Below are 56,122 nucleotides of genomic sequence, written 5' to 3' on the forward strand. Positions count from 1 at the left end.
CAAAAAACACCGGATTTTTTCACATTGTTGTTTTTTTGACATTTTTCCGAATTCCCGCGCGCGCAAAGAATTAAAATTTAGCAGGAATTCCCCCGGATTTTTGAATTCAAACGGCGAGAAGCCCGGAAGTTCGGCGCTGGCGCGCCGGGAAGCAAAGCTTCCCGAACCAATCTCTTCCTTAAGCGCCGCCAGTAAGGCCGTCTTCGCTTTGCTAAGCCAAGTCGGCCTTACGCGCGGCGGAGAATTGATAGTAGGCCCTTTATGCCGGTTTCGCTTTGCTAAGCCAAACCGGCATAAAGCGCAAGGTAAAAGCGAACTTATACAAAACCACACAATAAGGTCAGGAGAACCAGATAATAAGGTAAGGAGAAACTTATGCAAAACCAAACAATGCGGTATTTCCTTTATGCCAGAAAATCTACAGATGAACCTGACAGACAGATATTGTCCATAGAGGGACAGCTTGCCGAGTTGCGCGAGTATGCCAAAAAGGAAAACCTTATAATCGTAAAGGAATTCATAGAAAGCAAAACCGCCAAGGAGCCTGGCCGCGAGATATTCAATGATATGGTAGCCGCCATAGAGCAGGGCAGCGCACAGGGTATTATTTCCTGGCACCCGGACCGCCTAGCCCGTAATTCCATCGACGGCGGACGCATTGTCTATCTTGTGGACACCGGCAAAATAACAGCTTTGAAGTTCCCTACCTTTTGGTTTGACCCCACGCCGCAGGGTAAGTTTATGCTATCCATAGCTTTCGGCCAGTCAAAGTATTATGTGGACAACCTTTCGGAAAATATCAGGCGGGGCTTTAGGCAAAAACTTCGCAACGGCATTTGGCCCTGTTGCGCTCCGCTCGGCTACTTAAACGACAAGAATACCCGGACCATCTTGCCGGATAAAGACCGGGCGGTCTTTATCCGCAAGACTTTTGAGTTGTATGCCTCCGGGGATTATACACTGGCCGAGGTGCGCCGTATTATCAACGGGGTAGGCATGAAAGGGCGGCATACCGCCCTTTCAACCTCCAATTATCAGTATATGCTCCGTAATCCGGTCTATTACGGCGTTATAAGGTATAAGGGCGAGATTTACGAGGGCAAGCATGAGCCGATCATCACCAAGGCCCTATTCGACCGCTGCCAAATCGTAATGCTTGATAAAAGTAAGCCTAAGGGCCGCCCTAAATTGAAACCCTATACCTACCGCGGCCTGTTCCGCTGTAAGGAATGCGGTTGCCTTATAACCACGGAAACACAGAAAGGGCATAATTATTTACACTGCACCAAGCGCAAGAAGCCTTGCGCTGAGCCTTATGTGAGAGAGGAATTGATTGAGGCCCAGATAAAAGGTGAATTAAAAACTGTTTCCTTACCCCCGGCCCTGGCCGCTGGGCTCATCTCTATGGCGGAAGAGGAAAGAGCCACATCGGCCCAGGCCGTGGCAGGGACCGTACAAAAGCTGCGATTTGATATTGATATCCTTAATAAACAAATGAACGCTCTTTTGGACTTGACCTTAAGCGGGGAAGTGACGCAGGTTGAATATGCCCAAAAGAAGCGTTCATTTATTGAAAAGAAAAGGTATTTACAAGATGATTTAGCAGCTTTTGAACGGGAGAGTGTAAATCGGTTCGAACCGACCTTGGAGTTTCTTAAAGAGACTATTCACGTCGGAGAACTGGCGGAGAGCGGAAAACCTGATGAAAACCGGGAAAAGTTGAAAAAGATCGGTTCGAACTTCCGGATTAGCGAGAAGCGGCTGACGTTTGAATTAAAAAAACCGTGGAAATTCCTGCTAAATTTTAATTCTTTGCGCGCGCGGGAATTCGGAAAAATGTCAAAAAAACAACAATGTGAAAAAATCCGGAGAGGGAGGGATTCGAACCCTCGAAGGCTTGCGCCTTACAGGTTTTCGAGACCTGCTGTTTCATAAGGTAGACGCCCGGCGCTCTACGAGGGGAACGAAGTTCCCCTTCGTCGTTCGTTATGCCGCCTTCGGCGGCCCACTCACTGTGACTCTGGCCTGTCGCGGGCCTATGGCGCTGTCCGCGACTGAACCCCTCTTATAAGGTACCTGTGCTCACTACGAAGGTATTCGCACGGGCTTATCATACCGCTTTTGTTCACCGTAATGGCGAAACTGCGCTTTTTAATTATACAAAATAAGAAAATATCGCCGGGGGTTACTGGATTATAAAACTTCGCATGGAAATACTGGCATTCTGCATCGATTCGTGCAGGAATGAAATTTGTTCATCTGTGTCTTTAAGGGCCAGGGCGTAAAGCATCGGCAGGTAATGTTCATTGGTCGGCACGGCGTATTGTGAGAGTTCGCCCCACTTTGAGTAGTTGATCAGGGCTTCGTGGTCGTTGTTTTCCAGACATTCCTTAGCTTTAGCGTCAAATTCAACTGCCCACGGGTATGGCTCGGCTTTTTCCTCAAAATCCATAATCCTCAGATTATGGACTATGTTCCCGCTTCCGATTATCAGCGCCCCGCGCTCCCTTAATGGCGCAAGCGCGCGGCCCAGGTCGTAGTGCGCCCGCGGGCTCTTGGTTATATCCAGGCTTAATTCCAAAACCGGCACGTCGGCTTTTGGCAAAAGATGCTTCAGCACGGCCCAAGCCGCGTGGTCTATGCCCCGCTTTCCGTCCGGAGTTATTTTAACTTTATGCGTACTCTCCGCAACAAGAGCCGCGTGGACGGGCGAGCCCGGCGCGGCATACTTGAAATTGTACAGGCTGTCGGGAAAGCCGTAAAAATCGTATATCTGCTCGAGATTTTTTCCTGAAGTTACAAAAGTTCCGTTCGTAAGCCAATGGGCCGAAACGACCAGCACGCATTCCGGTTTGGCCAGCGTTTTTGAAAATGCGGCAAGGTCCCTGGTATAGGCATTGTCAGCCAAAACGTTCATGGGCGACCCATGGCCGATAAAAATAGCCGGTGTTTTTTTAGCGTGTTTTGTCATAACAAAGATTTTAGCAAAACACGGGTTTGAAGCGATAATGAACCCGGTTTCAGTCCGGCTTTCATTGGGAGGATGCGGTACTTATGTTATAATAAAAAGCGCCGACGGCCTTACAACAATGACGACTGACAATCAAATTTCCAGACGGCGCACCTTCGCCATTATCTCTCATCCCGACGCGGGCAAAACCACGCTTACCGAGAAACTTTTGCTTTACGGCGGCGCAGTGCAGCTGGCCGGGTCCGTTACCGCCCGCAGAAACCAGCAAAACACCACTTCCGACTGGATGGAACTTGAAAAAAAGCGCGGCATATCCATCAGCTCAACCGTGCTTCAGTTTGAATACCGCGATTTTTACATAAACCTGCTGGATACTCCCGGCCACAGGGACTTTTCCGAAGATACTTACCGCGTTTTGATGGCCGTGGACGCGGCAATAATGGTCCTTGACGCCGGCAAGGGTATTGAGAGCCAGACGCTCAAGCTTTTTGAGATCTGCCGCCTGCGACAGATACCTATTTTCACTTTCATAAACAAGCTGGACAGGCCCTCAAAGGACTCTTTGGAATTGCTGGATGAAATAGAAAAGTCGCTCCAACTCCATGTTTTTCCCGTCAACCTGCCGCTTGGCTCCGGCCAGGATTTTAAGGGCGTTTATGACCGCCGCCTTAAACAGGTGCATTTTTTTGAGCGAGTCCCCGGCGGCGCTTTCCGCGCGCCGGTAACCGTTCTGGACCGCTTTGACGAAGAGGTGTTGGCAAGGCTTGACGCTATCACCCGAAAGCGGGTTATTGAAGAAATTTCGGTGTTGGACCACGCCGGAGAACCGTTTGACGCCAAGGCGGTGCTTGCCGGAGATATGACGCCGGTGTTTTTCGGGAGCGCCATGAATAATTTCGGCGTGCAGATGCTGCTGGACGGCTTTCTTGAACTCTCGCCTCCGCCCCGCCCACAAAAAACCTTGTCCGGCAATATTTTGCCGGAGGACCCGCGGTTTTCCGGTTTTATTTTCAAGATCCAGTCCAACATGGACCCGAAGCACAGGGATCAGATAGCTTTTTTAAGGGTGTGTTCGGGGGTGTTTCAAAGAGATATGCGGGTTTTGCACTCGCGCAGCGGCAAGAGCGTCCGGCTTTCAAGCTCGCACAAGCTTTTCGGCAGGAGCCGCGAAACCGTAAACGAAGCGTATCCCGGAGATGTTATAGGCATAGTGGGACATTCGGAATTCCGCATCGGCGACACGCTCACTGATGACGCTTCCATAGTTTACAAGGAAGTTCCGCGCTTCCCGCCGGAACATTTCGCGTTCCTTCACTGTTCAAACACGATACAGTTTAAAAAGTTTCAAACCGGCCTGGAGCAGCTTCTGCAGGAGGGCGTGGTGCAGGTATTTTCGTTTGGGGACGGCGCCCGGCGTCTTCCGCTTTTGGGAGCCGTGGGCCCGCTGCAGTTCGAGGTTTTGCAGCACAGACTGCAATTTGAATATGGGGCCGAAACCCGCCTTGAAGCCGCCCCCTGGAACATAGCCCGCTGGGCGGTTAAAACTCCGACTGAAGTTTTGGATGCGGCGACGCTCCCTTCCGGCTCCCGCCGGGCGCAGGACGCGAAAGGCAACACGGTCCTGCTGTTCCCCAAAGAATGGGAATGCGCATACTTCCTTAAGAACAACCCGAAGATCACCCTCTCAAAACTGCCCCCGGAAGCCCAGAAAACGCCCTGATTTTATTTACAAACGTGAACAATAGCCTTTTTAACCGTGGCACACTGGATTATAAAGTAAATAACCTGACTTTGGGGATATAATTCAGATTGCGATGAGAACTCGGGGTCCCAGTCAAAAATCATCAATTTGCTAAAATATCTACGCACATATTCTTTTAACAGTGACATTTAAAATCCATGTTGCCGGGATTACTATGACAAAAAAAGAGAAACCAACAGACCTTAAAAAAGAGTTTATCCGCAATACGGATATTTTGGCGTCGCCTATTCAGGAAGAGTTGGTAATGTTCGATGTGGAGGCCGGGAAATATTTTAGCCTCAATGGGATGGCCGCCGTTATCTGGCGGCATCTGGGGACCCCCGTAACCGTTGAGGCGCTGTGCACTGAGTTGCAGAAAAATTTTGACGTCTCTGCCGAGCGGTGCAAACAGGAAGTCGCGGCCTTTGTATCGGAACTGGAGGCCAAGGGCCTGATACGGACGCTGGAGCCGGAAAAATGACGGGTGCGTAGATTCAAAGACGGGATTCACACGGAATTAGACCATATCATCAGGAGAGAAATTACGTCAACATGAGCGCCATTTTTGGTCTGATCTATCTAGATGGAAGGCCCGTCACGCCGGAGCGTTTGGAAATAATGCGCCGCGCCCTGAAAGGCTGGGGGCCCGACGGTATCGTCAGCCGCATTAAGGGCTGTGCCGGGATGGGTTATGCCAACCTTCACACCACGCCTGAAGCCAGGTATGAAACGATGCCCTGGGAGGATCCGGATTCGGGGATCCTTATTACCGCCGCCGCCCGACTGGACAATCGGGACGAGCTCTGCGATCTTTTCCACATCCCCGCACCCGAGCGGCCCGCCGTCCCGGACGGCCGCCTGGTCGCGCTGGCTTTCAGCCGCTGGGGGGACGACACACCCTCCCGCCTGTTCGGCGATTGGTCCTTTGCCGCCTGGGACCAGGCGCAACGCCGCCTATTTGTCGCCCGGGATCAGCTGGGGAATACGGGACTCTTTTACTGTCACAAGCATCCCTTCTTCGCTTTCGCCTCATCGCCCCAGGCGATTCTTACCTTACCCGAATTTTCCGTTAAACTAGATGAATGGCAGCTCGCCCGTTATCTAGTAATCTTCCCCGGCGCGGAGAAGGGATGGTCCCACACCTTCTGGGAGGATGTCCGTTCCCTCTTGCCCGCCCACAGCATGACCGTAACGCCCCAAACCCTGCAGCTCCGGAAATACTGGCGCATCGACGATGCCCCGGTCGTCCGCCTGGGTTCCGACAAAGACTATATGGAAGGGTTCATGGACCATTTCCGGCGGGCCGTACGCGTACGGCTGCGCTCCGACAGGCCCATCGGGACCACATTGAGCGCCGGCCTGGATTCCGGTTCCGTCACGGCACTTGCGGCGGAAGCTCTGCAGGGCGCGGGGCAAACGCTGGCTGCCTTCACTTCCGTTCCCCTTTATCCGGCGGAACATCTGGTTCCCGGCGCCCTGGCCGATGAATGGCCCCTGGCCCGCACGGTGGCTGAAAAGTATAAAAATATCCGGCATATTCCTATCAATGCCTCCGGCGTCTCCCCTGTCGGAGCCATCCGCGACAGTCTTGATGTGTTCGGCTGCCCCCTGCATGCGGCAGGCAACCTGTACTGGCTTCAGGCAATAACCAGCGAAGCCAGGCGTCAGGAGCTTGGTGTGCTGCTGACGGGACAAATGGGCAACGGTACGGTCTCCTGGAGCGGCGGGAGGAACCGGATATTCTTTCTGCTTGCCGGCAGGCACTGGGATGAAGGGTTCAGCGCCTTGCGGACTTATCGGCAAAGAGAGGGCTGCTCCTGGTACCGGACTATGCGCCGCCATTTGTTGAGCCCCCTGCTGGGTCCCCTGTGGCGCAGACGACGGCTATTTGTTCACCCCTCAAAACAGCCCTGGGGCGAATACAGCGCCATACTTCCGGCTTTTGCAAGGAGGATGGATCTTCAGGCGGCCATGCGCCGGGAGGATCACGACCCGTTCTTTGCGGCACCCATGTCCCCCGAACAGGAACGGCGCCTGACCATCGAACAAAACTCGCCCGGGCTGTACATACACCACGGGCTTGGCGCGGCGGCCGGACTGGATGTCAGGGACCCCACTGCCGATGTCCGTCTGCTTATGTTCTGCCTTGGCGTACCCGAAGAAAAACACAGCAGCGGCGGCGGAGAGCGCATGCTGCTGCGTCGGGCCATGTGCGCGCTGCCGGACGAGGTGCGCTGGAATACTGCGCGGGGAAAGCAGGCGGCCGATGTGGGAAGGCGACTACTGGATCACCGGGAAGAAATGGAGGAGGAACTGCAGGCACTGGCATCACACCGCTCGGTTCCGGCCTATGTGGACTGCGGCTCCCTGCAAAGCGCCTGGAAAGAGCTCCAGACGGAGGTTACCCCTCATACGAACCATCGGGCGGCATCGCTGCTCCTGCGTGGCGTTATGGCCGGGCGTTTTATAATGAATTCACTAAACTAAATGAATAGAGGAGGAAACATGAAAAATAATGATAAGAACGGAAAAGGAATGAAACGGCGGGTAGATTCCTCTAAAGCGGTAGACAACAAATCCATCAAGAAGCAGTGGCAAACACCTGAGATCATTGAAGAGGATGTCCGGAAAACCGAATCCGGTAGTGGGATCGCTAAGACGGATGCGGGGATTTATTCATAGGTGTCAAATGTAAAGGTATTTATGCGACACTACACTAGAGACTATGGAGATTAAAACATGAAAAATATTGACAAAAACAGTAAAGGAATGAAACAGCGGATAGATTCTCCTAAAGCGGCGGATGATAAATCCCTCAAGAAACAGTGGCAAACGCCTGAAATTATTGAAGAGGATGTCCGGAAAACTGAAGTCTCCATTAATGGGGGGAAGGGTGCGGATCTGGGGTCCTATTCATAATAATACGCTCCCTTACAGGAGATTACATCTGACAACGCGACTGTCTCAATATTGCAGTCCGGAAGTTCAAAAACGGGATAATACCCCGAAGGATTCGTGATAAGGGAAGAAATGAACTTATACTATCGACGGAGCCCGGCCTTTACAGACTGCCGCAATGGGATACTTCACGCCCGGCCGCCGGACAGCAATAAACAACTGCGTTTAGAGGGCACAGGCAGACGGATATGGGAACTTCTGGAATATCCTGTCACGATTACTGAGATATCCCTTAACCTGGCCGGTGAGTTCTCAGGCGATGTTGAAAAGATCGCCGGGTATACCGGCAGGTTCTTGAAATCGTTGCAGGAGCGGGGCCTGACGGAAACCCGCCGTAAGGCGCCGTCGCCCGAAGACAAGCAGCGGTTCAGCTACCTGGGGCTTCTGAAGCGCGCCCTAGTCAACCTGATCTATCCCGAGCATGAGCTGCGGATACGGTTTCTCGAAAAGCGGGCTGCCGGCATGACCGGGCTGGAACGAAAGCGCTACCTGCGGGACATAAGGTACCGGGAACCGGAGCTGTATCAGGCGGTAATTGACGCCAAGCATGACTTCGGCATGTCGGACCGGGCGCGCTACGCTTTCAGCCACACAATGATCGGACTCCCGGGACTGGATAATCTGGAGCGGTGCGCCGAGGCGGTGTTCTCGGAAAATATCCCCGGCGATTTCATGGAGGCGGGCGTCTGCCAGGGCGGCGCTGCCATCTTTATGCGGGCGCTGCAGAGAGCTTATGGAGAGGGAGGCCGCCGTCTTTGGGCCGCCGATTCCTTCGAGGGGCTGCCGCCGCCCGGGTCAGGACCGGACGCGGCGCAGGGGTTTGATCTGTCAGAAACGAAGGTGCCGTCTTTGGCGTTTTCTTTAGACGGCGTGCGCGACAATTTCATCCGTTACGATCTTTTAGACTCGCAGGTCGTTTTCCTGCCGGGCTGGTTTACCGACACCCTTCCGACAGCGCCTATAGAACAACTTGCCATCCTGAGATTGGATGCCGACCTCTATTCATCGACCAAAACCGCCCTGGAGTGTCTCTATCCCAAGGTTGTCCCAGGCGGATTTATTATCATTGACGATTACGGTTTTTTTGCGGCCTGCCGTCAGGCAGTTGACGAATATCGCGCCCGGCACGGTATTAAAGAGCCCATTAAACTTGTCAACCGGTCATGCGTTTATTGGAGGAAACGAAGATGACGCGCCGCCCCAACCCGACGCCGGCCGTCTCCGTGGTCATGACGGTCTATAACAGCGCCGTCTTTGTCGCGGAGGCTATCGAATCCATACTGGGGCAGACCTTTGAAGATTTTGAGTTTATCATTGTGGACGACGGTTCCACCGACGGCTCGCCGGATGTTGTCCGACGCTACGCCTCCGGCGATCCCCGTATCCGCCCGTTCTTTCTAAGTCACGGGGGCAGTCACTCCGCTGTCAATTTCGGCGTACGGCAGGCGGCTGGAAACTGGATCGCCCGCTGCGACCATGACGATATCTCGCTCCCTTCCCGTCTTCGGACCCAACTAGACTGGGCGCAGGCGGCAGGCGTTGATATCTGCGGCAGCAGTTACGAAAACATGGGACTGCGTGAGGGGGAAGCGTGGTGTCCCGAGTCCCACGAAGCGATCTGCCGTGAGATGCTGTTCCGGGTAGTTATTCTGTGCGGCGCAACTATGATGCGAACCGAAATAGCCAAAAACAATCCCTACCGGGAGAACATTTTTCTGGACGATTATGAATGGGTAATGCGGATGGCTCCGAAGGTCCGTCTTGGGAATGTTCCCGCCGTACTATTGAAGCGCCGCTGCCACGAGTTGCAGGCCAGCCGCCTGAACGCGGGACGGATCAGAACTGATCTTCAAAGGTACAGGTTCCAATATTTCTATGCGCGGTACCCGCACACACCACTGGCCGACTATCTGGCACTGGCGCGGGTTTCCGACAAGCAGCCCATGACAAGCCCTGCCGAATTGCGCCGGGCGGGCGAGTGGCTGTTGGAGCTGGCCCGGCACCCGGACCCAATGTTGCGGAAAATGATGGCCCAACGCTGGCGGGAAACCTGTGACCGCTCTATAGTGTTGGGAGATAAATGCGAGACTGTCTTCAGGGAGTACCGGGAACGGTTTGACGCCGATACCGAAAACAATGAATACTGACGCCATATCCGGCTCCACTGCGGCGCCGAAACCTGCGACTTACTCCCTCTATGGCTTGCGGGTCCGCAGCGATCTGCCCCTTCCTCTGGCGCACGAAAGTAACGACGGCACCGATCTTACAGTCCGCTTTGCCGGGCTTATCCCACGCTCTGATTCCATGCCCCTGTTCAAGGAATGGCGCCGGGAAGGAGATCAATGGCTGTTGCGTTTTCAGAGCCGTAAGGGCCATGTGCTTGAATTTCGTTATGACCTTGGCGGAAAGACCATTACCATCCGCCAAAGCTATCCGGAACCGTCTAACGCGCTGTTCGCGCTTATGTGTCCCGCTATGGCCGCCGCGCTCCATCTGCAGGGAAGGCTTGCATTGCACGCCACATCCCTGGTGCATAACGGCGAAGCGTTCCTGCTGATGGGTTCGAGCGGGACCGGCAAATCCACCCTGGCCGCCGCCCTCGCCTCCGCGGGCCTGTCTTTCCATGCCGACGACATCAGCGCCCTGAGTTGGGATAACGGCCGCCCCGTTATTCAGGCGGGTTATCCGCGCCTTAAGGTCACTCCCCGGGTCTGTGAAGCTCTTGGTTTGCCGGCAAACGCTCTGCGTCCCCTCTTCGTTGCGGCTCCCGAGTATCCGGAAACATGGGTGGACTGCGCTGTTCTGCCGGGGGGCTTTCACTGCGGTCCGGCTCCACTCAAGGCAATTTATCTCCTGTCCGACCGCAAAGCCTGTCTTAAGACCCCACGCCTGGAAACCCTGTCCCCCGGCCAGGCCGCGATGGCTATGGTTCGCTTTCTATACGGCGCACCCTGGCTTGCAACTCCGACGGCTTCTGCAATGCAGTTTTGCGCACGGATAGCCGCGACTACATCCGTCCGCCGTTTGTGGCTGCCGGAAGGCTTGGAAAACCTCCGTGACTCTGCGCATGCCATAACTGCCGATATGAATTTTTAAATCATATAGAGGTTTTTTAAAAAAAGCGGTGTTTTAATAAGACAGCGGGAATATCGTTTACTGATAATGAATACCGATATAAGAATGTCATGGTTTAACTACTTTTACGCCGTTCCCGCCAAATGGCGCCGCCGCACGCGTGTTGAGCGGTTGTTATTGCTAGAAGCGTTCGTGCTGCTGGGCATCGCGCGTCTGACGGTGCTGGCTCTGCCTTTCAAATGGCTGTCCGGCTCTTTGGGCAGGCATATGAACGAAGCAGCGGACCTTGTCAGCGCCTCCGAGCTTGAGCTTGCCCGGCAGGTGGGCAGGGCCGTGCGTTCGGCCGCGAACTATACTCTATGGGAGAGCGTCTGCCTGCCACAAGCGGTCGCGGCCCAGTGGATGCTGAAACGCCGTCATATCGCCGGCACTCTGTACCTGGGTCTGGCAAAAGATGAGGCAAAGACGGAAAAACTTGCTGCTCACGCCTGGCTTAGTTGTGGAGGTCTCGTTCTTACGGGCGCACGGGGACATCGGCAATACACAGTGGTATCCATGTTTTCCTGAATCCCTGGAGGAAAGGTAATTCAACAGATGACCGGAACCGATATTACGCAGCCACAGGGTACAGAAGGCAATATCTGCATTGAATGCGGCTTGTGCTGCGACGGAACATTGTTCCCGAAGGCAATAATTAAAAACAATGATGATCCGGCGTTCCTTAAAGAGATGGAGGTTGAATCCTTTTCGGAAGGCGGCAAGCGGTACTTCCGTCTGCCTTGCAGGGGACAGAAAGGCAAATTGTGCGCCTTGTATAGTGATGAAAGGCGCTATGAAATCTGCAAAACATTCAGGTGCAGGCTGCTCAGACAGTATGCTGCCGGGGAAATATCCTATGACTCCTCCATTGCCGTGATCAAGGAGGCTTTATCACTTGGCCTGCGCGTAAAGGAGTTTTCCGGAAGGCTGAGGGCCGCTGGCATCAGCAGCGAGGAATTTATGCCTTCTCTTCTCAAGGACCTGAAGCTGAACGGAAAACTTGAGGATCTTTCGTTCAGGAGAACATATTCAAAACAGCTAATGGACTGCTTTATGTTTATAGAGCTGCTCAAGCGGAGATTCTATAAAATACCCGGCAAAGCGGTGGAATGCGCGAAGTAATATTTGCAAGAAAGGATCGCTCCGTCCTTTGCATATTCTGGATATGAAAAAACAAATTCTTGACGCAGCCAGGCGCTTCCGGCAACAGCTTCCCTATCTGCCGCTGGCATTTAAACTGATTAGACAGGCGGCCGGCGGATTGGCCCTCGTTTGGGCGGTCCTGCTTCTGGTCCAGGGACTGTTGCCTGTTGCCGCGGTGTATCTTACCCGGACACTTGTGAACGGAATTGAACGCGGGGGGACGCTGCACGATAACTCGATAACTTGAAGGGGCACTAACAAATAATCGTTCTGAGGCAATGAGAACAAAACAATCGAGTTATCGTGCAGCGTCCCCCATTCCCATCCTTTTAAAACGAATTTATACCTGTTTTGATTTTTGGTATACTCTTAATTGTCCAATGCCCGCATATCTGTAAAGTACGGGCACAACAAATGGAGAGGTGGCCGAGCGGCTGAAGGCACCGGTTTGCTAAACCGACATACGTGTGTAAACGCGTATCGAGGGTTCGAATCCCTCCCTCTCCGAAACGCTTTTAAAGAGAAGAACGAGCCAACTGCTTGGCTCGAGTGAGGGATGAGAAAGGCGGAGCGTTGCCGCACTTTGTGCGGCGCGAGCCGGGGTCGCGACCTGCGGCTCAGAGGCCGCAGAGTTGTGACCGAATCCCTCCCTCTCCGAACTAATTTTCGCTGACGCAGAAATTAATTCGAAGGATCAAGTAGAAAGAATTGAGAAACGAGTAAAAACGAAAATTAGTTCCCTTGCTGCTTACTCCTTGTTCCTGTCGACAGGTTAGCGTAGCCGACCCCGATCTTTTTTCCTATTTGACTCCGCTATCTCCTGTTTAAAAAGAGGAACCATGTCAAAAATAGCCATAATAATGGGGAGCGATTCCGACCTGGGGATCATGCGGGAAGCGGCGCTTACGCTTGAATCTTTCTCTGTTGAATGCGAAGTGAACGTTCTCTCGGCCCACCGAACCCATGCCGCGCTGCAAAACTACGTTAAAGCCGCCGTAAAAAAAGGCGTAAAGATATTTATCTCCGGAGCGGGGGGGGCCGCCCACCTGCCGGGGGTAATAGCCGCCATGACCGAACTGCCGGTTATAGGCGTGCCCATAAAAAGCGCCGCCCTGGACGGGTTGGACGCCATACTCTCCATCATCCAGATGCCCTCAGGCATCCCCGTGGCCGCCGTGGGAGTAAATGGCGCAAAAAACGCCGCATTGCTGGCCGTTTCCATGCTTGCCTTAAGCGACAGAAAACTTGCCGTAAAACTTTCCAGCTACCGCAAAAAAATGCGCGTGGAAATTCTTAAAAAGAACTCCAGGCTCCGGAAAATCGGCCACAAAAAATATCTCAGCAGGTAATGAAAATAGTAAAAGCCACGCCGGCGAATATTAGAAAAGCCGCGGCCATAATACGCCGCGGCGGGGTGGCGGCTTTCCCCACGGAAACTGTTTACGGACTGGGGGCTGACGGACTGAACCCGCAAGCCTGCGCGCGGATCTTTGAAATTAAAAAAAGGCCCCGTTTTGATCCCCTTATACTGCATGCGGCCTCGCTTGGACAGGCAAAAAAACTTTTTTTAAAAATACCGAAACCGGCCCTTAAACTGATGAAAAAGTTCTGGCCGGGCCCGCTGACTTTGGTTTTACCGAAGAACGACATCGTGCCCGACATTGTAACTTCCGGCCTTCCCACCGTAGCGGTGCGCGTACCGGCGCACCCCGTGGCACTAAAACTTATAAAACTCTCAGGCCGGCCTATAGCCGCCCCAAGCGCGAATCTTTTCGGGCGGCTCAGCCCCACAACCGCCACCCATGTAAAGAATCATCTTGGGAACAGCCCTGATATTATTCTGGACGGGGGGAAAACCAGCGTGGGAGTGGAATCCACCATCCTAACTTTTATAAAAAACAGGCCGGTGCTGCTGCGGGCCGGAGGAATTACCGTTGAAGAGATAGAGAAGACGGTAGGAAAACTGGTTTCCCGGCCTAAAGGTGCGAAAAGAATAACCGCGCCCGGCGGGCTTAAAAAACATTATGCCCCGGTCGTAAAGCTTAAACTGGTAAATACCGAAGCCGAGGCAATACCCGGCCAGTATTCGGCTTACCTTGCATTCTCAAAAATGCCGCTTGGAAAATATAAAAAAGCGGCGGTGCTTTCCGCCAGCGGCGACCTGCGTGAGGCCGCGGCCAATCTGTTTAAATGCCTTCATTCGCTTGAACAAAAGGGCGTAAGAGTCATTTACGCGGAGCGCGTGCCTAAGCATGGCCTGGGGCTCGCCATAATGGAAAGGCTCAGGAGAGCTCAGCATTAGGTATATGGAAAAATTGCCATAGGCCATATGGGCGCTGCGCCCGCCATAGGCCAGAGGCCATAAGCTATAAGAAAACTCCAAAAAAGCATATAGCCTACAGCCTATAGCGTACGGCATTTTTCTGCCTATGGCTTATGGCCGAAAGCATACGGCGATTTCTCAACACTTATAATATTTAAACATTTCCGCCATGAACAGGAACTGCGCCGCATGGGCTGCGGCCGGCTTTGGGAGCGAGATTTTAACCCGTGAGCGGTACTCGCTCAGGCGCTGGCTGAAAGCGGCGGCCGCTTCCTTTTCCGTGACCTTAAGTTTTTCAAAATCCAGTACCAGCTTAACCTTTGTTTCCTTCAGATAAATCCGCAGTTCCTCGGCCAGCTTCTCTCCCTGATAACGGTCCAGCGCGCCCTCAAGGCGCACCCGCAGCTGGTTTTTGCGGCCGTCGTATTGCTCAACCAGCACGGATAGTTTCTGCGGCACATTGTAAGCGGCTATGCGCTGGGCCAGCCATTCACGGCTGAACTGCGGCGGCGGCATGCGCCAGGAAGCGCGCATAAGCGCGGGGTTCTGGAATAAATTGAAGCGCAGTTTAAAAGAAGTCCACAAGGCCGCGGCCACGGCGCCCCAGGCCAGCGCCCTGTCGGCAAAGGAAGGGTTGCCGAGAGCCGCGTAAACATTTTTCTTAATACGGTGCACTATGGCGCGCGCGCGCAGCGTGGGGCCGAACAATTCTCCCGCCAGAAAAACGGGATAGCCCTTGCGCGCTTCAGCGGCGTAGCGCGCGGCTTTAATCCTAAGAAAGGGGTTGCTGGAGTCTTTATGTTTAAGGTAGCCGGTCAGCAGGGTCTCGGCCACGCGGTAGATGGAGGGGCCCAGCTCGCGGAAGTCGGTCCTGAAGCAGTATTCCTGGGAATTTTCTATTTCCGCTGCCGTCATGCGGGGATGTTCCAGCAGTGACTTGAAACCGCTGGCAACTTTCCAGTACTTGGCGGGATTCTCGGCGTATTCCCGGCGCAGAAGGCCGCCGGCGCGCACCTTATCGTAAAGCGGGGTGCCGGGATTCGGATTATAGATCATGAACTGGCAGAGGTCCGGTTTCATGGCCAGTAGTTTCTTAAGCTCGCCGCGGATTATGTCGGTGGTCTGGTAATCAAAGCCCACTATCATGGAAGCCAGGATCATTACGCCGTTATCTTTCAGTCCCTTGAATATCTCTTCGGCTGACTTGCCGGCGCGCTTATCATAACCCGAGCGTTCGCCCTCGTAACCTATCCACACGCCGTCCACGCCCATTTCGAGCAGTTCTTCCGGCTGGTAAAGGCTGAGCGCCTTGATGCTCGCGAAAGCAAAAATTGAAAGCGGCCGGCCGCCGGCCACCACCAGGTCGCGGAACTCAAGGGCCCGTTTGCGGTCAAGCAGGAACTCCTCGTCTAAAATAGTGAACTGCGCGTCCGGATTTACTTTGAGGTGCCTTTTCACCACTTCGTAAACCTGCGCGCCGGTGGAAAGCAGGCGCAGATGCTGACGCTTGAAAAAATGTGAGGTGGAGCAGAAGTCGCAGCCGTTAGGGCAGCCGAGCCCCGCGAAGATCATGCCGGTGCGGGAAATTGTTTTTGAAAAGATCTGCATCTGGCTTTCTATGAACGGATGCTTATGCTCAAGCAGCGGCGGCTGACCCAGTAATTCGCGCGTGAAAGCCACGCCCTCGCCCCGGCAGATATGATCGCCAAAAGGTGTAAGGGCCTCGTCCGGCAGCACGGTTCCGTAGCCGCCCAGGATTATTTTGCTATTCGGGGAATACTTGCGCACCAGGGTTGAAAGCTCCTTCATGCGGTGATAAGTGACCACTATGAAGGAAATTCCCACGTAGTCATAACCTTTTTTAAGTTCTTTTATCAGTTCCCGCTTTGAGGGATAATGCAGCGCCACGGTGGGATTGTCAAGGTTTTCGGCTATGTAATCCAGGGAGAACTGGCGGTGCACGGCGCGCGGGCTGAACATCCCCTGCGCCCTGGTGACCTGCGCGTGAAGCAGCTCATAGCCCACGCTCTGGGCGTCGCCATAGGCGGGTCCTATGGGGCGCATAATGCTGGTAAGTAAAAGTTTCGGCGCTTTGTTGCCTGTGGTCACTTAAATCTCCAAAATTTCCCAACCCCTGGTTCAATTATATAAAATTAACAGGGAACACAGGTGATTTGACTTAGAGACGCAACATGCTAGAATAATAAGCCGTCAGGGGAATTAAAATGAAAAATTTCACTTTTTATAATCCGGTAAAAATAATTTTCGGAAAAGGAACGATTGAAAAAATCGGAGCCGAGGCCGCCGGCTACGGCAAAAAGGCCCTGCTTGTTTACGGAAAGGGCAGCATAAAAAAGAACGGCGTTTACTCCGCCGTAACGGACAGTCTTAAGGCATCGGGCGTGGCTTTTGCGGAGCATGAAGGAGTAAAATCCAACCCGGTCCTTTCTCACGCCCGCGAAGGCATAAAAAAAACCAGAGAGAATAAATGCGATGTCATCATAGCGGCGGGCGGCGGCAGCGTGATAGACGAGTCAAAAACCATAGCGGCCGGCGCCTTATACGCGGGCGATGTCTGGGATTTTTTTACCGGCAAAGCGGGAGTTAAAAACGCGATGCCGCTGCTGACAGTTCTGACCATTCCGGCCACGGGCTCGGAGATGAACTCGGGTTTCGTATTGACAAACGAGGGCACAAAAGAAAAATTCGCATCCGGCTCGGCCATGTCTTTCCCCAAGGTCTCGATAATGGACCCGCTCGTCACCGTTACCCTCCCTAAAGCGCAGACGGCCAACGGCGCGGTGGACGCTTTGGCTCATATCGTTGAGGGCTATTTCACCACTAAAGATAAAGACGCCGCGATAACCGACGAACTGGTGCACGCCATTGCCCGCTCGGTCATCGCAAGCACGGACCGGATACTCGAAAACCCCGGGGATTATAACGCCCGGGCCTCCATGATGTGGTCGGCCACGCTCGCCCTGAACGGTTTGCAGGCCCTGGGCTACGGCGGGGGAAGCTTCATAAATCACGCGATAGAACATTCACTGAGCGCCTTGTACGATATCGCGCACGGAGCGGGGCTGGCCATAGTTATGCCGGCCTGGTTTAAATATGACCTGAAAACTTCGGGGCCGGAGCGCCTTGCTAAATTCGGCAAAGCGGTATTCGGCATTGCCGCGGCTTCGGACGCGGAAGCGGCGGAAATGACGATAGCCGCTTTTGAAAAATGGTTTTCCAAAATAGGCGCTCCGCTGAAACTTTCGGAAGTGAAAATACCGGCTGCGGACATCCCGAAAATAGCGGAAAACGCCATGGGACTTATAAACATGTGGGAAATAGACTGCGACCGGAAGTCTGTTGAGGAGATACTCCGCAAGGCGGCGTAATAGTAACACAGGTAGACAGAATTCAGGAGTCAGAATTCAGAATTCCGGCTTCTGACTCCTAGCTGCCTGATAAGCATAATCTTGTAATGAATAAAATCAACCCGCCTGTCCGCTGGCTTCTCGCCGGGCTTTCCGGAGCTCTGCTGGTATTTTCTTTCCCGCCTTTCGCCTTATGGCCGCTGGCCTGGGTCGCGTTATGCCCGCTGCTTCTGGCCGTTCTGGACTGCCCCGACGCCAAAAGCGCCGCCAACTTGGGGGCATTTACGGGCCTCGTCTTTTACGCGACCTCCCTGCATTGGCTGGTAAACATATTCGGGCCGGTGGCCGCCGCTTTCTGGTGTGTTTTCTCCCTCTGGCTCGCTCTCCACGCAGCATTGCTCTGGAAGATATGGAACGGCAAAATAGCGGGCGGGAATGCCTCGCTTAAAGATTTTCTCTTTATAGCGGCGGCAGGCGCCCTCTGGGCCGGGCTTGAATATTTCAGGTGTGAAGTGTGGTGGCTGGAATGCGCCTGGCTGGCTTTGGGCTACAGCCAGACGCCGGCGCTGCCGATCCTGCAAACCGCAAGCCTTATCGGTATATACGGTCTTTCCGCGCTGATAATCTCGGTCAACGCCGCCCTGTGCCTGCTGATAAAAGAACGGCGCGCCGCTCCGGCTGTTTCACTTATCCTGCTTTTATTCCTTCTTGCGCTCTGGGGCTGGCGCCGCGTCTGCATCCTGCCGATAGAATGGGGCGGGAAATTATCAGTGGCTTTGGTGCAGAACGAAAGCTTTAATCTGGCAAGTCTTTCTAAATACAGCTTAACCCCTGAAGCAAAAAAAGCGGATTTGCTGATATGGCCGGAATATTCATTCGTGGTGCAGCCGGGCCAGGAAGATCAATATCTCGCTTTACTTTTAAAGATCCTTAAAGGCTCCCACGCCGTAAAAATGATAGGGGCGGGCGTGTTTCCGGAGGACGATAATTCAAAGAGCCGGATGAGAGATTTCGCCTGGTTCATATCTCCCGAAGGGAAAACCCTCGGCTTCTACGACAAGCTTCATCCCATTCCCTATGTTGAAAAGCGCCTCCTACCGGGCGACAAAGGCCTGATTCCGAATCCTTCCCCCGGGCCTGTCGCCACACCGCTGGGGAAACTGGGTCCGCAGATATGCTACGACCTTGACTTCGAGGACGGCTCCCGCAAAATGGCGGCGCAAGGAGCGCAGATACTGGCCGTGAACAGCCTGGACCCGGCCGCCTGGGGGAAATGGCAGCACCTCCAGCATTCAGCCATGGCGCCGGCAAGAGCGGTGGAATCGGGGTTATGGGTTGTCAGGGCCGCGTCTTCCGGCTCCTCGCAGATAATAGACCCGCTGGGAGATATAAGAGCCGCCCTGCCGCCGGCAGGTCCCGGCATTCTTACAGGAACGGCATATCTCACAATACCGGGAACTTTTTACTCGAGCTACGGCTGGCTTTTCGCCCGCTTCTGCCTTTTTGCGGCGCTGTCAGCCATACTGATATACTGGCGGCCATTTAAAAAATGACGATATAGCTGCACAGTTGACAGACCGTTAATTCAATCCCTTACGCATGTGCTTACTTTCCCGCGCGCGGCATATTCCTTTCTAGCCTTCGCCTCAAGTTCCGCGCTGTCCTTGTCTTCTGAGACCGAAGAGCCGCAGGAAAAAATAACGAGTTTTGCCTTCTCCTTCCCGTACAGGAAAGAATCTTTATTACTGTCCGCGTAATCCAGTATTATGTCCAGCTTGCGCAGGGCGTCGAACGAGACGTCGGCCCGGCCATAGCCTGACAGGTAGGAGTTCATGGCGGCCAGCGTCGGAAAATGCTCCTCTCCAAGCTGCGCGCCGTCGAATACCATGGAATAAGCGTAGCGGACGGCGCGGTAGCCTTCTTTTGTCTTTTCGGCGAAGATGTCGCTGTCCTGCGCGAACTGTATTACCGCGCCGCGGTGCCGGGGGGAGAAAGATACGGGGCGCGCCAGGTCCTCTTCGGTCAGGGCCCGCTGGTAGCCGGCGCTTTTTAAAAGGCTTCTGGGCAGTTTTCCGAAAGAAGAGGTATCCACAAGAAAAGTTGAGCCGTCCTTATCCTCCACCTCCACCAGCGCGTGCCCTCCGGACTGGCTTGAGGCATTGAACGAGCCGATAGCCCTGGCTTTAAACTCCGGATAAGCGGTCCTGAAAAGGCGAAAGAACACCCTCTCAGCCTCCACACAGCCATTGAACGTACCGTAGCCCAGCGACTGCTGCGCCGTCCACTCATGCGGACCGCGCTGGGCCGGCTGGTCCGGGGCGTATCTTAGCGCGCTGTTCATGAAAACCAGCACATTGCTGACCGCCTCACGGGGGCTGTCGGCGCTCAGAGTTTCAAGGAATTCCACGGCTTTCTCCATGACCGCCGCGAGCTGCGGCCTGTCATCGAACAGCGCGCGCCTGCGGGATTCAAATTCGTCAAGCAGAGCCCTGTTACGGTCGGTCACAAAAGGTCCGCGCGGAGCGTCTCCGCAATAAGCGCCGCGGACCGTCAGCATAAGGCAAACCGCCAAAAAATATTTAAGGGTCATATGGAGAACAGTATACAAAACCGGCCCGGACGATTTTTCGTCACGGTTTTGAGGTGTCTCCGTTGAATACCGCGTCTTCGCGGCTTTGATCCTGGCGTTCGGCCGTCAGGACTATCCAATGGAATATGGAAGGAAAGGTTTTTTGTTTCCGCTCTTTGCCGGTTTGCGCGCAATCAATTTCGTACACGGTATCTTCACCAGGCCGGATAGCGACCTCTTCGTCAAAATATCCGCCGATACTTAAAAATCCGGCCGCCGCCCTGGAGGCGAGCATCTCTTTTTGATCCAGCCGGACATCTTTCGGGTAATCGCGCGCTTCTATCAATTCATAAACAAGAAAAAGTTCCCTCACCGACGGCGGCAATTCCCGCTCCGGCGGCGTTTTTGCCGGTATACATTGGAACTTCATCGGATCTTTAAGAAGCTCCAAAGCTTTCGCCTTCGCCTCCGCAAGCGGCAGAGCGGCGATCTTTTTCCGAGACCGGTCTTCCTCTTCTCCAGCCTGTACAATAACGCAGTACACCAGAAAAAGATTGTACAGGAACGAATGCCACGCGATCATCAAAACGACAAAAGCGAGGATGAAGGCCTGCTCCTTGGACATTCCCCAGTGAACTTCCTGCCAGGGTTCCGTAACCCGGTAAATTATCCACACAGCCAGCGCGACGCCCGGATAACCCCACCATTTGGAAGGCGGCTCAGGTGTTGCCGATGCCCGATTAGTATCCGTATCGTTTATTGTCATAATTCGTATCAGGGTTCATAGGTTCACAGTTCACGGTTCAAGGTTGTTTTTTCACACTCTCTTCTTGTATCCCCTGATTTCCAACCGTTGAACCATTAAACCGCTGAACCGTGAACCTGAATAGTAACATTTATACATTTATCCGGCGGCTCAAGATTGCAGCGCCGAGGACAGCGAATACAGGCGCCGGCGGGCCATCTCCTCAACTTTGAACCGGAGATCGGAATGGCGGGTCAGCAGCTCTTTGAATTCGTTTAAAACCATACAGCACACTTCACAATGCCCCTTCGCCACAATGGACGCCGTACGGGTCGTCGGCATAAGGAAACCTATCTCCCCGAAAAGGTCTCCGGGCCTTAGTTCCGCCACTTCTTTAGATAAAACGAACCAGCGCGAATGCCGCACCGACACCTTGCCATGGCGCACGACATAAACATCGGTCCCGACCGTCCCTTCCTTAACGATAACGTCTCCGGGCTCGTATATGCAGACCGCCAGCGAGCGCAGCGTCTTTTCAAGTTCCGGCGCGGCTACGCATAACGTTCTGGAGAGCATTTCCAGGTCCCCATAGACTATTTTTCGTTTTTCCATCTTCGCCTCCCGTTTTTCGCCGCTTTCAATCAACTTTGTGCGGCTTGTCCCCTTACCCGATGTCTTACTAGTGTAGTGTCTCGCAAATGGCTTTACTTTTGACTAGCCGATTTTGGAGCGAAACAAGGAACGAGGAGCGCGCATAGCGGGGCTATGTAAGTGACGAGTGACGCAGTTGTAGCCCAAAAGCGGCCAGCCCCCCGGGGGAGGCTCATCTTTGGCCGGCTGTTTCGTTGCTCCTCACTCACAGACCCCCGGTATGCTCATTCGTCGCGCCTCGCATCCGGCTCAAATCTGAGCCTTCAAAAGTAAAGCCATTTGCGAGACACTACACTAACGCCTCTTGCCCGTAGCCCGCAGCAGGCTCAGGAAGAGATTTATAAAATCAAGATACAGCGTTAACGCCCCGGAAATCGCCTCTTTCTTATCTTCATCCGTTCCTTCATTGCCTATGATATTAAGGTTTTTTATTTTCTGAGTATCATAAGCGGTCAGTCCCACAAAAACCAGAATACCGAGATATGTGGTGATCCAGTAGACGGCGGCATTGTGCAGGAAAAAATTCACAAGCGAGGCCATAATTATTCCGACGAGGCCCATGAAGCAGAGATTTCCCACAGTCGTAAGGTCGGTTTTTGTGGTATACCCGTACAAGCTCATTAGCCCGAAGGTCCCGGCGGTGACAAAAAATGTGGAAGCGATGGAGGAGGCAGTGTATACCAGAAAAATTATGGAGATGGTTACGCCGTTCAGCACCGCATAAGCCACAAAAACGGCGGACGCGGTGAATGCGGACATGGCTTTGAGCCATATAGCCAGATAGGCCACCAGGATAAGTTCGGCTATCAGCAGGCCGAAGAAAAGAAAACGGATCTTTACAAGACTGATCATCATTGCGGGATTTGCCGCCATATACCAGGCAACCGCTCCCGTTACGGCGAGTCCCGCTGTCATCCAGCTATATACATGGTTTATGAAAGTGCGGGTTTCCGCCTCCGCCTGGCTTAGAACCAATGTGTTTTCCATGTGTTTTCTCCTGTGGGGATGAGACGCACCCCCCGGGACGCCGGTTTGCGGGAAATACAAGCGATTATCGCACCTGACTTCCCCCGGAGACCCTTCTTCCCGTTGCCGGAACTGCACTTCAAAGGATATAATACAATAACTTATGTAGGAGGGGAAACCGCAATGCGGTGTCCCCTCAGTTGTTGGGAAAGGGTGGAAACCGCAATGCGGTGTCCCCTCAGTCGCGGACAGCGCCAGAGGCCCGCGACAGGTCAGTGCCACAGCTGTTGGGAAAAGGGTCGTCTACTCATGGACGGTATCCCTCAGACGGCCAAAAAAGACCGCCGGGAAGTTTAGCTCGTTTTTAGTCAATGCTTCCGCATAAAGCGGGAAAAAGGTTATGACCGAAAAAGAAAAAAGCCGGAAACTGAGCCTTACCGTCCTTATTTCCAGGGTCTGGCAGGGCCTGGGAAATAATTATTGCTTCGACATGGCGGCGGAGCTTGGTTTTTATTTTCTTTATTCCCTTTTTCCCTTCCTGATTTTTCTGGGCGCGGTGGCGGGCTATTTTCCGATAGCTTCCAACCCGGAAAAAATTCTCCGCCTCATGAAGGAATTCTTACCCGACTATCTCTTTACCATGGCGGGACCGGCCGTCCTTGACCTTCTTTTTAAACCCAGAAAACTGCTGGCAGCCGGGACCCTTATATTGGCGTTCTGGTCGGCGTCTTCCGCCGTCTCGGCCCTGATGGCCGCGCTCAACAGGATACATTGCGTCCAGGAACGGCGCTCGTATTGGAGAACCAAGGGAATTTCCCTCCTGCTCACCACCGCTCTCATCGGAGTCATCCTGACAGCGGTTATGGCGCTGGTGATGGGGCCCATCGTCAGGAACTGGCTTATAGCCGAGATCGGTTTTCCGGTCGGATTGAGGGTTCTTTTCGGGGCGTTCCGCTGGGCCATTTGGGTTACCGTGATCTTTCTTGTGTTGGCGCTGGTTTTCAGTTTCGGGCCTAATATTAAACGCCCTTTCAAGTTATTCAGCTATGGGGCTTTCGTCACCCTTGTCGGGCAGTTCGTTTTTTCCGAGCTTTTCCGTATTTATCTCCATAGCACGGGACCCTATAATCTGTTTTACGGCGCCGCGGGGGGCATAATAGGCCTCATGACCTGGCTGTACATAATGGGCTTTATGATATTGGCCGGAGCGCAGGTCAACCACGAACTGGGAGAGCAGAACTGACACGGAGATGGGGCGCTCATTTATCCTTAGCCGTGCCCGCCCGGATAAATGCATAGCGCGGGGGACAAAATGCCCGTGACCGCCCGCCGGGTAAAGTTGTATATGGATCTCACACTGGAGGCTAAATGAAACCTGTATTTTTCGCGGTTTTCACCGCCGTCTGCTGGAGCGTGGGGGGATTTTTCGAGAAGAAAGGCCTGCATCTCGGCGGCTTGTCGCCGGTAATAGGGATAACCATAAGGACAGGGACGGCCCTCTTAGTGCTGGGGATAGCAAGCTATCCCGGCTGGAAAACCCTGTCCGGCGCCGGAATAACGCCGCTTCTGTATCTGATACTCGGCGGCGGGGTAGTGGCCGGCTCTCTGGGGATGTTGTCTTTTTATACCGCGATAGGGACCGGGGAACTGGGGGCTTGCAACAAAATAATAGGACCATTTGGCTGAGCCGATTTTGGAGCGAGCCGAAGCGGCATGTAGCGACATGTACTACACGTACATTAGCGGAATGCCGCAAAGGCGCAGCCCGAAAGCGGCTCAGCCCCCAGGGGGAGGCCCACCTTTGAACCGACTGCCGCGTTGCTCCTCAGTTACATAGGCACCGCTATGCTCCCTCGTCGCGCCTTGCATCCGGCTCAAATTTGGGCCTCCAAATGGTCCTATTATTTTGTTGCAAGCCCTAAACCGCGTCATGCCCGTGGCGTTCGGTTTGACGCCCCTGCTTGGATTCGCCCTTGGCGCGCTTTTCATGAAAGAACCGGCGACCTTTCAGAAACTGGCGGGCGTTGTCCTTACCTCCGCCGGAGTGATCTGCCTGACCGCGGGCCGGTAACCTGAATCCTGCAGTTCAATCTGATTTCCATAGTAGAATCAGGTGAATAAAAAAATGCAGGATTCCCCGCAGCAGCGGGTTGAAAACCAAGCGCAATGCGCGCCAATGCTTGCGCAGGTGCCGTTTCAAGCACGGTGTGCCTCAGACGGCCAGGTTTTCGAAGGTGGCCGTCTGAAGGCCATAGGCCCTGATACGGCACGCACATGGTGCAGTATGCCGCGCAAAGCGCACCTGAGCTCCGCGAAGGGAAAAATGCAACTGCATTTTTCAGGCTGACCGGATAGTTCCATAAAAGGGGCAAACGGGACACTGATTAAACGCTTAAATGCACGATAATTCACCCTGTGTTTTTGCCTGTTTGGCGGCATCAATTTTCAGCGCGTTTAAAAAACGGCAGAATATTTTTCTATAAGTCTGCTTCAACAACTGGGGTGGGAAAAGATGTATCTACAGGGCGGGAGATATTAATGTAGAGAGGCTAACACTACCGCCAAGGGGTGTCGGCGGATTTGTTTGAGGGGGTTTTCCGGAAGGGTAGATTACCTTGTAGCTAAATAATTTCCTTTAAGGGCTGGGTTGCTCTGGAGCCACATAGCGGATGGGGGGCCCCGTTTCGGGGGGAAACCACGGGAGGGTTTCCTACGTGGCGGAATGGGCAAGCCCATGACTGGCCCGCTCCCCACCCGACCCCCGCGTAGGAAATCCCTCGGCAGGCCCCCGCCACAAATCTATATCAGCGCAACTTTCACCATCAAGCTTTCAGCGCGTATTCCAGATATTCCCGGTAAATTTCCACGGCGCGGTCGGCTGAACGGAATACCGGGATGCCCAGCTCCAGCGCGTAAGCGCAATAGGGTTCGTAAAGCGTGCCAGCAGCCACGCAGAAAAGCAGAGGCTTCCTTAAACTTTTAGCCGCGGCAGCGGCGTCCTTCAGAAAAGAGCGTTCCATGTCATCGGGGTGGTTTTCGCCCTTCGGCAAAGTGTCCATGGCCGCCGTAAGCGGCACCATGGATACCACCGCCCCGCCGAATTCCGGGGAGGCAAGCGCTTTATTTATTGTTTCGCCTATCGCCCTGTCCGAAGCCATCGGAGTTATATCCATCGGATTTTTAACGTCCACGATAGAGTCCAGTTTAAAATCCGCAAGAACTTTTTCCAGCTCCGCTTTCAGCCCCTCGTCGTTCAGAGCGGCGGAAATGCCGGATTTAACGCTGTCGGCCATACCGGCCGTCTCGAAACCCGCGTTGCTGACAAAAAACGTGTTCCGGTTCTTGATTTCAAGACCCGCGAAATGGCAGGCAAGCAGGGCGTAGTCGTTAAAGTCGTCAAAAGTCTCGGCCACCAGCGCGCCGGCATGTTCCAGTATCAGTTTTGTAACCAGATAATCGCCGGCGATCGAAGCCGTATGGCCCATTACGGCCTTCTGTCCCACAGCCGTACGGCCGGCCTTGTAAAGCACCACCTGCTTGCCGTTCCTGCGGGCTTTCTCGATAATTTTGGCCAGAGCCAGGCCGTCGCCGGGTTTAAAGCCCTCAATGTAAACCAAAAGCACATTAAGGTCTTTCTCGTCGGCCAGCGTATCGAGGTAATCCGCCACGGTTATGTCCTGCTGGTTGCCCACGGTTATACTGTACGCCGGTTTAAGCCAGGGCATACAGCTTTCCGCCGAAATCACAAAAGCCCCGCTCTGACTGACAAAGGCGGTTGCCGCCGTGTGCGGGTTTATTCCGATAGGGTACGCCATTTTGTATTCCGGAATAAAAAGGATGTTTATCTTAGCTTCATTCAGCACAAGGCCCAGCGAATTGCCCCCCGAGAGCACAAAATCGGGATTATTTTCACGGGCCCGCTCGATAGCCGCGCTTACGCCGCGGCCTATATGCTCGGAACCTGCCTTTTCGCCCATGCCGCCGGAAATAAGCACCACGCCGTGCACTTTGCGCGAGTCGCCCGCCTCGGAGATCACACGCGGAACCTCGGACGAGGGAACGGCCACCACATACATATCCACGATTTCAGGCAAAAGGGAGGGGGAAGGAATACATCTGACCCCGTCTATCTGCGCGACGCCTTCCTTTATAATGTAAGTGTGCTCTTTGGGGAACCCGGCTTTAGAAATATTATTAAGGATAATGCGGGCCATATTCATTTTCTTTTCGCTCACTCCGACCACGGCGACGCTGGCCGGTTTTAAAAGCCCGGCTATGCCTTTTTTTGAAGGAAGCCGGCGGAAATTGTTTTTGGCCGCCTTGAAGCGAAGCACACCGTCAAGCGCCACAAGCCCGCCCTTCGTAACGGCAAGCGGGTTCACCTCAAATTCCGATATGGCCCATTTGGAGGCGCCGCCGTCGCGGAAATGGCGCATTATAGCCGCGAAAGTTTCAAGCCATTTGATGATCTCATCGTCCCCGGCAAGCCTTTTGCCGCCGCGTACCGCGCCGGAGCTGTAACGCCAAACCCACGAACCGGCAAGGAACTCACGCCAGCTTTGGCTGCTGAGGGCCAGTTCCGCGGGAATGATGGAGGGGGAAAGCCCTTCCTTAAGCGAGCGGGTGAGATCTTCGGCGTTGGTGCCGCCGACCCCGAGGGTAATAACCGGGCCGAAAGCGTCGTCGGAGCGAGCCCCAAGCATCAATTCCTCGCCCAGGGAAAAAGCGGAATGCTCGGCGAACTCGGACGCCATAAACCCCTCGGCGTCGGAGAAGGCGGTTTTCATTGAGCGCAGAGCCTGCGCCGCGGCTTCTTTATCTTTCAGGATTATCTTCACGCCCCCGGACTCAGTTTTATGGAGAGTTTTTGAAGAAACCAGTTTAAGGACCAGCCTATCGCCCGAAAGCCTGGAGCAGGCATCAAGCGCCGCAGCCGCCGGCTCAAGCGCCGCGGCTGGATAAAGTATGTATTGCGGCGCGGCAAGGCCCGCTATTTTCAGGACCTCGTAAACTTCCGTTTCAGTAAGAGCCGCGCGGCCCTCGCTTCCCGCTTGACCGAGTATTTTTTCTATCCCGGAAAATTTTTTCATATAAGCTCCATACAATTTACATTACTACTCAGATTATTTGGCTGGAAAACGCCATAAGCTATAAACAGGTTGCACAAAACAAATCATAAATATTTCCATGCAGCTTACGGCATATGGCGTACGGCCTAAAGCAGCCCCTACAGTATCTTCTTTACCGCGGCCTTTTGCGCGAAGGCGAGGGCCTCACGCCGATCTATAACTCCGGAGCCCAGGCTAAGGCAGTCCGAAGCCGCGAAGCCTGCTGCAAGTTTAAGCGTCCTTTCAAAATAAAAACCATTCATGAATCCCGCCAGGAAGCCGGCCAGGAAAGAATCTCCGGCGCCTACCGGGCTTTTAAGCCCCGCAAGTTTAGGCGGGGCTATCCGCCACAGACCGAAGGGTGAGACAGCGAACGAGGGGTTTGCGCGGTCGGTCACAATAAGCGCCTTAAGCCCGTTTTTCTCGTATTTCTTAAAAAAAGCCGAAAGGCCGCGCGCGGAAAACCCGCGGCCAGAAAGTTCCTCAAATTCATAACGATTTATTTTTACGGCGTCGGCGCCCGCGGCCAGCCCCTCTTTCAGAACCCAGCCGCTGGCGTCAAAAACGGTAAAACAGCCGCGGGCTTTGCCCATGCGCACGATTTTCGCATAAAAACCTTTTTTAAGCCCGGCTGAAACTCTGCCGCATACCGCAAGAACCTTGAAGCCGCCGGCCATGGCCGCCAGACGCCGCAGAAAATCAGCCTGCGCCCGGGCCGGCACGGCCGGCCCCTCCTCATTAAAATCCGTGGAAAGCCCCCTTGAGTCGACAACTGAAAGACAAACGCGCGATTCTCCGCTTTTGTGCCTTACCAGAAAAGCGCCAAGTCCCTCGGCCTTCAGGGCCCGTTCTATCCATAAACCGTTAAGGCCGCTTATGAAGCCAGTTACTTTAGGGCGCAAGCCCCACGCCAGCAGCGCTCTGGCCACATTAACGCCTTTGCCGCCCGGCGCGGTAAGCGTTTCACTGAAGCGGTAAATACGGCCCCTTTCAAGGCGGCCGGCCAGAACGGTTTTGTCAACGGCCAGATTAAGGTTCAATATAAGTACATTCATCAACGCTACTAATCTAGCATTTTTATCTAAACCTGAAAAAGGAAAAGAGGCCGTAGCGTCCGGTGCCGGTTAAACACCTTATTCTATTGTCACGCTCGGGACCGCCACATTTTATTGGCGAGTTTTGTATAATTGAGAATATGAAAAAGCTTGTTAAAATTTCGCTATGGACCGGCGGAGTTTTGGCGGCGCTTGCACTTGCGGGAGCGCTGGCCCTGAAGATATATTTTACTCCTGAGAGAGTCAAACGCCTGGCGCTTGATTACGCCTCCTCAAATCTGAAAAGGGAGATCGATTTTAAAAGCGCGTCGGTGAATTTATCCGGTTTCTCTGTGGCCGGCCTCAGGGTTTCGGAATACCCCGACTTTTCAAAAGGGGAATTTTTAAGCGCCGAAGCGGTTTCCGTGCGCCCGTCGCTGCGGGAACTTATTTTCAGCGGAAAGATAAAAGTAAGGTCGGTTTCAGCCGACGGATTGAAGCTGAAGGTCATGGAAATAAAAAAAGACACTTATAATTTTTCCGACCTGCTTTCCGCCAAAGGGAACGCCGGACCTCCGGCGGCCCGAAAAAGCTCCGCCGCGCCCGCGCCGCTTGGGATTTCGAAGCTGAGCGTAAAAAACTCCCGATTTTCATACCGCAACTTCGCGGGCGACATGGCTGTCACCATTAAAGACATCACCCTTGATGCCAAAAATATTTCGCCTGATACTTTATTTCCGCTTGAGGCTAATTTCACGCTGGATATAGCGATGCCCGCTTTTAAAGGGTCAATGCCCGTTTACCTGAAAGGCAGAGCGGCGCTGGGCGGCTGGGATCCGCAAAAAGGCCGCGCGGAAATCGAGCATGCCCGGCTTTCGCTCGGCGCGCTGAAACTGGAATTCAGCGGAAAACTCTCGAATCTGATGGAGCCCGAGGCCGAGCTTAAACTCGCCCTGAAGTCTTTTTCCACCTCCGATCTGAAGCCGTTTTTCCCGGCCGCGCCCGGGGGGATAATTGTGCCCGCCACTGACGCCGACACCGCTTTCAAGATGACTTTCAATGACCTGCGACTGAACAGCCTGACCTTCAAGGCCGGGCCCGCCTCGGGCGCTTTGAAAGGCGCTCTGGCGTGGAACCCGCTTTTTGACTACTCTTTTAACGCGGAGCTGAAAGCGCAAATACCGGAAATGGACTCATCAGAGCTGTCGAAACAATTTCCGATGGTTCCGGCCGGCTTTAAAATACCGCTTACCGACATAAAAGTCTCCGCCGCAATAAAACCCTCGGCGGCGGACATAAGATCTTTTGAGGCGCACACAAAGGGCATGGATCTTTCGGGTTCGGCGGCAATAAAACTCGCGCCCGCCATGCAGGCGACTGTAAAACTCAAAGCGGAAATAACGGATCTCTCCCGGCTTTCAAAACTTGCAACAGCCCTTGAGCCCTACGCCTTAATCGGCCGCGCTGGCGCGGACCTGTCCTGCGGCTGGACCGGCGCCCTGTCGGTTTCCGGCAGGGCCGACTTCAGCGGCGTGGGAGCCGGGGCCGCCGGCAGAAAACTTTCCGGCCTTAAAGGCGCGCTCGACTTTTCAAAAGACATGATCGTTTCGGGGCCGCTTTCGGGCAAACTTGACGGCGAAGACTTTAAAGGCTCTTTCAGCGTGAAAAACTACACCTCGCATCCTAAAGCAGTCTTTGATTTCAAGCTGGCAAAATTCGCCATGAAAGACCTGCCTGCGGCCTCCGGCGGCGGCAAGGACGCGAAAAAACCGCCGCAAAAGCCGGATGCGCAGCCCTTTTACGTTGACCTGGCCGGAGCGGCCGAAGTGGGGGCGATAGAACATCCCAATTTTTCCGCAAAAGCCGCGGCTTTTAAATGCGACCTTAAAAATATTTCGCCGGACCTGAAAGAACTGTCGGGCGTCGCGGCATTTAACGTCGGAGCGGGAAAATTATCCGAACTTTACGAACTTGCAAAAAACAATAAGGCCGCGAAGGTCGCGCTTTATCCGCTTATTGTGCTTCAGAAGGCCTCAAAGCTTGCGAAGGGCGCACGCCTGCCGGATTTCAACAACATCGCTTTTGACAAAATAGAGGGGGATTACCTTTTTGACAAAGGCGTGATGAAAATAAACAAATCGCTGCTGACAGCCGCGGTGGCGGATGTTTCATCGTCCGGCAGCATAAACCTGAGCGCGGAAACGCTGGACATGAAGCTGAACAACAGGCTGAAAGAGGCCAGCGGCATAAAGATGTCCGCCCCTTTGACCCTTTTGGTAACGGGCACAATGGCTTCTCCGTCCGTCAAGCTCGACATAAAATCCGTGATGGAGCAGCCCGCAGTTAAAAAGGCCGTTGATAATGCCGTGAAGCAGGGCTCAAAGCTGCTTAAAGGCCTGTTCAAAAAATGAAAATCCGCTTTATTCTTTCAGTCCTGCTTTTCAGCGCCGCCGCCTGCTCGGGGTCCCGGAGAAAGGATATTATTCTGACAAGCGAACCTTCCATAGAACGCGCCCTGGACAAACTCACGAGCGTTCCCGAGGGCAAACAGCTGGTGGATTTCCTCTATAAAGAACCCGCGCGTTTTGAATACTCCAACACTCCCGGCTTCTGCCCCAAATTTTCGCTTAGAGCGCGAAAAATTTTTTTACCGGCCGCGTTCCGGGACTTCGACACGCTGCTCGCGTTAGCGCTCGGGCGGGCCGCCTATATTTACCGCCTTTACGCGGAATCGGGCCTTGAGGACATCATAGTTGAAGAAGAAGAGGCCGCCGCCCTTTTCCAGGCCAGGACGGCCATTGAAATGAATGTCCTGAACCAGGATTTTGAAAATAAAAAATTCGCGCAGGAGATCAAATCGGATTTTTGCACTTACATCTTTGACGGCTCCCGCTATGCCGCGCAGAAAGCGCGGGCTTTGGCGCTTTCATCCGACGCCGACTGCCAGCGTCCGTTTGATACCCTGAACGACCAGCGCCTGTGGCTTGAAAGGATCAGACAATCCATGAATGAAGAAACATTCTTCCAGCTGCTCTATGACCGCGACCAGCAGAAAGTGCGAAAGGGCCTGCTAAGCCGGTCGGACGCGATGAAAAACGACGCCAATATCCGGGCCATGCCGATGTATGACATTTACCGTTTTCAGCGCACATTTTACGATAAGCAAAGCGATATCTTTTCGAGGTTTGAAAAGGCCTCCCGGCGGGCGCTGGAAGAAGATAAAGCGTGGAACGCGGACAACGCCGGCCTGATACAGCACGCAAGGGAAGAATTCTCGGGCTGCAATCTGCCGGAATAAGACTTGAAGAAGTGGATAGGGGATAGGGGATAAGGAAGGAGTTCCTTATACTCTGCCCCACCCTCTGCGCTAGCCCCTCTCCCCTGAAGTTATTTGACTTATCAGGCTTCTATTTATATTATCTATGTTATGCCAACACCTTACGATATCTGTTTTGTGACCGTGAGTGACGAAAAGACCGCCTCTATAATAACCGACGAGCTTATAAAAGAGAAACTCGCCGCCTGCGTTTCCGCCGTGCCCGGACTTTCCTCCACCTATCGTTGGCAGGGGAAAATCGAACACACCCAGGAGATCCTGCTGATAATAAAGACGAGAAAAGTCCTGCGCGAGGACATAATACAGGCGGTGCGCCGCAAACACGCCTACAGCGTGCCTGAAACAGTTTTCTTAAACATTGACGAAGGCAATAAAGAATACCTGGACTGGCTGGGCGCCAACACGCTTTTTACCAGCAATATTTCAAAGGACAGGCCTGAACTCAACGAAATATGAAAAACATACTTCATGTGGTGGTGGTGATAGTGGTGGGGGCGCTTCTCGGAATTTTATTCAGCAAAATATGCAATATATGGCTGCCGGCCGGAGCGATAGCCAACCTTATAAACACCGGCATAGACACGGGGCTCAAACCGACCACACTGGACCTGAACCTGATAGAATGTACCGTGGGGCTGGTTTTCAAATTCAACATCGCAAGCATAGCCGGAATTTTCATCTCGGCGGTAATCTATAAACAGCTGATCAAGGGATGAGACATCCACGGCTTATACTTGCCTCCAAATCTCCGAGGCGCATAAAACTGCTGACGCTTTCCGGTATAAAACACCGCGTAATACCCAGCCATATCGCGGAAATCTCCTCCTACAAACGCCCCGCTCTTATAGTACGGGAACTGGCGTACAAAAAAGCGCTCAGCGTGGCCGTTAAATACCCGGGCTCGCCGGTGCTTGGCTCCGACACACTGGTTTACTGCAAGAACCGGGTGCTTGGCAAACCTGAAAACAAAAAAGAGGCGCTGCGGCTGCTGCGGCTGCAGAACGGTTCGTGGCAGGCTGTGCATACGGGCGTGGCCCTGATCTGGCTTGAAAAAGGCGTATTTCTGGCCGGCGCGGAAATTTCCCGCTGCAAAGCGCGCAGGTTGAAGGAGGCCGAACTTAAAGATATGGCCTCAAAGCACTTAGACAAGGCCGGAGCCTACGCCGTGCAGGACACAGATGATATTTTTATAGAAAAGATGGAAGGCCGTTTTGACACAGTGGTAGGGCTATCCATGAACCTGGTGCGTAAATTCATGAAGAAGACAGGGCTGAAGGTAAAAAAAGCAACGGCTTAGGTATACAGAATTCAGTAGTCAGAATTCAGAATGGTGGAACCTTTCTCATCGCTGGTATTCTAATTCTGGCTCCTGAATTCTGGCTTCTGTCTACTAGGGCCGTACCGGAAGAAACTATGTATAAAGTCAGCAAAACCGTATCTTTCGCCTACAGTCACAGGCTGCTGGATCATAACGGCAAATGTAAAAATCTGCACGGCCATAACGCCAGGGTGGAATTGATACTTGAAACCGAAACGCTTGACAGTTCGGCTATGGTGGCGGACTTCACGGAGTTCGGCGCCGCGCTGAAGATGTGGGTGGATTCGAACCTTGACCATAAAGTTATACTTTGCGCGCGGGATCCTCTGCTTAAACTTCTTAAAAAAGCGCGCCAGGCCTGTTTTGAAACGCGTGACAACCCGACGGCTGAGGCGCTGGCCGAACTGATCTTCATTAAAATGAAGAAGCTGGGCCTGCCCGTCTCGAAAGTAAAATTCTGGGAAACAGACAATTCAATGGCTTCTTACAAAGAGGAAAGATGACATGAACGAGAACGACAACCACTACGATCTTTTGATAATCGGCTCCGGCCCCGCCGGTTTTACGGCGGCCATTTACGGCGCCAGGGGAGGTCTTAAAACCGCCCTTATCGGAGGCGCGGCCCCCGGCGGACAGCTTCTGCAAACCACGGAAATAGAAAATTTCCCCGGCTTTCAGGAGCCGGTGAACGGAGCCGACCTGATGACTCGCATGCTTAACCAGGCAAAACGCCTGGGGGCGGCAATACTTCAGGAAGACGCCGTAAAAGTTGACCTTAAAGTTTCTCCCTTCGCCGTAACCGGCTCAAGCGCCAATATATACACCGCCCGCGCGGTAATAGCCGCCACCGGCGCCAGGGCCAGGTGGCTTGGCCTCGCCTCGGAGGGGAAATATATAGGAAAGGGCGTTTCAGGCTGCGCGACCTGTGACGGATTCTTTTACCGCGGGAAAGAAGTGTGCGTGGTGGGAGGGGGGGACTCCGCCGCCGAAGACGCGCTGTTCCTGACCAGATTCGCCTCGCGTGTTTATCTGGTGCACCGGCGGGACCAACTGCGCGCCAATTTCCGCCTTCAGGAAAAGTTGAAAGCGAACCCGAAAATAGAGATTATCTACGACTGCGTGCCGCTTGAGATGCTTGGAGACTCAAAGCTGAAAACCGTAAAGCTTAAAAATGTTAAAACCGGCGCGATACGCGAGCTGAATTTAACCGGCGCGTTCATTGCCATCGGCCACTCGCCGGAAACGGCTGTTTTTGAAGGGCAGCTTAAACTTGACCAGGATGGGTATATCTTAACCGACGGACACGCCGGAACTTCCGTGCCGGGGGTCTTCGCGGCCGGGGATGTGATGGACCGCAATTACAAACAGGCGGTAGTGGCCGCCGGTTCAGGCTGCGTAGCCTCCATGGAAGCCGGGAAATACCTGGAAGCAAACGGGGAATAGGGATTAAGTGATTTAGTGATTAAGTCCAGAGTGAAATTTTCATTTACTCGCCGCAATAACCTGTTCAAGTTCGGGCTGCACGTAAAATCCCCTATTGCGCATCTGCTCAATATAAAATTTCGCCTTGGTTATGTCTTTTTTCTGATAGTTCAGAAAGGCCAGATTTGCGTAGACTTTAGCGAAGTCCGGGTTTATCCGGAGAGCCATTTCCCAGGAAAGCTCCGCTTTATCGACAAAGCCGCCGCCATAGTATAAAATCCCCAGATTAAGATAGACATTGTCGTAAAGAGGATTAAGCTTTATCTCTTTGAGGTAATATTCTTCCGCTTCCTTAAATTTGCCCCGGTTCATGTAAAGGAGGCCTAAATTGCCGTAAACCAGCTTTTCCTCCGGATTTACTGAAACCGCTTTTTTCCACAGGCTTTCGGCGTTAGGCAGATCTCCGTCAAGATAATACATTGAGCCGAGATTATTATAACTGAAAGCGTAACTGGGTGAAGATTCAACCGCTTTTTTCCAAAAACTTATTTTATCCCTGAAATTTCCGCAGTGGATAAAAGCGATCAAAAAAAACAGGCACAGAACTCCGGCGCCAAGCGCCAGTGCCCCGCGCCCGCGCAATTTTAATATCCCGGGGATATCCAGTTCCGCAAGCATAAAAATAAAACCTGTCAGCGGAAGATATAGCCTGTGCTCGCTGAAATCAGGCACAGCCGAACCTGAGCGTATAAATGACGGCAGCAGGAACAGCAGGAACCAGAATATCCCGAAAGCGACGTAATTCGCCCGTTTTGCCCTGGAAACATATATCAGCGCCCCGGTAATGATACCCGCGCATACTCCGTACCGCATCGGCAGATCTTTAAGTACCGGCATTATCCCGAGATCGAAGGGGAAAAAGATTTTGCCGATATAGGGGATAAGAGCGGGGGAATTTTCCATCAGCGATCTTATGATGTTAAAGTCGGAATTTCCTATAATTGTTTTTAGAACGGCGCTTCTCGCCAGAAACCAGCCCGAAACAACCAATATCCAGCCGGCAAAAAGCGAAAGATTGCCTCCGGCAGCCGGTTCAGATTCCTTCTTAATAAAAACGACAAAGAACAGGCACAAAGCGCAGAGGAAAACCGCGTTTTCCTTGGTCAGCAGCGCAAGCAGTAAAAACAGCAAATGAGCCGCTAACTGTGCCCGTTTCCGGCCCTCCAAAAAAGACAGGAACGAAATAAAGCTCAAAAGCGTGAATAAGGCGAGCAGGATGTCGTTCCTTCCCGGTATCCACGCCACGGCCTGCGTCAAAACGGGATGTACCGTAAAAAGAAGGGCGTAAAAAAACGACAGCGCCCTGTTATAATTCAATTTCACCAAAACCCGGAACACGAGGCAGCACACGAACAAGTGCAAAAGCACGTTGGTAAAATGATACGCGCCCGGATTTTTCCCTCCCCACAGGGCGTCCAGCATAAATGAAACGGTGATCATCGGCCGGTAATATGAGCCGCCCAGGTGGGAGTGGAAAACTTCTTCCCTGAAAAAATTAATGATGTTCGAAGCTCTGGAGATAAAGTCAAACTTGTCCAGTATAAGCGCGTTGTCGTCAAGGTAGCTGAAGTTAAAAAAAATGGTCCTGAAATAAAGCAAAAAGCCGACAAAAAATATCCATACGAACGGTTTATACGAATTTAAAAAAGCGTCGCCGGATAAAACTCCGGCGGCTTCAATTGTGCGGATATCTTTATGTTTCCGGGTCATAGCATCTGGCTTATGCGTGGGGGAGCGCGCCCAGGCGGCGCAAAGCTTGGCTGGTTTTCCGGGTCGCCTTCACGAACGCGCGCCAGCTCTTGATCAATTTCTGGCGTTCTTCTTCGCTTAATTGCGGCGCGAATTCCCGCGGCGAAGTTTTTATTTTCCAGGAGGGATTAAGGCCGATAGAGCGCGCGGCGGCAAGGGCCGCTCCCGCGGCGGTGGCCTCGGCTTCTTCCAGGCGCAGCACTTTGGCGCCCGTAATATCGGCCTGAAACTGCAGCAGCCAGTCTATTTTTGAAAGACCGCCAGAAACTTTCAGCTCGTCTATTTTAAAACCTTTGCGCTTTACAAGGTCAAGCGAATCGCCCACCATGAAAGCCACGCCCTCAACCATGCCGCGCACGACATCGTACTTGTCGGAGCCGGCGGAAAACCCGGTAAAAGTGGTAAAAGCGGAGAAATCCCAATACGGCGAGCCAATGCCGCCTATGGCCGGCAGACAGAAAAGACGGTTTTTGGATTTGCGGCACATGCCGTCTACATCATTTATATCGTCAAAAAGGTTAAACTTCACTTTCAGCCATTCAAGGGCCGTGCCGGCTGAATTGACTGTGCTTTCGGTAAAATAACAAAGCGATTTTTTACCGCGCCCCGTTTGCCAGCCCACTGAATTAAGCAGACCGCGTATTTTTACGGGGGTAGCACCGGTGTTTACCAGCAGAAAAGCGCCGGTGCCATAATTAAGGGCGGCGGCATTTTCGCCCTCAACCCCCAGGCCCAGCATAGCGGCCTGCTGGTCGCCAAGCATGGCGCGAACCGGCAGCGTAAAACCGTCCGTTTCAATGCGCCCGTAATCTCCGAAACTTGGGCGCACTTCCGGCAGGCACTCCGGGGGCACTCCGAAAGCCTCAAGCAGGCGCTTGTCCCACTTCAGCCGCCTGATGTTGAACAGCAGGGTGCGCTGGGCCTGGCCCGGATCCAGAGCGAAGACAGAGCCGTTCGAGAATTTCCAAAGCAGGAAGCCGGCCACCGGCGAGATAAGAAGATTTTTCTCTTCGGCGGCTTTTTTGACCGCGGGATAATTTTTAAGACACCAGGCTATTTTTGAGGCGCTGTAATACGGGGTTTTATACAGGCCGGTGGCATCATGGATTTTGCGGTTTGAAAGGCCCACCGAAGACAAAAGTTCAAGCGCGCGCCCGTCCTGCCAGCTAAGCGCGGGGCAAAGCGGCGCGCCGCTGCGCTTATCCCAGAACACCACCGTTGAACGCTGGGCCGCCACGGAAAGCGCCAAAACCTTTGAGCCGGGGGGGAGTTTGGAAAGCACTTCACTTAAACTTTCTTTCTGTGTCCTGAAGATCTCTTCGGCGTCGTACTCCGCCAGCCCCTGGGCGGGGTAAGCAGCCTCAAGCTTGCGCTGGGCCTTGAAACGTACCTTTCCCTCAAGGTCAAAAACAAGCGTCCTTGAGCTGGAACTCCCCTGGTCAAGCACCAGAATAAAATCTTCGCCGCCAGCCGGCATATCAGTCATTCATTACCTCTGCCATAAGCCATAGGCTATACGCCTTCATTGTTGAATCCAAATCTTAAATCTTGAATCTTGAATCTTAAATCATCGATCTTCAGCCCTCAGCCTTAAGCCTTTTTTCTCTTCAGATTTATTTCAAAGCGGGGAGAGCTCACACCGTGGCGCTTCAGTTTGTTTTTTGCGTCTTCCGGCACCGCGGGGTCGCTAAGCATAGCCACTATTTTGGGCAGCGTAAGGCCAAGGGCCTTCTTGTAAAGGTCAAATTCGTTCAGCACTCCTATAACCGCCTCGCGGTCGCTGAATTTCCAGTTTTCTCCGCGGCTGAGCTCAAGGCTGTATTTTTCGCCGGATAATTCTTTTTTACCGGACCCCGCGTGTATTTCGCCAAGCTCGCGCGCCACTTCCTCAAGCTGGGTGTTCAGCTTGTCCATTTCTTCTTTCAGGTGGCCGTAGCGGTCCACCAAATCTTCAACTTTAACGTTGGAGCCGCGCGGCGGCACCGCCGCTTCGCCAGCGGCCGGTTGTTCCTTTTTGTAGTCTTTTGCCGGGGCAGAAGAGGCAGACGGCTTGCGCGAAGCGGAGTGAACGGGACAGAAATTTTTAAAGTCGCAGAAATGGCACTGGAATTCCCCGGGATTTGGCTCAAATTTTAAACCGCGTATATTTTCCGCCGCGCCAAGCACCCTTTCCCAGAAGACGCCTATCTCCTTATCGTCGGCGCGCTCAAACGGATATTGTTTTAAAGTCGGCACATGGTAATAAAGCATCTGCCGTATTTTCACCGAACTTACCTTTTTGCCGTAACGCTCCGCTATCTTTTCCTTCAGCCGCGGGTCCAGTTCGGTTATTTTCTGGTACATGTAAAGCTGGTCAGGCTGGCGTTTTACGTCCTTGCCGGTTTTATAATCTATTATTTCCACTTCGCCCCCGCCCAGGTATTCAATGCGGTCGGCTATTATGCGCACTTTAAGGCCGTCCACTTCCACGTCGGTGGAATATTCAAGCAGGAAGGGAGGTTTTAGAGCGGCCTTATTATGGGCGTAATACGCCTGCAGCATTTCAAGCCCTTTTTGGAAGTCGACCGCTTCTTTGTCCGGGTCTTTGTATCCTTTTTCAAGCCACGACTTAACGCCCCACTCTTTTTTGTAGAACTCAAGCACTTCTTCAATGGACGGGAAAGGCGGATTGCTTACGGCGTGAAGGAACTCAAGCGCCTTGTGAATGCTGTTTCCGAAAGCAAAATATGATTTAGGCTCCTCTTTCAGCTTATCCAGATATTTGAACTTATACTTCAGCGGGCACTCCGTATACATGGAAAGCTTGGAGTAGGAAAACGCGAGCAGGCCGGAAGATTTTTTTACGGGTACGGGAGGGGGGGCCACAGCGGGTTCCGCGCCGAAAAGGGCCGGGGTATTTTCCTCACTTTGTTTTTTCTTCATAAGAGATAAGCTCCGTTACCCTGTTTTCAAAACCCTTCCCGCCCACCGAGGTAAGGATCTTGCCTTTCCAGGGCGCGTAATATTCATAGATCCAGGAAGACATGCCCGCCATGCGCCTGCTTATTTTAACGCAATTCTCGAACTCGCCGGCGCGCGTCTTCACTTTCAGGCCCGCGGCCTCAACCTTGAAAGACAAACGCCCGCCCTGCCACTTTGAAGTCCAGCCGGCGCCGGAACTCAGAGGATACCGGAGGATAATTGTATCAAAACCGTCCTGCTTCTCAATTAAGTCACCTCCGGAAAGGCTATAGGCGCGTTTTTGGCGGCTTACCAGCTGGCGGCCGGCGTAAAAAGTGTTTTCGGCGGTGGTTTTATCCGGAGCGACCCCGGTAATCAAAAATTCCTGCCTGGCGTTTTTGCCGCCGGTCTGCGAGTCGCCGTAAAGCCAAATACCCGCAGTGTCCATGGGGAAATAATCGGGACAGATCAACAGCCCGCGCATGGCTTCGCGGCGGAACTTTGTGATGGGATAATTCCTCAGCAACTTTTCAAAAAGCGGGCCGGATTTTGCGCAGAGGCCGAATTCCCTTGAATAAATGCCGGCGGCCTTAAAAAGCGCCCGCTCCGTACGGGGGTCTGAAGAGCTTGTTTCGGCAAAAAGTTTATACTGGTCCGCGGCCGCAAGCGCCAGACCCTGTGAGCGGAGTTTTTCCGCCTCTTCGTAATGGTAATTTCCGCAGGAGGAAAGGGCAGCCGCGGTTAAAACGAGAAACAATGTTTTCTTCATTATAGAAACCGGAAAGTATCCAGGATAGTCCTCAGCCTTCAGCCTTCTAAAAGCTTGCCCCCATCAGGAATCGAACCTGAATTACCTGCTTAGAAGGCAGGTGCTCTATCCATTGAGCTATGGGGGCGTTCAACTATATTTTACAATAATAATTTATGTTTCAGGGGTGGAGCCATAACTGTGGTGGTGCCCGATTTGTGCCCTCTCAGTAATGGTTTTATACTGTTCTACGCTTCAAAAGCCGCCATGCTGGAGGCCAGATGTTCCACGCTTCAATGCGCGTAGCGCATTGTCAGGTTTGGGGTTGAATGCCCTAGAATGATTTGCAATGCTGCCATATCACGGGTATCCATTGCAAAATAATTGGTATGAATTACAGGGGGAAGGTCATCGCTTTTGCATGTTCCCAATAAGAAAGCAACCTAACGACACCACGCTGTCGGCGCGGGCCTGTATATTATTTTCATGACAATATTTAAAAAACCCGACACGCTTTGCCGTGAATTTAATGAAAGCACCGAAAAAGCGTGGGTTAGCTACTCCAAACTGGATATCCCACTGGGCTTCAGTCTGCATCACTGTCCTGACTTCAGGCGCGGGGGGGTCTCTATAATTTCCTCACGGCCACGCCAGGGCAAAACAGCTTTCATTATATCGGTTCTAAATAACCTTATAACTTCCGGAAAGTTTAATGCGGCGGTTTTCCTGCCGGATATGCCCACGGCTGAGTTCTTTTCAAGGCTTACGGCAAGCCGGGCAGGCGTGGCGTACTCAAAAGTTAAAAGAGGCACAATTACACGTGATGATTGGCTTCTGCTTACAAAAGCCATTCCAGCTCTTTCTAAAACAGGGCTTTGGGTTTCCGCTTCCAAGCGTTTTTCATCCAATTCCGTGCGCACGGAGGCCTTGGGACTGGTCCGTGAGCTGAAGCGGGAAAAGAATAAGCTGGACGTGATCTTTATAGATTCCGTTAACTATCTTTCAGATTTTCCCGAACGAAGCTTAGATAAAACCGCTATACTGCACGCGCTTAGACGCCTGGCCGAAGATACAGATACGGCTGTTGTCTGCGCTTACGGCCTTAACGAACTTAAACCGGACGGGCTTTCGCCCCGCGCGTGCCCCAAACTCCGCGATTTCCGCGCCCGCGGCATATTTGAAGACGCGGTCGGAATTATCCTCAATATACGCATGCTGCAATACCGCGTTGCTGGTATTGATAGTAAAGAGGATGTATCTCTGGATATTGTCTGGAGCAATACGGGAAAATACGGGCATTCTATTCCAGCTAGTTTTGATTGCGTCAATTTAATGTTTTATGCTGAAAAACTGCCCCCTGGCAAAAAACCAAGGTTAAACCGCTGAGGCATTTTATCCTGCCGACGCCACGCTGTCGGCACGGTACTATATACTATTAATAAGGGATTGTTTTGGAGGTTTATATGGCAGTTATAGCGGTTTTTATGTTAATTTGGCTGGGTTTCGCGGCTTTGTGTGACAGAGGCAATGCCGATGTTAGACGGATTGTGGCCGAAGACCGCATTGCCACGCTTTTAAAACTGATTGAGTACCTTGAAGCCCACGAACAGCCCGCTAAATTGGCAGTATTGCCGGAATATCTAGCCATGAAAAAAGTTATAGCCGAAGCCGAACAAAACGCCGGGAAATATTTTCCCAGGGAGTAGAAGAATAAACATATGGAATTCACAATGTACAGAGGAAGTAACCAGGTGGGGGGAACCTGTATAGAAATAAAATCCGGCAGTTCAAGGATACTTTTAGACCTTGGCATGCCGCTTAACGACAAAGCGGGCAAGGATTTTCTTGTTGATCCGCTGAAAGGCAAGAAGGTGTGGGAGAAAAAAGATATTTCAGACCTTAAGCAAAGCGGTATTTTGCCGGATATCAAAGGGCTGTATCAAGATGACAAAAAGGATTTTGATGCTATTCTGGTCAGCCATTCCCATGGCGACCATTACGGGCTTTTGCATTTTGCCAACCCGGAAATCCCCGTGGTTATGAGCCCCGGAGCCATGAGAATGATAGAAACGCTTAATGCGTTCGTCCCAAGGCAAGTGCCGCTTTCAAACATCATCCCGGCTATTCATAATGAGGATATTCCGATAGGCGGTTTTATAATAAAGCCGTACCTGATGGACCACTCAGCTTTTGATGCTCGTGGTTTTTTTATAACGGAAAAGATCACGGGGCAAAAATTGTTTTATTCCGGCGACTTTAGGTCAGGCGGGCATAAGAAGAATGCGTTTGAGATGCTTGTGGACCGCCCACCCATGAAACCGGATTATTTAGTGTTAGAAGGGACGTCAATCGGGAGGGGGGAACCGGAATATAAGACTGAGAAAGAGACACAGCAAGCTATCCGTGAAACCCTTAAGAATGGGCCCAGGTTGGTGCTGGTGGCCTGTTCCGGGCAAAACATAGACCGGATATGCTCCCTATATGCTGAAGCGCGCAGGGCCGGTTATGAGCTTGTAATAGACCCATATGTGGCCTGTGTGCTTGAGAACCTGAGGAATTTGCCTTATGCCGGCAAGATTCCGTTACTGGAAAACCCCGGGATAAGGGCGTTAATCCATAATTACGGCAGGGGTGACAAATATGTGGGCAAGATTGATAAAGAAGGCTGCAAGTTTAAGCCGTTTATTACCATTCTTGGCCGGAAAAAGTTAAAACCCAGGGATATGGGGGAGGGGAAATATATTGTTTTAGTGCGGGACGGTATAGTGTCGGCAATTAAAGCCATTCCCGGCTATAAGGATGCATTGCTGATATACTCGCAATGGCAGGGCTACCTAAAGAAATCTCACATGAAGTTGACCGAGTTTATTTTTGAGTCCGGGCTGAATAAAAACATGAAGCACATCCACTCCTCCGGCCACGCGGACGTGGCGACTCTCCAGCAATTGGTCGCAGCACTAAATTCAGGCAAAATCATTCCTGTGCATACGGAACACCCGGGTGGATACGAGAAATTATTCCGGGGTCATGAGATAGTAAAAATTAAAGACGCCAAAAGAGTTGAGTTATAATTGTGGATGGACCTTGAAGTAAGTCATGCTCTCTATAGGGATATCGTTTTTTGAATATTTTCCGAATCCCCAATAATCCTCACGTTCCATTAATATTATCCAGACAAAGAGGCCAAAGCATTTGCCGGAAGCTTCTCGGTTAGACCGGCAAGCAGTTTCGTAGATAGCTTGAAAAGGTGTTCCAACCCAGTTTGTCCCGGGGATCCATCCAGCTGTGGCAATTTCATCACCCGCAATTTTCCGTAAGATTTCTTGCTTTATACTCTGAATCTGTTCCCCAGACAGTCGTGAGATCCAAACATCATAGTCCTGCTGGTGCGGAATAGTAGTAATCTCTCTATTGCTGTTAACATCCCAAAGCATATTATCTCCTTTTCGCCGATTTGTTAAACGACAATCCTATATCAATTCTATATGGAGCATAAGTAATCGTCAAACGCTTACCACAAACCGCTGCTAAGGTACGAATAAAATGGTCCAACAAAGAATCAGTGCCTATTATATAAATTAAATAAAAGTTCTTCACGATAGGTAACTATTTTAAAGTGCAATTTATCAGGTCCAAGAGTCTTGAGATTTAAAAGTTTATCAAACTCTTTAGCAATTACCTTCTTTTGACGCTCTTCAATACAGACAACAACATCAATGTGTAAACATGCGGGGATTTTAACATTTTCGATTTTAATCTTTTTTGCAAAATCACACACAGATTGATACCACTGCCGGCCCAAATCTGATCGGAGTATTTTCAAAAGCGTAACAGCATATATATAGGCTTGTCGTGCAGCATGTTGTGTCTCGCCAGGCCTTTTAAGTTCCCATACAGATAACCGTGGGGCAAACTCGGTATTGGCTTTACTTCGAGCAAGGATGTCAATATGCCCAGAACCACTATTAAATACTGGGTAGCCGTTACAGGCTGAAATAGGCAACGGAACCTGCAGCGGAAAACCGACCATAGTAACGGGCTGTATCCCATCTGGAAACACACCGCTTAGTTTTTGCGAGTTTGGCTTCATCATCTCATGTATTATTAAACTTTCATACTTATGTTCAGTCACACTGGGCTCACCATTACAGGCTTTTAAATGATTTTGTATTCTTTTAATGTTTTTTGAATTTGTATTGAATACACCGGCGGTTCTAAATCCGAAATCACGCTCATTTGTTTTTTGTTTTTCTTTTAAAATATTAATCACAGGGATTTCACCATTAAAAACCAGTGTCCCTATGCTTTGCCCACGAAATCGAAGATCAAGTGCATTATTGTTACCAATAGAAGCATAAAGTTCTAATGGCTCAATATCTAACGTTTTTATTTTTTTAATATTCTCAGTTAACTTTTCCCGTTGTTTGGCGGCTTTTTTAATCCAAGAGATTAGCCTTGGCTTAATTTTTTCAAAATGGGTATCCCATGTGTCAAGTATTTCGTCGCGAAGGTTCATGCTTTCTCCTTGTGTTATAGTTTGTGTTTATATTCGCACCCGAACCCGTTGTTGTTTAGATACTCTATAATATTTTTAGCACTTCCTGTTACCAGGCGTACAAGTGAGCTTTGCGTCTAAAAAACAGTCGGTTCTTCTGAAGTCTTTGGCAGTCTTCGCACATTATCCCACCAGCCGAACCCTGTGTAGTCGGAATCAGTGAAGTCACGCAGAGAAACATGGTATCTAGGCTCATTGTAGGCGGGACCTTTGGGATTTATGTTTATATACGGTACATAATCCTGCAGACTCATAAACAAAACGATGTTGTCCGGGTATAAACATGCTTTCCCGCCTATTTCTTTTTTTGTAAACCAGATAGAGATAGAACCATCCTCGTTTTCAGCGACTATTTGCCGCATATCTGCGGAGAACCCGGCTTTAAGTATCGTTCCATGCATTTCCATAAAGCCGAGCACATTGGAATTGTCTTCCAGTTTCCGCACTTGGATCACCCCGCCTAAAGACCAGGCAAGTGAATACTTCCTGTCAGGCGAAATAGGGGTTGCATTTTTTAGCACAGATTGAATGTCAATAGTTTGCATATATTTCCGGTGATTTCCCTAGTTGCATTGCCCATATACTTTAAAGAATATTTTCCCTGCCTCTTTTTCGCCGTATAGCTCTAGTATAAATTGTTTCAATATTTTGAACCCTCTAAGCAGCCGCCAGGTTATTACGCTTCTTGCCGGTGCCGCGCCTCTTACCATACCTTCTTCAATCCATGAATCCGGGCATGTAAAGATATGTAATTCATAATTTTTGAAACCAAGTTTTTTGATTTCATGCAGATAACAGATAATCCTGCCAAATAGTTCCGGATAGGTATCCAACCCAAAGGTATCCGTAAAGATATATGTATCAGTCTCTTTGTCCCTGAAACAGTCATCAAGGAGGGGCGGCGGCTTTTCAGCGGGCCAACCGTCAAGCCAAAAGGCAAGCAGGCGGCTCTCCGACCCTGTTTTATATTTTTGCCGCAGATTTCCCGCCTCTATCACCCCAAGTAACCCGGTAAATTGCTCCATAAATAGTCCTCCGTAAACGGGCTTATTACACCTGTACGAAACCCAGGTGTTGGGAAGAGTTTCCCACCTCCGCCGCGGACCTGGGGGCAGATTTTATCTGCTTTTTTAGTATTTCCACACTTTTAAGCATGTCTTTGTCAGCCACCTGCCGATTTTCCCTTATCGCGAGCGAAGTAGCCGAGGCGAATATTTCCTGCACATAGGCCATGGAGAATCCGCCTGATTGTTTAGCGAGGGTTTCCAGCACGGAGCCGGCAAAATAGCCGTTTGCCTTTTTCTTCAGCAGTTTCAGGCGAGCAGCATAGTCCGGCAGGGGGAAATTCCAAACCCGGTCAAAGCGGCTGGGCCGTAATATCAGGGCCGGGTCTATCTTTTCCGGATAATTAGTGGTGGCAATAACAAGCACGCCGCGCATGGTAACTAGCCCATCCATATGGTTAAGCACCTGCGAAATATATGCCGGATCCGATAATTTTTCCAGCTCTTCTATCAATATCACTGCAGGTGCGTGGCAAGCCGCTGCGGAAAAGGTATAGGCGATGTCACATGAGGTTCGGTCCCTGTCGGAACTTGCTGTCAGCAAATGCGATGGCAGGTGAAGGGTTGAAAGTATAACCTTAGCGGTAAGGGTTTTGCCGCAGCCTGCCGGGCCGGAAAAGATGAAGCCGCGCTTGTAGGGCAGGCCGAATTGTTTATAAATAGCCTTAGATTTAAAAAATGTTTCCACACCGGCCTTCAGGTCTTCCGCCATCATATCCGGCAGTATAACATCATCCCAGGAAACGCAAGGCATCGGTATTTTACCCCCGCTCGGGGTTAATATATTATTTCTATAATCATTTTTTGCCTGCTGTGTTTCAAGTTTAAAGATTATTTTGTAAAAGTTTTCTAGCACTTTCCAGGTTTTAGCGGCTATAAGGAAATAAGGGCTTGAGCCGCGATTTTCATAGCAAAGCGACCGTATTGCCAGTTGTTCACCTGCCCACTCAAGATTAAAATCCCCGGTCCAGCACTTTGAGTGTATTTTAAATTCAGGAGCGTACTTGTTTTCCGGAAAATTGGTATCGTAGTACACTGCCTTAATCAGTTCCGAGTTTTTTAGTGCGCTGGGATATTTCCGGATTAATTCCGAAACGATGAATAACAATCTATTCTCGCTTTTGAATATGTTCCAGCCTTCCGATGCGGGGAACTGGATTTTAAATTTTTCTGTTTGTTGTTGCAAATAAGCGCTTTCAGACATAAATCCTCCTGTGATTTTTGTTTCCTCTAAAAATGAAAGGCTATCCGGGTGTAAGGACCAAAAAACCTCTCGCTCATTTTCACCCTGCTTCCGGGATTGTACTTATATTCTGTATCGTCATAGCCGCCTTTTCCCGCAATTATATTGCTGGTCCTATAGCGGACCCCCAACTCGAAATCAATGTTGTCAGACGAATGAACTATAGCAGTGTCAAACTCAAACATTGGGCCATAATCTTTTTCCTCCTTAAAGCAACTTTTTCCGCTCATAGCCGAATTAGTGACTTTCGTAATTCCATAACCCACGGCAAAACGAGGCACACTAATCTGCCAATCTTTTCTAATCCCAGGCAAAGCCTCAGCCCCAAAAGTCAGCATCAGTGTGGAAAAGCTTGTATCTAAGAACGACACCTTAGATAAGCCCATTGAATCATAAGTTTCCACCTGGGCCGGAAGGTTGTAACGCAAATATCTAAACCCTAACATTCCACCGGCGCCGGTAGCCTCCTTCATTTCCGGCCAGACGAATATCATGCTGATGTCGCCTTGGAACCAGTTGGTGTCTACGGGCAGGCTCTTTGCGGACTCAGGCCCGCCGCCTCTGGCCCACTCCACACCGACGGCATTTCCCTTAAACCTACCTGAGGATATACTGTTCTTCAGATACCAAGTATCACTCAAACGGCCTAAAACTGCCAGCCGAAGGTCCCGGGTTAATGCTGATGTGTTATAACCGGCACTAGACTCAATGGCCTTTTCACTTTTAGCCATCAGGTAGCTTCCAAAAAGGCCATAATCGCCATAAAGCATAGAGACAGCTACCCCGCAAAGAACAGAAGGGTCCACTTTGTAGGAAGCATACTGCACTTCTGTGGTATCGGCAGGGTCTTTAAATCCAGGCTGCCATTTCGCGTACCATATCTCGGGGGCGATGCTTAACTGGACAGTGTTTTCGGCCATAACATGCACAGTTGGAAGCATAGTTAGAACCAAAGCGCCAAATATAATTCGTTTCATAACAAGATGTCCGCCATGGAAAAGTTAAAGGCCGGGCGCAGTTTCTGTATTTTGCCGCAGATTTCCCGCCTTCAGCCGCCCCAAGTAACCCGAGAAATTGTTCCATGATAATCCGCACAAACTTCATATTTTGCGGAGAGCTTTCTTTCGCAGGTCTATCATCTGCGAAAGTTCCGCCATGTCTCGCCGTGGCAAATGCCCGAAGTTCAACCGCGCTTTCAGGCTTGCGAGTTCCTCGGTCAGCATGGCCCGCCTAACTGCCAGGCTTTGCACCGTTTTATTTTTGCCCTTTTTATTCATATTGCCCTCCGCCTGAATTTCCTGGGAGATATAGCGGCCCCCACTATATATATACGAAGCCGGGGGCCAAAATTTCCGCAGAAAAAAAGAAGCGCTTGTTTTATAAGGACATTTTGTGTTTTTAAACACCTCGCAACTATTTATGGATCCCGGCCAACAGATCGCCGGGATGACGGCACTAAGCAAGCAGTTCCTTAAGCCGGCCCGGATGCAGGCAATCCATTATATTTACCTTTTGCTCGCAGGTACCGGACTTACGATCCAATAGTTCATACATAAGCTCGGAGAAGAAATTCTCCACCGCCGCGTTCAGCCCCCTGGCGCCCAAATCCCGGGTGGCGGCCTTGTCGGCCATTTCCTCAAGGAAGGCGGGGGGGATTTCAAGCTCAATGCCGTTCTGGGCGAAGAAAGTTGTGTAGTGCTCAAGCAGACTGGTGCGTGGGTTACCCAGTATGCTTAAAAAATCCGCCTTGGTAAGCCTGTCCAGGGCTATTATGTTTGGAAAGCGGCCGATAAGCTCCGGTATAAAGCCGTATTTTATTATGTCCTGCGGCTTGGCCTGATGTAAAAGGTTAGCCTGGTCAATTTCAACCCGCGCAGCAGATGCCTGGTCCTTAAACCCTATCTGCTTTTTGGTTTTAATCCGGTCGTTTATTATCTCCCCCAGGCCCTGGAATGCGCCCGCGGCTATAAAGAGCACATTTTTAACATTAAACTGGTATGTGCCGCAGCCGTCTCCGCGGAATTTTTCATAGGTGAGTGTTTCTCCTTCAAGCATTTTAAGCAGTTCCTGCTGGACGCTTAGGCCGCTTACATCGCGTTCGCTATGATGTGACTCTCCTACATTTTGCGCGCGTATTTTGTCTATTTCATCTATAAAAATTATGCCGTATTCCGCGGTTTTCAGGTTATCGCCGGCGGCTTTTGCAAGCTTAATCAGCATCTCTTCCACATTAGAGCCCACATAGCCGGTTTCGGTATATTGAGTGGCGTCGCAAAACGCTATAGGTGCGCCCAATATTTCCGCCAGACGCCTTGTAATATATGTTTTGCCGCAGCCCGTCGGGCCTAAAAGCAGGGTATTAAGGCGCGGCGCGGCAATGTTTGCCTTGGCGGGATGGCCTGCCCTTTCCATATGCTGAAAGGCCACCGTTGATAACTGCCTTTTTGCTGTTTCCTGCGCTATAACGCTAAGGTTAAGCTGTTCCGCGATCTGGCGCGGCCGCGCCGGTTTAGCCGCGCGCTTTTTTTTCTTTGTGGGTTTGCCGCCTTTAAGCAACAGCTCAATAACCGACTCTTTAAGGTTCATTACGGACCTAAGTCCTTCTTCGCGGCCATAGCGCTCGTGCAGGAAAAGCCCGGATTTTTTGAGCCTTCCGCTTGAAAGGAAGTACGGCAAGATCTCTATTTTTGGCCGGTCCAGCAGTAAGAAAATGATTTTTAACACGTTGTCATGGCCGCGGAACGGGTTTCCGTCCATATCCCGGCCAGAAATTTCCATGGCCACAAATACGGCAAGAATAAGCGTTTCGTTCTCGTCAAATTTGTGCTTGCGGCAGATTTGCGCGAAAGGTATTTTAACGCCTTCTTTGAGCCCCTGTTTTCCCATAGCAAAAAGTTCGCGCAGCTGCGCCAAGGCCGCAGAGCAGATTTTCTTCGGATCCGGCTGTTTCTCCTGTTTGCCCCTGACAGGCCGCGATACAGGCGATCGCTCGGCGCGCCCGCCTACAGCCAGGCTCAATTCCGGCGCTTCCAGAATTTCAAGCAGCCTTTTGAGGTAATCTTTATTGCTGTGTATTTTTTTCATAAATTCTCCATACAAATAGTATAGACCACCGCACCGACAGCGTGGCGTCGTTAGGGGGGATTTTGTAAGGGGGAATAAAAAACCTGCCCCGGCCGCTTAAACAGCCAGGGCGGTTTTATTGCGGGGTATTTGTGCCTATTTTTTGCTGCCCAGGTAATCGTTTATCCGGCGATTTACCTCGTCCCTAAGGTCTTTGGGTTCAAGCACTTTTATATATGGCAGAAACCGTAGGATATTGGGCACCGCTTCATTGTGGACGCAGATTTTGGACTCAACTTTAAAAGAGAGCGGCCCTTCCTCTATTATCTTCTGCGCAGGGAAGTATTCGCTAAGTTTAAAATAATCCTTAATGCAGTTGGAAACCTGCATAACCACCCGGGTGCTGCGGTCGCGGTTGAACCAGATATTGCGCGCGGTCTTTAAGGTTTCCTTAACCCAGGCGGGTTTTTCAAAGTTTTCCTCAATCAGGGGATCAACCCCAAGAATATGCGAGTAGCGCACCGTCCGTATTTCCTGCTTTCGCCGGCCTGCAGGCTCCAGCAGATAGCCCAAATACCACATGCTGTCGCACATAATAAGGGAGATCGGCCAGGCCTTTACGGTTTTCTCGCCGCCGTCGCTCTGGTAGGCAAGGTTGATTTTATTCTTGTGCTGTATGGAATTGTAAAGGTCTTTATAAAACGGGAACTCGGTATCGGGCCGTTTCACACGGGGGGTTATCATAAAGAAAGGGTACTCGGCGTCGTCCAGGTAGAACATTTTGTCTATGGCTTTCAGCACTGATTTACTTATCTGCCCGCCGAACACTTTTGAAAATTTATATAAAAAAGCCAGGGTGGCGGCGTCGTGGTCTGTTACTTCCACTTTATCCCAGCACTGGTCCGTGGTGTCAAACAGCCACTTACCCTTTTCAAACTCATCCTCAACTATAAAATGGTCTTCCTTCAGTATGTTCAGGTCGCGCTCTATAGTGCGCACGCCAATGTTAAGCTTGGCCTCCAGATCTTTCGCGCGCACAAATTTTTTATTGTGCAATTCGGCTATTATGCGCATGACCCTGTATTTAAAATCGTTAAATTTCCGTATGCGCTTTTTAGGATTAGAGGTAATTGTTATTCTTTTTGTAGCCATGGCGCCCCCGTTGATGTTAAGCTGCTTTGTTGATTATAGAATTTAAGCGGGGGGATAAGGTAATTCACCCAAGTAAACCTTAAAAACGCTAACGACACCACGCTGTCGGTGCGGGCTTATATACTATGGGCATGAAACCAATTAATAAAGCCGAGATAGTCTATCCGACGTATAATGAAATTGAAGAAAAGGTGGATTTCTCTCCGGAGATTCCCCAAAAAGTTGAATTGGTTTATAAGGCGTATGCAGAACAGGTTCGGGATTCCTCTAACCGTAAACCGATCCCGCCGGATATTATGCTTGACTTAAACCCTAACCTGCCATTTGATCACGGACTTGGATTCGGAATTGGCTTCAGACGTAAAACAGTATCGCTTGTTGCATCCCGGCCCGGTGCCGGCAAAACGGCTTTCCTGCTAAACGCCATAAATAACATTATAACCTCCGGCAAGTTCAATATTGCCGTTTTCCTTCCGGATATGCCGACGGCGGAGTTCTGCGAAATGCTTACCGCAGTAAGGGCCGGTGTGGACTATAATTGCTTCAGGCGAGGGGGAATCCGAAGGGACAAAATGGGAGCTGTAAAAAAAGCCGGGAAAGAAATTTCAGGCGCCAATTTATGGATTTCAACTGAGAAGACATTCTCATTGGAATCCGTGGTCAAATCTGCACAGAAATTAAATTCCAACTTAAAAAGAGAGAAGAAAAAGCTGGATGCCATTTTCATTGATTCCTATAATTACCTGGAGGGATGCGGAGATCCGTTCGGACATAAGGGGTGGGACTTTGAACGGCTCACCGACTTAGCGAAGGCAACTGATAGCGCAGTAATCTGTGCGTATGGCCTTGAGCCGGAGAAGGCGGATGTCTCGGCCCAAACCCATTTTAAGCTGCGGGATTTCCGCATAAGGGGCATTTCTGAGGATGCTGTCGGGCTTATTATCAATATAGTACACCCCGACCATTCAGAGCCCCCACTTATTAGCAGGGACGAAATGTACCTGGATATTGTCTGGGACAAGTTCGCCCCCTACGGGCATGGGTTTATGGTGCTGTTTAATCGTAGTGCCCTGAGGTTTTACCCCAAGGATTCCTGCAATAATGTCACCCATAGCCGATAAACGCTGTAGTTTGGTAGAGTAAAGTTGTTCTAGGGAGGACCAATGAAAGAAATAGCAAAATATATTAACGATAAAAAGTTTGAAGCAAAACAACCTGTTGATTTTAATGTTACAGAGAATGATCTCGCTGGAAAACTTCGAGCTGTAGTGGTAAGTGGTTATGGAGTTTACATTATTTACGACTGCGCTAAGGTCTCGGGATCTCCTTTATATATAGGGAAAGCAGGGAGTTTTACAAATGAAGGGTTTGGAAAACAGGATCTTTTTTTACGTCTTACTCGTGGTAGGCAAGAAAAGAAGTCAAGAAAAGAATATTTTAAGAAAAAAATGAATGACACCAAGCGCAAAGCTATTCGTATTTGTTGTTATGTGACTTGGAAAGATGGAGTAGGAATGCTTCCCGCTAAAGCTGAAGCCGATTTGATTCAATTATATTATGATCATTCTCATGGGAAATTGCCTGAGTGGAACAAGTCGTTTTAAGTGTTCTCCATTAGTAATCAGTTAATATTCGGATACGCCCGGCATTCTTTTGCTGTTATATCGGAACGGAATTTTAAAAGTGTTTCAAGACTTTGCCGCGGATTCCAGCAGCTTACCGCATCCGCCCTGTTAAATAATTCAAGTTGGTATAGTGCCCGCACGCGGCCAATTCTGGGAGCTAGGGGCAAAGCGAGAGTTTTAAGGTAAAACGGCATAAGCGGGGAGTGGTCCGCGCCGGATAATTCTATAAGCACCAGCTTTCTCATATTCTGCCAGACAGGCATCCTGAAACTACGCAACACCTTGCGTATTAAACTCCAATCCGAACCATCCTTACCATAATCACTCAGCACTAGGCAGTCCCATTCCTTGTAATTCCTTTCAAAATCGCCAAAAATGCCGGTAAACACACAGATGAAAACTTGCTTAAGATAGGCGAGTGTCCAGTCACATTTTATTTTAGGCTCTACGCCGGCAATCTTCGCCAGGTAGCGGCAGATAACTTGAAGGCCGGGCCTAAAATTGCGCCCGGATCCGTAAACAAAATAAACCAAGGGCGATAAATGCACTTTACTGCCTGGGTTATAGTGGTAGTTATTTTTCATCATAAATAGTTTACACGGCTGTCCCGACAGCATGGCGTCGCCGGAAATTTTATTCTTCCGGCTTTAAGGCTCAAGCTGCCGACACCACGCTGTCGGCAGTGCTATTTACAATATATTGGCTCGGAAACTGAACATAAAATATTCACCTACAGGAAAATTATATGACAGAAGAAGAAAAGAACCATTTAAAGATGATTGAAGAATATGGGTTGGGACTAAAGATCGTGAAGGCTGGCCTTGTCCACACCGACAAAATATTAACCGATCTTCTTTCGGTTACAAAAGACGCCGAAGAAAAAAGCAAGGCACAATTTATTCAAGAGCGCGTGCGGCAATGTCTGGTACAATTAACTAAATGACGGTAAAAACGCCCACGGCGTCAATGGTCCGGATATAGAGGCATCGTTTCCTGCTCAAAGCGGCTGTGCGGCATGTTAAACTGATGCGGTGACATAATACCTATATCATTATGAATATTCAGATAGACATAGACGGCACGATTGATAAGGCGCCGGAATTCTTTAAGTGGCTGACGCGTAGTCTGCGCGCCGACGGGCATAAGGTCTTTATAGTTTCCTCGCGGACTTCCTCGCCGCGAAATGACCGGGAGACGGCGAAAGAGCTGGAAGGATACGGCGTAGTGTATGATAAACTCATTTTAAGCCCGGAGCTCAAAAATCTGGACTCAAAAAGATTTCCGCCGGATATGAATGCAGGGCATAAACTCTACATCCATAAGTTGTTTGCGGCAGAGGACAATGGCATAGAGATCCTTTTCGACGATTGTGGGATAACCACCGAGCTATTCCGCAAACACCTCCCCGAAGTTAAAGTGTTCCGGCCCTTGCCCTAATTCCCTTAGAGTTTTGCATGAAGAGGGGCTTAAGGATCAGGCAATTTTTTGCAGGTGTTCGAGGATTTTAACCATTGCCAGTGTGTCCTGGCCGCAGTAGGTGATTAAATCCTTGCGGAGTTGGACTTCTTCTTTTGTAGTGAGCTTGCCGGAGAGCAGGGCCTTGTAGGCGTTCTGGGCATCGCCACCGTTGGCCACAGCCATCCCCTCGTAAGTCATTGTGGGAACAAGGGCCGGCAGCACGGCTTTCATGGAAAAACTGCCTTGGAATTCAGGCAATAACACATGGCGCGCGCGGAATGGGGATGCCAGGTCCACAAAACGGTCAGCCAGAGCCAGCAGTTTCTTGGCGTGCCGGGGGGAGAACTCCGCCAGCCCCTTTATAACACTTTTCTCAAAACCCGCGCAGTAAGCCAAAGGTGTCCCAGTCAGGCCTATACTCTTAAGCAGAAAATCCACAATATCCGGGCGGGGATCCTTCTTTGCGTCGGCAAGGTACTCCAGGTGCTTCACCGGGCCTCCCGGTTGTTGCTGTATATGCAGCGAAGCCTGGAAAGGCATTTGCATGTAGGGGCGCAAGCCGTCGTACAGCGGCACGGCTGGGTTTATGGTTTCAAAGTCCAGGTGGTAAAGCGGATACTCCAAAGCTTCTACAAACTCCCGTATAGGCTCCGGCATAATTATAGGCTTGCCGGTTTTGGCTACGGTCACATAATCCGCAGCGGCGGAGCACAGGTCTATGTCTTCCGGGAAGTCTTTAAGTTCCAAAATACCTTTCCTGCGTAGGTCGTCCTTTATTTCGCCATCCAGGCGGGGGAGATTGTAAACGGAGTGCGCCGGTATCTCCTTCCAGCAATAGGAGCAGAAGTCGCATTCGTACGGGTCGGAGCAGCGCCCGCCTATTTCAATGGCCGGCTCCTTGGAATCGTTTGAGAGGATTTTGAAAAACTCCTTAAGAGTGCCGGGCACCGCGGCTTCGGCATCTTCTATGGCTTCCGTCACGTCTTCCAACTTGAATAACTGTTTCGGGTCTATGGGGCCCTTCTTCACATAAGAGGTGTCTATGACCATCAGGAAGGCCTTAGCGACCTTAATACCGGCAGCTTCCAACACGTATTTCTGTATAGCTATGTCGCCAAGATGCTGTTCTTTAAGCTCAGTTGAGCTTTTTACTTCTATAAGGTGCCAGGCCTTGCCCACCTTGCGCAGTATGTCACAGCGCACAAGCACGCCCTCAGCTTGAAAGGCAGCCTCGTAAAGCAGGTTTGCGCCTTTTGCAATCAACTCCTGTGTTCCTTTTAAGGCGCCGGCTATATCGGTATGGTACTGAGCCAGCATTACGCCGCCCTTGTAATATTTGCGCGCCCAGTCGCCCACCTCGTTGCCTTGGTCGAATATAGCCTGCTGGCTGGCGGAGACCTCTCCCATCAGGTCCTTACGGTAATTGTAAAGCCAAAGGCTTTTAACACACTGCAGCCCGCGTGTGTATTGAGATTTTGAAATTTTCTTATTAGCCATATGTGTACCTCTAGAATATTATAAAACATCCCGCCGACAGCGTGGTGTCGTAGGTCGGGGATTGGGAGGTGGAAAAGCGCCGCATTGCGCGGCCGTCTGATGGTGCCGCCTGTGGTGCCACTCCGGCAGGCAAATCCGGCATAATCGAACATCAGTCAACAAACCCGAAACGGATTTTACGTCGAAGAACACTGTCGGAC

Annotated in this window: 57 protein-coding genes and 2 tRNA genes; 35 read left to right on the plus strand and 24 right to left on the minus strand. The window is 51.4% G+C overall.

Annotated features, from left to right (window positions below; all coding sequences use genetic code 11):
* Together NTX59_02310 and NTX59_02315 are read left to right on the plus strand one after the other, a co-directional pair.
* Positions 1-454, plus strand: a 454-nt coding sequence (locus tag NTX59_02310; protein ID MCX5784499.1) for a hypothetical protein, incomplete at its 5' end; no start/stop codon positions are given.
* The gene (locus tag NTX59_02315; GenBank protein ID MCX5784500.1) at positions 376-1,935 is read left to right on the plus strand and encodes a recombinase family protein; all 1,560 of its coding nucleotides are present in this window, start codon (positions 376-378) and stop codon (positions 1,933-1,935) included. The genes NTX59_02310 and NTX59_02315, both read left to right, overlap by 79 nt.
* 250 nt (positions 1,936-2,185) lie before the next feature.
* Here NTX59_02315 and ygiD read toward each other — a convergent pair whose 3' ends face one another.
* Positions 2,186-2,917, minus strand: coding sequence for a 4,5-DOPA dioxygenase extradiol (gene ygiD / locus NTX59_02320; GenBank protein MCX5784501.1), 732 nt, complete (start codon positions 2,915-2,917; stop codon positions 2,186-2,188).
* A gap of 172 nt (positions 2,918-3,089) precedes the next feature.
* Between ygiD and NTX59_02325 the strand changes: the two genes are divergently transcribed.
* The 14 genes from NTX59_02325 to NTX59_02390 all read left to right on the plus strand — a co-directional run bounded on the left by NTX59_02325 (position 3,090) and on the right by NTX59_02390 (position 14,229).
* Positions 3,090-4,691, plus strand: coding sequence for a peptide chain release factor 3 (locus NTX59_02325; protein MCX5784502.1), 1,602 nt, complete (start codon positions 3,090-3,092; stop codon positions 4,689-4,691).
* A gap of 196 nt (positions 4,692-4,887) precedes the next feature.
* Positions 4,888-5,193, plus strand: a complete 306-nt coding sequence (locus NTX59_02330; GenBank protein ID MCX5784503.1) for a PqqD family protein — start codon at positions 4,888-4,890, stop codon at positions 5,191-5,193.
* A 71-nt stretch (positions 5,194-5,264) separates the two neighbouring features.
* A complete protein-coding gene (locus NTX59_02335) occupies positions 5,265-7,199 on the plus strand; it encodes an asparagine synthase-related protein (protein MCX5784504.1) in 1,935 nt (644 codons plus the stop codon).
* Positions 7,200-7,217: 18 nt separating this feature from the next.
* Positions 7,218-7,394, plus strand: a complete 177-nt coding sequence (locus tag NTX59_02340; protein MCX5784505.1) for a hypothetical protein — start codon at positions 7,218-7,220, stop codon at positions 7,392-7,394.
* A gap of 57 nt (positions 7,395-7,451) precedes the next feature.
* Entirely contained in the window at positions 7,452-7,631 is a 180-nt protein-coding gene (locus NTX59_02345; GenBank protein MCX5784506.1) for a hypothetical protein, read from the plus strand.
* Positions 7,632-7,742: 111 nt separating this feature from the next.
* Complete coding sequence (locus NTX59_02350) at positions 7,743-8,861, plus strand: PqqD family peptide modification chaperone (protein MCX5784507.1); 1,119 nt, start codon at positions 7,743-7,745, stop codon at positions 8,859-8,861.
* Positions 8,858-9,817, plus strand: a complete 960-nt coding sequence (locus NTX59_02355; GenBank protein MCX5784508.1) for a glycosyltransferase family 2 protein — start codon at positions 8,858-8,860, stop codon at positions 9,815-9,817. Before NTX59_02350 ends, NTX59_02355 begins: the two co-directional genes overlap by 4 nt.
* Positions 9,807-10,766, plus strand: coding sequence for a hypothetical protein (locus tag NTX59_02360; GenBank protein ID MCX5784509.1), 960 nt, complete (start codon positions 9,807-9,809; stop codon positions 10,764-10,766). Before NTX59_02355 ends, NTX59_02360 begins: the two co-directional genes overlap by 11 nt.
* A 66-nt stretch (positions 10,767-10,832) precedes the next feature.
* Positions 10,833-11,312, plus strand: a complete 480-nt coding sequence (locus NTX59_02365; protein MCX5784510.1) for a lasso peptide biosynthesis B2 protein — start codon at positions 10,833-10,835, stop codon at positions 11,310-11,312.
* A 27-nt stretch (positions 11,313-11,339) separates the two neighbouring features.
* Complete coding sequence (locus NTX59_02370) at positions 11,340-11,906, plus strand: hypothetical protein (GenBank protein MCX5784511.1); 567 nt, start codon at positions 11,340-11,342, stop codon at positions 11,904-11,906.
* 43 nt (positions 11,907-11,949) lie between these two features.
* Positions 11,950-12,174, plus strand: a complete 225-nt coding sequence (locus tag NTX59_02375) for a hypothetical protein (protein ID MCX5784512.1) — start codon at positions 11,950-11,952, stop codon at positions 12,172-12,174.
* 169 nt (positions 12,175-12,343) lie between these two features.
* Positions 12,344-12,434 (plus strand) — tRNA-Ser (locus NTX59_02380).
* A gap of 332 nt (positions 12,435-12,766) precedes the next feature.
* Complete coding sequence (gene purE / locus NTX59_02385) at positions 12,767-13,276, plus strand: 5-(carboxyamino)imidazole ribonucleotide mutase (GenBank protein MCX5784513.1); 510 nt, start codon at positions 12,767-12,769, stop codon at positions 13,274-13,276.
* On the plus strand, positions 13,276-14,229 hold the full coding sequence (locus NTX59_02390) for an L-threonylcarbamoyladenylate synthase (protein MCX5784514.1): 954 nt from the start codon (positions 13,276-13,278) through the stop codon (positions 14,227-14,229). The genes purE and NTX59_02390 overlap by 1 nt, the downstream gene beginning before the upstream one ends.
* Positions 14,230-14,388: 159 nt before the next feature.
* On the opposite strand, the gene NTX59_02395 is transcribed toward NTX59_02390, so the two are convergent.
* A complete protein-coding gene (locus NTX59_02395; protein ID MCX5784515.1) occupies positions 14,389-16,359 on the minus strand; it encodes a hypothetical protein in 1,971 nt (656 codons plus the stop codon).
* Between the two features lie 116 nt (positions 16,360-16,475).
* Between NTX59_02395 and NTX59_02400 the strand changes: the two genes are divergently transcribed.
* Positions 16,476-17,639 carry an iron-containing alcohol dehydrogenase gene (locus tag NTX59_02400; GenBank protein ID MCX5784516.1) on the plus strand — a complete coding sequence of 388 codons (1,164 nt, stop codon included), beginning with the start codon at positions 16,476-16,478 and terminating at the stop codon, positions 17,637-17,639.
* Positions 17,640-17,725: 86 nt separating this feature from the next.
* Positions 17,726-19,171 carry an apolipoprotein N-acyltransferase gene (gene lnt, locus NTX59_02405; GenBank protein ID MCX5784517.1) on the plus strand — a complete coding sequence of 482 codons (1,446 nt, stop codon included), beginning with the start codon at positions 17,726-17,728 and terminating at the stop codon, positions 19,169-19,171.
* 32 nt (positions 19,172-19,203) lie between these two features.
* Here the strand turns inward: lnt and NTX59_02410 are convergent, their stop codons facing one another.
* The 4 genes from NTX59_02410 to NTX59_02425 form a co-directional block, all read right to left on the minus strand.
* Positions 19,204-20,175 (minus strand): hypothetical protein, encoded by a 972-nt coding sequence (locus tag NTX59_02410; protein ID MCX5784518.1) that lies wholly within the window; start codon positions 20,173-20,175, stop codon positions 19,204-19,206.
* 73 nt (positions 20,176-20,248) lie between these two features.
* Positions 20,249-20,953, minus strand: coding sequence for a hypothetical protein (locus tag NTX59_02415; GenBank protein ID MCX5784519.1), 705 nt, complete (start codon positions 20,951-20,953; stop codon positions 20,249-20,251).
* Positions 20,954-21,103: 150 nt separating this feature from the next.
* Positions 21,104-21,544, minus strand: coding sequence for a cyclic nucleotide-binding domain-containing protein (locus tag NTX59_02420; protein MCX5784520.1), 441 nt, complete (start codon positions 21,542-21,544; stop codon positions 21,104-21,106).
* A 333-nt stretch (positions 21,545-21,877) separates the two neighbouring features.
* Positions 21,878-22,570, minus strand: a complete 693-nt coding sequence (locus tag NTX59_02425; GenBank protein MCX5784521.1) for a Bax inhibitor-1/YccA family protein — start codon at positions 22,568-22,570, stop codon at positions 21,878-21,880.
* Positions 22,571-22,949: 379 nt separating this feature from the next.
* On the opposite strand from NTX59_02425, the gene NTX59_02430 reads away from it, so the two are divergent.
* From NTX59_02430 to NTX59_02440, 3 genes are all read left to right on the plus strand, one after another.
* Positions 22,950-23,792, plus strand: coding sequence for a YihY/virulence factor BrkB family protein (locus NTX59_02430; protein ID MCX5784522.1), 843 nt, complete (start codon positions 22,950-22,952; stop codon positions 23,790-23,792).
* A gap of 125 nt (positions 23,793-23,917) precedes the next feature.
* Positions 23,918-24,235, plus strand: coding sequence for a hypothetical protein (locus tag NTX59_02435; protein MCX5784523.1), 318 nt, complete (start codon positions 23,918-23,920; stop codon positions 24,233-24,235).
* Positions 24,236-24,479: 244 nt separating this feature from the next.
* The gene (locus NTX59_02440) at positions 24,480-24,620 is read left to right on the plus strand and encodes a hypothetical protein (protein ID MCX5784524.1); all 141 of its coding nucleotides are present in this window, start codon (positions 24,480-24,482) and stop codon (positions 24,618-24,620) included.
* A gap of 751 nt (positions 24,621-25,371) precedes the next feature.
* Here NTX59_02440 and NTX59_02445 read toward each other — a convergent pair.
* Positions 25,372-27,639 carry an acetate--CoA ligase family protein gene (locus NTX59_02445; protein ID MCX5784525.1) on the minus strand — a complete coding sequence of 756 codons (2,268 nt, stop codon included), beginning with the start codon at positions 27,637-27,639 and terminating at the stop codon, positions 25,372-25,374.
* A 137-nt stretch (positions 27,640-27,776) separates the two neighbouring features.
* Positions 27,777-28,712, minus strand: coding sequence for a PfkB family carbohydrate kinase (locus NTX59_02450; protein MCX5784526.1), 936 nt, complete (start codon positions 28,710-28,712; stop codon positions 27,777-27,779).
* 140 nt (positions 28,713-28,852) lie between these two features.
* On the opposite strand from NTX59_02450, the gene NTX59_02455 reads away from it, so the two are divergent.
* From NTX59_02455 to trxB, 7 genes are all read left to right on the plus strand, one after another.
* Positions 28,853-31,102: a hypothetical protein gene (locus tag NTX59_02455; protein MCX5784527.1), complete on the plus strand. Its 2,250-nt coding sequence runs from the start codon at positions 28,853-28,855 to the stop codon at positions 31,100-31,102.
* Positions 31,099-31,989 carry a hypothetical protein gene (locus NTX59_02460; GenBank protein MCX5784528.1) on the plus strand — a complete coding sequence of 297 codons (891 nt, stop codon included), beginning with the start codon at positions 31,099-31,101 and terminating at the stop codon, positions 31,987-31,989. The genes NTX59_02455 and NTX59_02460 overlap by 4 nt, the downstream gene beginning before the upstream one ends.
* A gap of 129 nt (positions 31,990-32,118) precedes the next feature.
* A complete protein-coding gene (locus tag NTX59_02465) occupies positions 32,119-32,484 on the plus strand; it encodes a divalent-cation tolerance protein CutA (protein ID MCX5784529.1) in 366 nt (121 codons plus the stop codon).
* Positions 32,481-32,744, plus strand: a complete 264-nt coding sequence (locus tag NTX59_02470; GenBank protein MCX5784530.1) for a DUF4321 domain-containing protein — start codon at positions 32,481-32,483, stop codon at positions 32,742-32,744. Before NTX59_02465 ends, NTX59_02470 begins: the two co-directional genes overlap by 4 nt.
* Positions 32,741-33,325 carry a Maf family protein gene (locus tag NTX59_02475; protein MCX5784531.1) on the plus strand — a complete coding sequence of 195 codons (585 nt, stop codon included), beginning with the start codon at positions 32,741-32,743 and terminating at the stop codon, positions 33,323-33,325. Before NTX59_02470 ends, NTX59_02475 begins: the two co-directional genes overlap by 4 nt.
* A gap of 116 nt (positions 33,326-33,441) precedes the next feature.
* Positions 33,442-33,849 (plus strand): 6-carboxytetrahydropterin synthase, encoded by a 408-nt coding sequence (locus NTX59_02480; protein ID MCX5784532.1) that lies wholly within the window; start codon positions 33,442-33,444, stop codon positions 33,847-33,849.
* Position 33,850: 1 nt separating this feature from the next.
* A complete protein-coding gene (trxB, locus tag NTX59_02485) occupies positions 33,851-34,789 on the plus strand; it encodes a thioredoxin-disulfide reductase (GenBank protein MCX5784533.1) in 939 nt (312 codons plus the stop codon).
* 39 nt (positions 34,790-34,828) lie between these two features.
* Here trxB and NTX59_02490 read toward each other — a convergent pair whose 3' ends face one another.
* The 5 genes from NTX59_02490 to NTX59_02510 all read right to left on the minus strand — a co-directional run bounded on the left by NTX59_02490 (position 34,829) and on the right by NTX59_02510 (position 40,413).
* Positions 34,829-36,538 (minus strand): tetratricopeptide repeat protein, encoded by a 1,710-nt coding sequence (locus NTX59_02490; protein MCX5784534.1) that lies wholly within the window; start codon positions 36,536-36,538, stop codon positions 34,829-34,831.
* Between the two features lie 10 nt (positions 36,539-36,548).
* Positions 36,549-38,063: an FGGY family carbohydrate kinase gene (locus NTX59_02495; GenBank protein MCX5784535.1), complete on the minus strand. Its 1,515-nt coding sequence runs from the start codon at positions 38,061-38,063 to the stop codon at positions 36,549-36,551.
* 104 nt (positions 38,064-38,167) lie between these two features.
* Positions 38,168-39,499 carry a PD-(D/E)XK nuclease family protein gene (locus tag NTX59_02500; protein MCX5784536.1) on the minus strand — a complete coding sequence of 444 codons (1,332 nt, stop codon included), beginning with the start codon at positions 39,497-39,499 and terminating at the stop codon, positions 38,168-38,170.
* Positions 39,480-40,286, minus strand: coding sequence for a hypothetical protein (locus NTX59_02505; protein MCX5784537.1), 807 nt, complete (start codon positions 40,284-40,286; stop codon positions 39,480-39,482). The genes NTX59_02500 and NTX59_02505 overlap by 20 nt, the downstream gene beginning before the upstream one ends.
* Positions 40,287-40,341: 55 nt before the next feature.
* A tRNA-Arg gene (locus NTX59_02510) sits at positions 40,342-40,413 on the minus strand.
* Positions 40,414-40,751: 338 nt separating this feature from the next.
* On the opposite strand from NTX59_02510, the gene NTX59_02515 reads away from it, so the two are divergent.
* The 3 genes from NTX59_02515 (at position 40,752) to NTX59_02525 (ending at position 43,336) form a co-directional block, all read left to right on the plus strand.
* Positions 40,752-41,651 (plus strand): hypothetical protein, encoded by a 900-nt coding sequence (locus NTX59_02515; GenBank protein ID MCX5784538.1) that lies wholly within the window; start codon positions 40,752-40,754, stop codon positions 41,649-41,651.
* A gap of 77 nt (positions 41,652-41,728) precedes the next feature.
* Positions 41,729-41,971, plus strand: coding sequence for a hypothetical protein (locus NTX59_02520; protein MCX5784539.1), 243 nt, complete (start codon positions 41,729-41,731; stop codon positions 41,969-41,971).
* Positions 41,972-41,983: 12 nt separating this feature from the next.
* On the plus strand, positions 41,984-43,336 hold the full coding sequence (locus NTX59_02525) for an MBL fold metallo-hydrolase (GenBank protein ID MCX5784540.1): 1,353 nt from the start codon (positions 41,984-41,986) through the stop codon (positions 43,334-43,336).
* On the opposite strand, the gene NTX59_02530 is transcribed toward NTX59_02525, so the two are convergent.
* From NTX59_02530 to NTX59_02570, 9 genes are all read right to left on the minus strand, one after another.
* Positions 43,331-43,699 (minus strand): hypothetical protein, encoded by a 369-nt coding sequence (locus tag NTX59_02530; GenBank protein MCX5784541.1) that lies wholly within the window; start codon positions 43,697-43,699, stop codon positions 43,331-43,333. The two genes, NTX59_02525 and NTX59_02530, sit on opposite strands and share 6 nt — an antisense overlap.
* A gap of 125 nt (positions 43,700-43,824) precedes the next feature.
* A complete protein-coding gene (locus tag NTX59_02535; GenBank protein ID MCX5784542.1) occupies positions 43,825-44,781 on the minus strand; it encodes a hypothetical protein in 957 nt (318 codons plus the stop codon).
* Between the two features lie 116 nt (positions 44,782-44,897).
* On the minus strand, positions 44,898-45,365 hold the full coding sequence (locus NTX59_02540; protein MCX5784543.1) for a hypothetical protein: 468 nt from the start codon (positions 45,363-45,365) through the stop codon (positions 44,898-44,900).
* 18 nt (positions 45,366-45,383) lie between these two features.
* Positions 45,384-45,845 carry a hypothetical protein gene (locus tag NTX59_02545; GenBank protein ID MCX5784544.1) on the minus strand — a complete coding sequence of 154 codons (462 nt, stop codon included), beginning with the start codon at positions 45,843-45,845 and terminating at the stop codon, positions 45,384-45,386.
* Between the two features lie 25 nt (positions 45,846-45,870).
* On the minus strand, positions 45,871-47,088 hold the full coding sequence (locus NTX59_02550) for an ATP-binding protein (protein ID MCX5784545.1): 1,218 nt from the start codon (positions 47,086-47,088) through the stop codon (positions 45,871-45,873).
* Between the two features lie 26 nt (positions 47,089-47,114).
* Complete coding sequence (locus NTX59_02555; protein ID MCX5784546.1) at positions 47,115-48,104, minus strand: hypothetical protein; 990 nt, start codon at positions 48,102-48,104, stop codon at positions 47,115-47,117.
* 123 nt (positions 48,105-48,227) lie between these two features.
* Positions 48,228-48,404: a hypothetical protein gene (locus tag NTX59_02560; protein MCX5784547.1), complete on the minus strand. Its 177-nt coding sequence runs from the start codon at positions 48,402-48,404 to the stop codon at positions 48,228-48,230.
* Positions 48,405-48,582: 178 nt separating this feature from the next.
* The gene (locus NTX59_02565) at positions 48,583-50,211 is read right to left on the minus strand and encodes an AAA family ATPase (GenBank protein ID MCX5784548.1); all 1,629 of its coding nucleotides are present in this window, start codon (positions 50,209-50,211) and stop codon (positions 48,583-48,585) included.
* A 135-nt stretch (positions 50,212-50,346) separates the two neighbouring features.
* Positions 50,347-51,342: a WYL domain-containing protein gene (locus NTX59_02570; GenBank protein MCX5784549.1), complete on the minus strand. Its 996-nt coding sequence runs from the start codon at positions 51,340-51,342 to the stop codon at positions 50,347-50,349.
* Between the two features lie 125 nt (positions 51,343-51,467).
* On the opposite strand from NTX59_02570, the gene NTX59_02575 reads away from it, so the two are divergent.
* Complete coding sequence (locus tag NTX59_02575; GenBank protein ID MCX5784550.1) at positions 51,468-52,463, plus strand: hypothetical protein; 996 nt, start codon at positions 51,468-51,470, stop codon at positions 52,461-52,463.
* Between the two features lie 42 nt (positions 52,464-52,505).
* Entirely contained in the window at positions 52,506-52,946 is a 441-nt protein-coding gene (locus NTX59_02580) for a hypothetical protein (GenBank protein ID MCX5784551.1), read from the plus strand.
* A gap of 17 nt (positions 52,947-52,963) precedes the next feature.
* Here the strand turns inward: NTX59_02580 and NTX59_02585 are convergent, their stop codons facing one another.
* Positions 52,964-53,554 carry a hypothetical protein gene (locus NTX59_02585; protein ID MCX5784552.1) on the minus strand — a complete coding sequence of 197 codons (591 nt, stop codon included), beginning with the start codon at positions 53,552-53,554 and terminating at the stop codon, positions 52,964-52,966.
* Between the two features lie 158 nt (positions 53,555-53,712).
* On the opposite strand from NTX59_02585, the gene NTX59_02590 reads away from it, so the two are divergent.
* Positions 53,713-53,910 carry a hypothetical protein gene (locus NTX59_02590; protein MCX5784553.1) on the plus strand — a complete coding sequence of 66 codons (198 nt, stop codon included), beginning with the start codon at positions 53,713-53,715 and terminating at the stop codon, positions 53,908-53,910.
* A gap of 110 nt (positions 53,911-54,020) precedes the next feature.
* Positions 54,021-54,404, plus strand: a complete 384-nt coding sequence (locus NTX59_02595) for a hypothetical protein (GenBank protein ID MCX5784554.1) — start codon at positions 54,021-54,023, stop codon at positions 54,402-54,404.
* A gap of 36 nt (positions 54,405-54,440) precedes the next feature.
* Here the strand turns inward: NTX59_02595 and NTX59_02600 are convergent, their stop codons facing one another.
* Positions 54,441-55,922, minus strand: a complete 1,482-nt coding sequence (locus tag NTX59_02600; GenBank protein MCX5784555.1) for a DUF2779 domain-containing protein — start codon at positions 55,920-55,922, stop codon at positions 54,441-54,443.
* Positions 55,923-56,122: the final 200 nt, after the last annotated feature.

This window comes from Elusimicrobiota bacterium (assembly GCA_026388155.1).
GTDB lineage: Bacteria > Elusimicrobiota > Elusimicrobia > Elusimicrobiales > UBA9959 > UBA9634.

Excerpts from the sequence above, each read along its gene's own strand:
- NTX59_02315 (MCX5784500.1), top strand. The coding sequence starts at position 376 with ATGCAAAACCAAACAATGCGGTATTTCCTTTATGCCAGAAAATCTACA.
- ygiD (MCX5784501.1), bottom strand. The coding sequence starts at position 2,917 with ATGAACGTTTTGGCTGACAATGCCTATACCAGGGACCTTGCCGCATTT.
- NTX59_02325 (MCX5784502.1), top strand. The coding sequence starts at position 3,090 with ATGACGACTGACAATCAAATTTCCAGACGGCGCACCTTCGCCATTATC.
- NTX59_02330 (MCX5784503.1), top strand. The coding sequence starts at position 4,888 with ATGACAAAAAAAGAGAAACCAACAGACCTTAAAAAAGAGTTTATCCGC.
- NTX59_02335 (MCX5784504.1), top strand. The coding sequence starts at position 5,265 with ATGAGCGCCATTTTTGGTCTGATCTATCTAGATGGAAGGCCCGTCACG.
- NTX59_02340 (MCX5784505.1), top strand. The coding sequence starts at position 7,218 with ATGAAAAATAATGATAAGAACGGAAAAGGAATGAAACGGCGGGTAGAT.
- NTX59_02345 (MCX5784506.1), top strand. The coding sequence starts at position 7,452 with ATGAAAAATATTGACAAAAACAGTAAAGGAATGAAACAGCGGATAGAT.
- NTX59_02350 (MCX5784507.1), top strand. The coding sequence starts at position 7,743 with ATGAACTTATACTATCGACGGAGCCCGGCCTTTACAGACTGCCGCAAT.
- NTX59_02355 (MCX5784508.1), top strand. The coding sequence starts at position 8,858 with ATGACGCGCCGCCCCAACCCGACGCCGGCCGTCTCCGTGGTCATGACG.
- NTX59_02360 (MCX5784509.1), top strand. The coding sequence starts at position 9,807 with ATGAATACTGACGCCATATCCGGCTCCACTGCGGCGCCGAAACCTGCG.
- NTX59_02365 (MCX5784510.1), top strand. The coding sequence starts at position 10,833 with ATGAATACCGATATAAGAATGTCATGGTTTAACTACTTTTACGCCGTT.
- NTX59_02370 (MCX5784511.1), top strand. The coding sequence starts at position 11,340 with ATGACCGGAACCGATATTACGCAGCCACAGGGTACAGAAGGCAATATC.
- NTX59_02375 (MCX5784512.1), top strand. The coding sequence starts at position 11,950 with ATGAAAAAACAAATTCTTGACGCAGCCAGGCGCTTCCGGCAACAGCTT.
- purE (MCX5784513.1), top strand. The coding sequence starts at position 12,767 with ATGTCAAAAATAGCCATAATAATGGGGAGCGATTCCGACCTGGGGATC.
- NTX59_02390 (MCX5784514.1), top strand. The coding sequence starts at position 13,276 with ATGAAAATAGTAAAAGCCACGCCGGCGAATATTAGAAAAGCCGCGGCC.
- NTX59_02400 (MCX5784516.1), top strand. The coding sequence starts at position 16,476 with ATGAAAAATTTCACTTTTTATAATCCGGTAAAAATAATTTTCGGAAAA.
- lnt (MCX5784517.1), top strand. The coding sequence starts at position 17,726 with ATGAATAAAATCAACCCGCCTGTCCGCTGGCTTCTCGCCGGGCTTTCC.
- NTX59_02410 (MCX5784518.1), bottom strand. The coding sequence starts at position 20,175 with ATGCTGACGGTCCGCGGCGCTTATTGCGGAGACGCTCCGCGCGGACCT.
- NTX59_02415 (MCX5784519.1), bottom strand. The coding sequence starts at position 20,953 with ATGACAATAAACGATACGGATACTAATCGGGCATCGGCAACACCTGAG.
- NTX59_02420 (MCX5784520.1), bottom strand. The coding sequence starts at position 21,544 with ATGGAAAAACGAAAAATAGTCTATGGGGACCTGGAAATGCTCTCCAGA.
- NTX59_02425 (MCX5784521.1), bottom strand. The coding sequence starts at position 22,570 with ATGGAAAACACATTGGTTCTAAGCCAGGCGGAGGCGGAAACCCGCACT.
- NTX59_02430 (MCX5784522.1), top strand. The coding sequence starts at position 22,950 with ATGACCGAAAAAGAAAAAAGCCGGAAACTGAGCCTTACCGTCCTTATT.
- NTX59_02435 (MCX5784523.1), top strand. The coding sequence starts at position 23,918 with ATGAAACCTGTATTTTTCGCGGTTTTCACCGCCGTCTGCTGGAGCGTG.
- NTX59_02440 (MCX5784524.1), top strand. The coding sequence starts at position 24,480 with ATGCCCGTGGCGTTCGGTTTGACGCCCCTGCTTGGATTCGCCCTTGGC.
- NTX59_02445 (MCX5784525.1), bottom strand. The coding sequence starts at position 27,639 with ATGAAAAAATTTTCCGGGATAGAAAAAATACTCGGTCAAGCGGGAAGC.
- NTX59_02450 (MCX5784526.1), bottom strand. The coding sequence starts at position 28,712 with ATGAATGTACTTATATTGAACCTTAATCTGGCCGTTGACAAAACCGTT.
- NTX59_02455 (MCX5784527.1), top strand. The coding sequence starts at position 28,853 with ATGAAAAAGCTTGTTAAAATTTCGCTATGGACCGGCGGAGTTTTGGCG.
- NTX59_02460 (MCX5784528.1), top strand. The coding sequence starts at position 31,099 with ATGAAAATCCGCTTTATTCTTTCAGTCCTGCTTTTCAGCGCCGCCGCC.
- NTX59_02465 (MCX5784529.1), top strand. The coding sequence starts at position 32,119 with ATGCCAACACCTTACGATATCTGTTTTGTGACCGTGAGTGACGAAAAG.
- NTX59_02470 (MCX5784530.1), top strand. The coding sequence starts at position 32,481 with ATGAAAAACATACTTCATGTGGTGGTGGTGATAGTGGTGGGGGCGCTT.
- NTX59_02475 (MCX5784531.1), top strand. The coding sequence starts at position 32,741 with ATGAGACATCCACGGCTTATACTTGCCTCCAAATCTCCGAGGCGCATA.
- NTX59_02480 (MCX5784532.1), top strand. The coding sequence starts at position 33,442 with ATGTATAAAGTCAGCAAAACCGTATCTTTCGCCTACAGTCACAGGCTG.
- trxB (MCX5784533.1), top strand. The coding sequence starts at position 33,851 with ATGAACGAGAACGACAACCACTACGATCTTTTGATAATCGGCTCCGGC.
- NTX59_02490 (MCX5784534.1), bottom strand. The coding sequence starts at position 36,538 with ATGACCCGGAAACATAAAGATATCCGCACAATTGAAGCCGCCGGAGTT.
- NTX59_02495 (MCX5784535.1), bottom strand. The coding sequence starts at position 38,063 with ATGACTGATATGCCGGCTGGCGGCGAAGATTTTATTCTGGTGCTTGAC.
- NTX59_02500 (MCX5784536.1), bottom strand. The coding sequence starts at position 39,499 with ATGAAGAAAAAACAAAGTGAGGAAAATACCCCGGCCCTTTTCGGCGCG.
- NTX59_02505 (MCX5784537.1), bottom strand. The coding sequence starts at position 40,286 with ATGAAGAAAACATTGTTTCTCGTTTTAACCGCGGCTGCCCTTTCCTCC.
- NTX59_02515 (MCX5784538.1), top strand. The coding sequence starts at position 40,752 with ATGACAATATTTAAAAAACCCGACACGCTTTGCCGTGAATTTAATGAA.
- NTX59_02520 (MCX5784539.1), top strand. The coding sequence starts at position 41,729 with ATGGCAGTTATAGCGGTTTTTATGTTAATTTGGCTGGGTTTCGCGGCT.
- NTX59_02525 (MCX5784540.1), top strand. The coding sequence starts at position 41,984 with ATGGAATTCACAATGTACAGAGGAAGTAACCAGGTGGGGGGAACCTGT.
- NTX59_02530 (MCX5784541.1), bottom strand. The coding sequence starts at position 43,699 with ATGCTTTGGGATGTTAACAGCAATAGAGAGATTACTACTATTCCGCAC.
- NTX59_02535 (MCX5784542.1), bottom strand. The coding sequence starts at position 44,781 with ATGAACCTTCGCGACGAAATACTTGACACATGGGATACCCATTTTGAA.
- NTX59_02540 (MCX5784543.1), bottom strand. The coding sequence starts at position 45,365 with ATGCAAACTATTGACATTCAATCTGTGCTAAAAAATGCAACCCCTATT.
- NTX59_02545 (MCX5784544.1), bottom strand. The coding sequence starts at position 45,845 with ATGGAGCAATTTACCGGGTTACTTGGGGTGATAGAGGCGGGAAATCTG.
- NTX59_02550 (MCX5784545.1), bottom strand. The coding sequence starts at position 47,088 with ATGTCTGAAAGCGCTTATTTGCAACAACAAACAGAAAAATTTAAAATC.
- NTX59_02555 (MCX5784546.1), bottom strand. The coding sequence starts at position 48,104 with ATGAAACGAATTATATTTGGCGCTTTGGTTCTAACTATGCTTCCAACT.
- NTX59_02560 (MCX5784547.1), bottom strand. The coding sequence starts at position 48,404 with ATGAATAAAAAGGGCAAAAATAAAACGGTGCAAAGCCTGGCAGTTAGG.
- NTX59_02565 (MCX5784548.1), bottom strand. The coding sequence starts at position 50,211 with ATGAAAAAAATACACAGCAATAAAGATTACCTCAAAAGGCTGCTTGAA.
- NTX59_02570 (MCX5784549.1), bottom strand. The coding sequence starts at position 51,342 with ATGGCTACAAAAAGAATAACAATTACCTCTAATCCTAAAAAGCGCATA.
- NTX59_02575 (MCX5784550.1), top strand. The coding sequence starts at position 51,468 with ATGGGCATGAAACCAATTAATAAAGCCGAGATAGTCTATCCGACGTAT.
- NTX59_02580 (MCX5784551.1), top strand. The coding sequence starts at position 52,506 with ATGAAAGAAATAGCAAAATATATTAACGATAAAAAGTTTGAAGCAAAA.
- NTX59_02585 (MCX5784552.1), bottom strand. The coding sequence starts at position 53,554 with ATGATGAAAAATAACTACCACTATAACCCAGGCAGTAAAGTGCATTTA.
- NTX59_02590 (MCX5784553.1), top strand. The coding sequence starts at position 53,713 with ATGACAGAAGAAGAAAAGAACCATTTAAAGATGATTGAAGAATATGGG.
- NTX59_02595 (MCX5784554.1), top strand. The coding sequence starts at position 54,021 with ATGAATATTCAGATAGACATAGACGGCACGATTGATAAGGCGCCGGAA.
- NTX59_02600 (MCX5784555.1), bottom strand. The coding sequence starts at position 55,922 with ATGGCTAATAAGAAAATTTCAAAATCTCAATACACACGCGGGCTGCAG.